The organism is Allobosea sp. 01N443 (genome assembly GCF_056399325.1).
This window is the reverse complement of the sequence record NZ_JBFTRC010000024.1, coordinates 1-42922: the sequence shown is the minus strand read 5'-3', so window position 1 is coordinate 42922 and position 42922 is coordinate 1. Positions and strand designations below refer to the sequence as shown.

Here is a 42922-nt window from a genome sequence, read left to right as displayed (position 1 = left end):
GTTCAGGATCCTCGGCCTGGACGCCGCGGCGGTGGTGCCAACGATCGATCTCTATCAGTCCCTGGTGCATCCGGACGACCAGCTGGACTTCAGCAATGCCATCGGGCTCGCGGCAGACAAGCGGCTCCAGGACCGGACGTTTCCGATCATTCGCCCTGATGGCAGCCTGAGATGGTTGCGCAGCAAGGGGCAGGCTCATTTCGATCGAAACGGCCGCCCTGTCGCGATGTTCGGCGTCATTACGGACGTCAGCGATGTTCAGGAGCTCATGACGACGCTCGATCTCGAGACGATGTGGCGGCAGGCGCTCTCTCGCCTGCTGGGTGATCACGTCTGGCGCGCCTATCCGAATGGAAAGCTGGTCGAGACGACGGAGTGGTCGAAGCTCACGGGGCAGTCACCGGCGGAAGCCAGGAACTGGGATGAACTGGCGGCCATTCACCCGGATGATCGAAGGACCTTCCTCGAAGCCTGGAAGACTGCGGTCGCGACGGAGAAGGAATATCAGGCCACGATCAGGGTCCGGACCGTGAAAGGGGATTATGTCACCCTCACCGGACGAGCGCTCCCGGTGCGCGGACCCAGCGGGGAGATTCGGGAGTGGATTGGCTGCACGACCTATGAACACGACGCCCGTCCGCAACCGCGGCAGACGGCACCGCTGCACGCCGCGCAGGTGCGGGCGGCGCGCGCGCTCCTGAACTGGTCGGCGCCTACGCTTGCCAGGGAAGCGCAGGTTTCCTTCTCCRCCATTCGCCGCATGGAAATTTCAACGGCGGGCGTCCGGTCGGAAAATCTGCGGAAGGTCCGGGACGTGTTCGAGCGCAATGGCATTCGCCTCTTCCATGACGGCGAAGGGCCGGCATGCCTCGGCCTGGCCGAATGGGCGCTTCGTAGCGGGCCGATGGGCTGTCCCGGGGAGCGGGCCGGCGAACAGCTGATCGCCAGGGCAACGCAGGCCGGGGGAGCAGAGCGCAGGCGTGCTTTCCATTGATTTGCCCTTCCGTTAGGGCATTCAATTTGCCGCGATGCTCCTGTGGCGGCTCGTTGCCGGAGCAGAAGCGATCTGCTGGAAACTCTGCCTGGACCGTACAGGCAGCAACGCACCCCAATGACCGGGAGAACCTGCCGTGAATATCTGGGCCTCGATGATCCTCATGGACGGCAGCGACCCTGCCATCGATCGTATCGTGCGGGAAACGGCCTCGGAGCGCCTGACGATCGTCTTCGTGCCGACGCCCGAAGCGGCCCCTGACGTTGCTCTGTCCCTGATCGCCGAGGGCGTCGAACTGATCGAGCTCTGCGGAGGCTTCGGCGTCGAGCCGGGTGCCGCGGTCGTCAGGGCTGTCGCAGGCCGCGCCGCGGTCGGCCTGGTCAGCTTCGGCATCGATTCCCTGACCCAGGCGGCTGCCTACAAGGCCAAGTTCGAGGCCGGCGGCTGAACGCCGCGGGGCGCCCAGGGGCGCGGCCCGGCCCGTCGCGCCCGGTTTCAACATATCAGGATATCAGGCGGACAATTTCCTCGGACCTCGGCCGGGAGGGCGCTCCGTGACGGTCTCGTTGAGACGAGTTCCTGCCGCTGATCCGGCACGCTGGTTGCTTGTTCCCAATCATGGACATGCGGTGGCGGGGCCTTCGGCCTGTGTCATCCACAAATTCCTTCGTGCCCGCCATGCTTGTGCCCCACCTGCATGGAACGGACTGGCGAAGGGGAGGAGAGGCCTGTAAATTCTCTTGCGGCGCATTATCTGCGGTGAAGCGTCAGGACGATAGCTTTGAAGACAGCGGCGACCATGGGAAGCGGAACGGAAGCGGGGCCTCGGGGCGACGGCGAAGACCTGCGCGCGCCGCTCTCAATGGCCGATCGGCCGAAACGCCCAAGTTCTCCCGTCGATGGCGGTGGCCGCGAAGGGGCCGGCACCGCCGTGCTGACGCGGACCAGGACACGCAAGCCCAATCTCTATCGCGTGCTCCTGCTCAACGACGACTACACCCCGATGGAATTCGTGGTGCATGTGCTCGAGCGGTTCTTCAACAAGGACCGCGCCGAAGCGACCCAGATCATGATGCATGTGCATCAGAACGGCGTCGGCGAATGCGGGATCTTCACCTACGAGGTCGCCGAGACAAAGGTCACCTTGGTGATGGACCTGGCGCGCAAGCACATGCATCCTCTGCAATGCGTGATGGAGAAGAAGTAGTCTTGGATTCGATCATCCTCCTGAAAGCGGAATAGGAGCGCATCAGTGCCGAGTTTCTCGCGCAGTCTCGAACAGGCGCTTCACCGGGCTCTGGCGCTCGCCAATGAGCGTCATCACGAATACGCCACGCTGGAGCATCTGCTGCTCGCCCTGGTCGATGATCAGGACGCTGCCGCCGTCATGCGCGCCTGCAGCGTCGATCTCGACATGCTGAGGCGCAATCTCGTCGATTATATCGATGCCGAGCTGAGCAATCTCGTCACCGATGGCCGCGACGATTCCAAGCCGACAGCCGGGTTCCAGCGCGTGATCCAGCGCGCGGTCATCCATGTCCAGTCCTCCGGTCGCGAAGAGGTGACCGGCGCCAATGTGCTGGTCGCGATGTTCGCCGAGCGCGAGAGCCATGCCGCCTATTTCCTGCAGGAGCAGGACATGACCCGTTACGACGCGGTCAATTACATCAGCCATGGCATCGCCAAGCGCCCCGGCGCGAGCGAGAGCCGGCCGGTGCGCGGCAGCGAGGAAGAGCCCGAGCAGCAGCAGCGCGAGTCGCGGGCCGACCAGGGCAACGATGCCGACAAGGACAAGAAGAAGAAGGAAAGCGCGCTCGAGGCCTATTGCGTCAACCTCAACCGCAAGGCGCGTGACGGGCGCATCGACCCGCTGATCGGCCGCGAGGCCGAGGTGCAGCGCACCATCCAGATCCTTTGCCGCCGGCAGAAGAACAATCCGCTGCTGGTCGGTGACCCCGGCGTCGGCAAGACCGCGATCGCCGAAGGGCTCGCGTTGAAGATCATCCGCGGAGAGGTGCCGGAGGTTCTCGAGGACGCGACGGTGTTCTCGCTCGACATGGGCACGCTGCTGGCCGGCACGCGCTATCGCGGCGATTTCGAAGAGCGCCTCAAGCAGGTGATCAAGGAGATCGAGGCCCATCCCAAGGCGATCATGTTCATCGACGAGATCCATACGGTGATCGGCGCTGGCGCGACCTCGGGTGGGGCGATGGATGCCTCCAACCTGCTGAAGCCGGCGCTGGCTTCGGGTACGCTGCGCTGCATCGGCTCGACGACCTACAAGGAATACCGTCAGTATTTCGAGAAGGATCGGGCGCTGGTGCGTCGCTTCCAGAAGATCGACGTCAACGAGCCGTCGGTGCCGGACACGATCGAGATCCTGAAGGGGCTGAAGCCCTATTTCGAGGAGTTCCACAAGCTCCGCTACACCAATGACGCCATCAAGGCGGCGGTGGAGCTGTCGGCGCGCTACATCCATGACCGCAAGCTTCCGGACAAGGCGATCGACGTGATCGACGAGACCGGCGCCTCGCAGATGCTGCTGACCGAGAGCAAGCGCAAGAAGACCATTGGCGTGAAGGAGATCGAGGCTGCGGTCGCGGTCATGGCGCGTATCCCGGCCAAGACCGTCTCCAAGGACGACGCCGAGGTTCTGCGCAATCTCGAGAACACGTTGAAGCGCACGGTCTACGGCCAGGAGAAGGCGATCGAGGCGCTGTCGTCCTCGATCAAGCTGGCCCGTGCCGGCCTGCGTGATGGCGAAAAGCCTATCGGCTGCTACCTGTTTGCCGGCCCGACGGGCGTCGGCAAGACCGAAGTGGCGCGCCAGCTCGCCGCGTCGCTCGGCGTCGAGCTGATCCGCTTCGACATGTCGGAATATATGGAGCGCCACACGGTTTCGCGGTTGATCGGCGCACCTCCCGGCTATGTCGGCTTCGATCAGGGCGGGCTTCTGACCGATCAGGTCGACCAGCATCCGCATTCGGTGCTGCTGCTCGACGAGATCGAGAAGGCCCATCCCGACCTGTTCAACATCCTGTTGCAGGTGATGGATCACGGCAAGCTGACCGACAATAACGGCAAGCAGGTCGATTTCAGGAACGTCATCCTGATCATGACGACCAATGCCGGTGCCGCCGACATGGCACGCGCAGCCTATGGTTTCACGCGGGCCAAGCGCGAGGGGGACGATACCGAGGCGGTGAACCGCCTGTTCGCGCCGGAGTTCCGCAACCGGCTGGATTCGGTAATTTCCTTCAGCCATCTGCCGAAGACGGTGGTGGCGCGTGTCGTCGACAAGTTCGTGCTCCAGCTCGAAGCTCAGCTCGCCGATCGCAATGTCACGATCGAGCTCACCGACGAAGCGCGCGAGTGGCTGGTCGAGAACGGTTACGACGAGGCGATGGGGGCGAGGCCGATGGCTCGCCTGATCCAGCAGACGATCAAGACACCGCTCGCCGACGAGGTCCTGTTCGGGCGCCTGAAGGGTGGTGGGGCGGTCAAGGTCGTCGTCGTTCAGTCCGAGACCGGCATCAAGGTGCTGGGGCTCGAATTCCCCGACGGGCCGGTCAAGCCCAAGCCGGAGAAGGACGTGGCGGCGGCGGCCGAGAAGCGCACGCCGCGGGCAAAGGCGAAGGGCTCAGCGAAGCCGGGCACGCCCGGCACACGCCGGGCGCCGAAGGGCGGAGACGGCAAGGGCGGTGGCCCGGCCGAGCCGCCCAAGGCGGCGCAACGCGCCATTCGTACCGTGCCGAAGGTCCCGCTGACGAAGGCCTGAGACCGTGTTCTTTCGACGCAAGACCCAAGCTGCCGCGCTCCAGACCAGCGGCGAAGCCCCGGTACAGCCTGCCAAGGAAAAACTTGGCTGGTTCGAGAAGCGTGCGCGCCGCCGCCGGCGGCGCGTGCTGTTCGAGGAAATCCTTGGCTGGATCCTCGTGCCGGCCTTCGGCTATCTGATCTATCTCGGTATCAAGTCGGTTGGCGGCGTGCCGAAGGAAATCATCGATTTCGGCAACGAGCTGATCGGCATCGTGATGAAGGGTGGCACCTGAGAGCCACCCCTTGCCTTTGCAGGCTGTGCAAGGGTGACCGCGCGATGCCGGATGTCGGCTTCCCGCGCGCGAGCGTTTAGAACGGGGCCCGCCCGGCCATCTCAGGCCGGTGCGGCTTTTCGAGTGACCGACCCGTCAGGCGTGCAGAATCTCTCATGAGCGTATCGGCCGACTGGAGCTGGCAGCGCACCGCCCTRGCCGGGATACGCGATGCGCTGTCGCTGCCGGCCTGGGTTGTCGGCTTTGGACTCGTCGGTGTCGGCTCGCTGGCGCGCGATGTCGGCTATCCCGTCGATGTCGCTGTGCTCTCGACCATGCTGGTCTGGGCCGGGCCGTCGCAGGTGATCTTCTTCGCATCGATCGCGGCGGGGGCTGCGTGGAGCGCGATCGCGCTTGCGATCGGCTTTGCCTCGCTGCGCTTCCTGCCGATGACGGTGGCGATCCTGCCGCTGCTGCGCCGGCCGGGGCAAGGCATCGCGATGCAGCTGCTGCTCGCGCATTACGTTGCCGTTACCGCCTGGACCGAGGGCCTGCGCCGCCTGCCGGGGATCGCGCCGCACCAGCGCGTGGCCTATTTCCTCGGCTTCGCCAATGCCTGCATGATGGTGAGCGCAGCGGGCACCTATGCAGGCTATTACCTCGTTGGAGCGCTTCCGCTTCCGCTTGCTGCCGGGCTGCTCTGCCTGACCCCGATCTTCTTCCTCGCATCGATCGCTGCCGGTATCCGCCACCGCGGGGACTTCATCGCGATGGGGCTTGGCCTTGCGCTGGCGCCGATCTTCGACCGTCTGATGGGTAGCGGCTTCGATCTGATCGTCTCCGGCCTGATCGGCGGCAGCATCGCCTTTGCCGTGCAGCGCATCGGGGCGCGGCGCGCATGACACAGCCGATCCCGCTGCTCGACGGCCCATTCTGGCCCTATCTCGCGCTGCTGCTCTTCGCTTCCCTGCCGACCGAGATCTGGCGCTGGCTCGCAGTCGCCTTCGCACGGCGCATCAACGCCGATTCGCCGGCATTGGAATGGGTGAGGGCGGTGGCGACGGCGTTGCTCGCCGGGGTCGTCGCCAAGTTGATCATCGCGCCGCCAGGCGCGCTCGCGGCCTTGCCGCTCTCCTTGCGCGTCGGAGCGTTGGCGGCGACGCTGGCCATCGTCCTGTTCGACCGACGGCGCGTTTTTCTCGCCGTCATTGTCGGCGAGGCGGTGCTGATCGGCGGCGGCTGGATGCTGAGCCAGGCGGCCTGACAGGTCCCTCAGGGACCAGGCTGCTGAAGATGGCGCAGCTTGTCGGGATTGCGGACCACGTAGATGGCGTGGATCAGCCCGTCGCGGATGTCGAGCGCCGTTGCCTGCAGGGTCTGGCCGTTCTCCAGGCTGACATAGCCGGGCAGGCCATTGATCAGTACAGGTTCATAGCTGGTCGTCGAGACGTTGCGCTGGGTCAGTGCGTGGGAGAGGCGCGCAAAGAAACGAGCGACCTTGTCCGCGCCGAAGATCAGCTTGAACACGGCCTGGACCTTGCCGCCGCCATCGCTGTGCAGGACGACATCCTGGGCGAGCAGACGCTGCAACATCGTCGGGTCGGATTGATGTGACGCCTTGAAAAAGGCCTCGGCGAAGCGCGCGGCCTCCTCCCGGGAAACCTTGTTGCGCGGCGGCGTGTCGAGCCGGACATGGTCGCGTGCGCGCTTGGCGAGCTGACGGCAGGCGGCCTCGCTGCGCTCCAGCATTGCGGCAATCTCGGTGAAGTCCATGTCGAAGATGTCGTGCAGAAGGAAAGCCGCCCGCTCCAATGGAGACAGGCGTTCGAGAGCCAGCATCAGGGCGATGGGGGCATCGAGCTCGTCATCGGCGACCTCGGCGCTGCCGAGTCTTTCGACGAGCGGTTCCGGTAGCCAGGTCCCGACATAGAATTCGCGGCGGCTGCGGGCCGATTTCATCTGATCGAGGCAGAGCCGCGTCACTACCTGGGCGAGATAGGCGCGAGGGTTCGAGATTTCGTCGCGACTGGCCTCGTGCCAGCGCAGCCAGGCATCCTGGACGATATCCTCGGCGTCGCTGACGGAGCCCAGCATTCGATACGCAAGTCGGGTCAGGAAGCGCCGATGCTGTTCGAACGCGGTCTGCAGGGTCATGAATGCCATCTCGCAGGTGAGCGAGAGCCCGCGACAGCGGACTCTCGGATTTCTTGCGCAGGATCCCTGCGCGAGGCGGCCTCAGGCAGCCGCGGACCGTTGGCGATCCTGCGGGTGCCGGGCTCGGAAGCCGGCATTGATGCGGTTCCAGGTGTTGATCGCTCCGATCGCGACCGAAAGATTGACCGCTTCGGCTTCGCTGAAATGCTCGCGCAATTCGGAGAAGGCCTCGTCGCTCGCACTGGCTTCGGATAAGCGGGTCAACGCCTCGGTCCAGCGCAGGGCAGCGCGCTCGCGCGGGGTGTAGAGTTCCGACTCGTGCCAGGCGCTCAGCAGATAGAGCCGCGCTTCGGTCTCGCCGGCCTTGCGCGCATCGGCCGAGTGCATGTGCAGGCAATAGGCACAGCCGTTGATCTGCGATGCGCGCATCTTCACCAGTTCGAGCAGGCTGTGCTCCAGCCCACACTCTTCGACATAGTTCTGCATTCCCAGGACGGCGTTGACCGCGGCCGGAGCAACCTGGAAGACATTGAGGCGTTGGGGCATGATCTTCTCCATCTGTGTCTGATGGAAGCAAGACGAGGCAGGCCCAACGCCTGTGACATGCCTTCAGATATTTTTTAGCGCGGCCCGGATTTTTTCGGCGTTCGCAGCAAGCACTTCATTCGCCTCCATCGCACCCGTATGGGGGCGAAGCGCAACGCCGTCCCAGCGCGGCATGACATGGACATGCAGGTGGAACACGACTTGGCCGCCAGCCGGCTCGTTGAACTGCTGGATGGTGATGCCGTCGGCTGCGCAGGCGCTCTTCACGGCATGGGCGAGCTTCTGGGTCGTCAGCGCCACTGCCTTGAGCGCGTCCGGCGGCGCATCGAACACATTGCGGCAGGCGGCCTTGGGGAGGACAAGGACGTGCCCGTCGGCACGGGGCATGATGTCCATGATGGCGACGGTCTCGTCGTCCTCATAGACCTTGTGGCTGGGCAGCTCGCCGCGCAGGATCTTGGCGAAGACATTGGCAGAATCATAGGCGGTCATCGTTGGCCGGTCCGTTCTACAGGAAAGATGCTGTCAGGGTGAGGTGCGCTGCCGCCCAGCGTCAAGAGACAGCGTCTCGATGATTGCGGCATCCAGCACGAGATCGTCGCGCGCGCCAAGCAGCCAGAGGTCGCGCGCCTCGAAACGCAGGAGCGGCCGATGCCACCAGCGCTCCACGATGCCGGCAAGCGCAGCGGCCTCGGCGGGGGAAAGGTCGTCGGTCAGATTGTAGAGGCCGACGACGTAGAGATCGGTCTGCTGCCGACCGAGCGCAGATTGAATGGCATGAAAGACGTTCTGACCGCGGCGCTGCTCCGGATAGGCGCGCAGATAGAGCCGGCCACGATTGACGTTTCCGGAGAACAGGCCGCGCAGTTCGACGGTGAGGCGACCGAGATCGCCGAGCGCTGCYCGAGCAGCGGGATCGATGGACGGCGGAACGTCCGTGCCAAGCGAGCCGCAGAGGGTGGCGTGCAGGCGCTCGGCGCGCCTCGGCAGGATATCCCAGGCGATCTTTGCGGCGAATGGCGCGGTCTTCAGCTCGGATTCCATGGCGATGAACGCGGGCGAGGCACGCAGCGCGGCATCGTCGACCGGCAGCACGAGCGAGAAGACCGACGGGTGCCGTCCCATGTCGTAGAAGCGCCCCGGCAGATTTGCGATCACGCCCGGGTGATGCGGGGCAACCAGCGGCAAGTGGGTGAGGCGATACGCGTCGTCGAGCAGCAGCGGCTCCCCGGACGCGAAGGCGGTGCGGCTGCGATCGTAGCCGAGCACTGCGTCGTCGCAGAATGTGACCTCTCGCGCAGGATGGACGCMGCCGCTGTCACACTTCATCTGTGCGTCCATCCCTGCGGAACGGGCTCTCCGCCGTGAGCGCCTCGCAGGCGGCTGCAATATGCTCGCGCTCGGTCCCGAGATAGGCCGAAACTGCGCGGCGCAGACCGGGATCGGCGAGGTGATGGGCCGAGCGCGTGATGACGGGGCGATAGCCGCGCGCGATCTTGTGTTCGCCCTGGGCACCGGCTTCGACGCGGGCGAGCCCATGTGCGATCGCGTAGTCGATCGCCTGGTGGTAGCAGAGCTCGAAATGAAGGAAGGGGTGGTCCTCGATGCAGCCCCAGTTGCGGCCGTAGAGCGTGTTCGCTCCGCGGAAATTGATGGCGCCTGCGATATAGCGCCCAGCGCGGCGGGCCATGACCAGCACGATGCGCTCGCCCAGTGCTTGCCCGACCAGTGAAAAGAAGCGCCGGTTCAGATAGGGCCGGCCCCATTTGCGCGAGCCGGTATCCTGATAGAAGGCGAAGAAATCATCCCAGACCGCCTCGGTCAGGCCGGAGCCGCTGAGAACCTCCACCGTGATGCCGGCCGAAAGCGCCTCACGCCGCTCGCGTTTCAGCGCCTTGCGCTTGCGCGAGGCAAGGGTGGCGAGGAAATCGTCATAGGTCGCGAAACCGTCATTGCCCCAGTGGAACTGGAGATCGTGGCGCTCGAGATAGCCCGCCTCGATCAGTGCACCGAGATCGGGCTCCTGCGTGAAGGTGACGTGGATCGAAGAGGAGCGTGTCTGGTCGCGCAGGGCCTCCAGCCCGGCGATCAGGCCGGCGCGTGCTTCGCCGGTGCGCGGCCCGTCCGCCGCGAGCAGGCGGGGACCCGTTGCGGGGGTGAAAGGCGCGGCGACCTGGAGCTTGGGATAATAATGCCCGCCGGCCCGTTCATAGGCGTCGGCCCAGGCATGATCGAAGACATATTCGCCCTGGCTGTGACCCTTCACGAAACTCGGTGCCGCCGCGAGCAGCCGGTCGTCGCCGTCCTCGACGAGGAGATAGGCGGGAGACCTGCCGGAGCGGCCGCCGATGCAGCCGCTTTCTTCCAGGGCTCTCAAGAAGGCGTGAGAGACGAAGGGGTTATCTGTGTCTCGTTGAGAAAGTGAATCGGTTGCTTCGCAGCTTGATTCAAGTCGTGCAGGCGGAGGCACGCTGGCCGCATGCGGGTTGGCGCAGGCGTCCCAGGCTTCCGCCGGCACGGATTTCAACGAGGTCGCGACCCGGACCCGCAGGTCGTTGCGGTCGCGACCTGCACTCAAGGGCGGAACCCTTCGAAGACCATCTGGTCGGCGTGAACGCGGGCTGTTTCCCGATCCTCGGGGGTGCGCACCGTCCAGCTCATCAGCGGAAGGCCAAGTGCCTTGTTGCAGAGGAACGGGGCGGCACTTGGCAGATCCGCGACCTTCCAGGACAGGAAATCGGGGCGGCTTTCCTCGAAATGCAGCAGGTTCGCGAGCGCGTGCTTCTGGCGCGCGTCGAGCCGGTCATAGTCGGAGTAGGCATATTCGTTCATGGCCACGATGCCGCGCGGGATCGCCGGAGCGAGCTCGCGCAGGGCAGTGACGATCGCCGGATCGAAGGACTTGAAGACGATCGGCTGACCGGAGCGCCTGGCGACGATTTCGGCAGCGCGTCGCGTCAGCGCGAGATCGCCGTCGAAGCGGCTCTTGACCTCGATCACCAGGGGCACGCGGCCGGCGATCCGATCAAGAAACGCGTCGAGGGTCGGAATCCTGTCGCTGCTGCCCTTCAGTGAAATCGCGGCAAGCGCATCCGCCGTCCTGGCATTGACATTGCCGGTCTCAGCCGTCAGCCGATCGAGCACGAAATCGTGAAACACCATGGCTTCGCCATCGGCGCTGAGCTGGATGTCGCATTCGATGCCGAAGGTGCCGGCAATGGCGGCGTCTGCCGCCGAGATGCTGTTCTCGATCAGGCCGGCGGCGAGGTCATGCAGGCCGCGATGCGCGATCGGCCGCGCGACCAGCCAGTCGAGGGAAGGACGCGCGCTCATCAGGCGATCTCGAACATCGCCTCGACCTCGACAGCGGCATCTGCCGGCAGTTCGGCGACGCCGACGGTCGAGCGGGCATGGCGGCCGCGATCGCCGAGAACCTGGACCATCAGATCGGACGCGCCGTTCATGATCGCGGGAAGCGCCGAGAAATGCGGGGTCGCGTTGATGAATCCGCCAAGCCGGACGCAGCGTCTGATGCGCTCGAGATCGCCGCCAAGCGCGGCTTTGGCCTGCGCCAGCACGTTGATCGCGCAGAGGCGCGCGGCCTCGAGCCCGGCTTCGTTGAAGATCTCGGCGCCGAGCTTGCCCTTGTGCTTGTCGGAGAGCTTGCCGTCGAGGCCAAAGCAGATCTGTCCGGAGATCACCAGCAGGTTGCCGGTGATGACATAGGGCACATAGTTCGCCACAGGCGCGGCGGGAGCGGGCAGGGTGATGCCCAGTGCAGCGAGGTTGGCTTCGATTTCGCTCATCGGGTCAGGCTCCTGGCGCTCGGTCGAGTCGGATCATCTGCGCGGTAGCCCGCCCGGGCTTCGGCCCAGAGCTGCGGCGACGCAGGATTCCTACATGGCCGATGGCCGGGTAAGCCGCAAGCGCGGGACCTGCCAAGCGGGGTTGTGCCATGGGCGTGGCTCGCCGCGAGGCGCGCCTTGTTTGCGCCATTGCCGCATTGCACTAGACTCATCGATCAGGTGCAGCAAGGCGGCGGGCAAATGAACAGAATCGGTTTCGGTCTCCTGGGCTCAGCGGGCGCTGCGACGCTGCTGCTGATGGCATTGCCAACGGCCGCTCCGGCGCAGGCCAAACCAGGGGATCGCGTCGTCCTGGTGCCGCACCGCGCAGTCTATGATCTCGTGCTCGACGATGGGAAACCGGCCAAGAACATCGAGGCGGCCCGCGGGCGCATCGCCTTCGACTTCACCGGCGATGCCTGCGAGGGTTATGCACTCTCCTTCCGGCAGGTGACCCAGCTCACCAGTGAGGGCGGGCCGCGCACGATCGATGCCCGGACGACGAGCTTCGAAGCAGGGGACGGCCAGAGCTACCGCTTCAAGACCGAGAGTTCCGCAAGTGGCGCGCCGACCGAAGTCGTCGACGGCACTGCGAAGAAGTCGGGAGCCGACGGCTATGAGGTCAAGCTGACCGCTCCCAAGGCGGAGACGCATCGTGAGGCCGGCGACGCGTTGTTCCCCAATGCGCAGATGAAAGCGCTGATCCTGGCGGCGCGAGCGGGCCGGAACACCTTTAGCGTGCGGCTCTATGACGRCGCCAATAGCGGCAAAGAGGTCTATGACACGCTCTCCGTCATCGGCAAGCACATCGAAAYGCCGCCGAGCGAGGCGCCCTTGAGGCGCCCGGAATTCGAGAAACTGACACGCTGGCCGGTCACCGTATCCTATTACAAGGTCGGTTCAGGCGAGGTCACGCCGGCCTATTCGATCTCGTTCGAACTGTATGAGAATGGTGTCACCGGCGCGGTCCGGATGGACTATGGCAGTTTCGCGTTGCGCGGCACGCTCACGCGTCTGGATCTTCTGCCTCATCAGGATTGCGCGAAGTAGACTTGGTCCCCGATGGCGGTCGGTCCGGGCTGCGCAGGCTCAGGCCTTTTCCGATCGCATCATCGCCGAAGCGGGCGCGGAGCTTGTCGAGCGCGCCCTCCATGGCCTTGAGACGCGGCGTGGCAACGTCGGCGAGGTCGCCATGGTCGGCCTCCTCGGGGCCGGTGAGATCGCTCGCGCCGATGCCGATCAGCCGGTAGCGCTGCCCGGTGCATTCGCGTTTCAGCAGTTCGCGTCCAGCCGCAAAGAGGCGCCCGGCGAGCTGCGTTGGTTCGGGCAGGCGGCTCGCGCGCGTGATCGAATGAAACTCTGCCGTCTTCAGCTTCAAGGTGACGGTTCGCCCGGCAAGCTCCTGGGCCTTGAGGCGCTTCGAGGTCTTTTCGCACAGGCGCCAGAGAATCGGTTCCAGCTCGTCGAACCGGGAGAGGTCGACATCAAGCGTAGTTTCGCTGGAGACGCTCTTGGTCTCGTGATCCGGCGTCACCTTGCGGGCGTCGATGCCATTGGCGAGGTTCTTCAGCCGCGGTCCGTCCTTGCCGGCGAGCCGGAACAGCGCCTCGGTCGGCGCGTCCCGCAAATCGCCGATCAGACGAAAGCCGGATTCGGCCAGCTTGGCTGCGCTTGCCTTGCCGATGCCCGGGATCAGGCTGACGGGTTTGTCCGCGAGAAAGGCGACGGCTTCACCGCGGCCGATGATGGAAAAGCCGCGCGGCTTGTCGAGGTCGGAGGCGACTTTGGCCAGGAACTTGGCGTAGGACAGGCCGACGGAAATGGTGATGCCGATCTCGTTTTCGATCCGCCTGGCGAAGCGCGCCAGCGTGATGGCCGGGCTGGCGTGATGCAGCCGCTCGGTGCCCGAGAGATCAAGGAAGGCCTCGTCGATCGATAGCGGTTCGACCAGAGGGGTCAGTTCCCGCATCAGCTGCCTGACCTCGCGCCCGACAGCGACATATTTCGCCATGTTGGGCTTCACCACGACTGCTTCCGGGCAGGCCTTCAAGGCCTGGAACATCGGCATGGCGGAACGCACACCGTATGTGCGGGCAATATAGCAGGCCGTCGAGACGACGCCGCGCTTGCGGCCGCCGATGATCACCGGCTTGTCGAGCAGGGACGGATCGTCCCGCTTCTCGACCGCGGCGTAGAAGGCGTCACAGTCGATATGAGCGAGGCTCAGGCTGTCCCGTTCGGGGTGGCAGATCAGGCGCGGCGAGCCGCAGGCGCGACAGCGGCGTGAGGCTCCCGCCGCGCCGTCATTGTCAGTGAGGCAATCGCGGCAGAACGCAGGCGCCTGGCGCGGCCGGTCATGCTCTTCTGTCAAGCATCGTCACCATGGTGCGGGCCAGCGAGGGTTTCCCGCGCCTGCCCAATGATTTCCGGATTCAGGCTTAAATTTCCGACAAATTCGAGCAGGAGCGATTCGTTGCCGAGAAGGTGATCGAGCACCGCGACCAGGAAGCCGGGCTCGCCGGCTGCTGCACGCAATGTCTCCGGCCCAAGCCCCGTTGCGGCCAGAAATGGCTCGATTCGCGCGGAATCGGCAGCGAGGAAGCCCAATGCGCGCAAGGCAAGGGTTTCAGCATCGGGTGAAGCGATCGAGCGTGGCATGGTCGGTTGTCGGGTCCAGGATCAGGTTTGCGTTTCGTCAACGGCTGGCGTGCTAGGATGATCATCGAACGGAGCTGTCGGCTTGGAAAGCCTGGAATAGACCGACGCCTTCCGAGGCGAAACAGGGGAACGGCATGACGAAGACGGTCCTGATCGTCGAGGACAACGAGCTCAACATGAAGCTCTTCAACGATCTTCTCGAGGCGCATGGCTATGCGACGCTGAAGACGGCCGATGGCATAGAGGCTATCGAGCTGGCGCGCGCCCATCATCCCGATCTGATCCTGATGGATATCCAGCTTCCCGAAGTCTCGGGTCTGGAGGTCACGAAGTGGATCAAGGAAGACGACACGCTCAAATCCATTCCCGTGATCGCGGTGACCGCCTTCGCAATGAAGGGAGATGAGGAGCGGATCCGGGAGGGCGGCTGCGAGGCCTATCTCTCGAAGCCGATCTCGGTTGCCAAGTTCCTGGAAACGGTACGCGCCTATGCCGGCGCGGCCTGAGCGGCGGGAGCGGCTCCATGTCTGCGCGTGTCCTGGTCGTCGATGACATCCTCACAAATGTGAAGCTGCTCGAGGCCAAGCTGTCGGCGGAATATTTTGACGTGACGACGGCCCTCAACGGGGTCGACGCCCTGGCGATCTGCGAGCGCGGCGAGGCTGATATCGTGCTGCTCGACGTCATGATGCCGGGCTTGAACGGGTTCGAGGCCTGCCGGCGGCTGAAGAACAGCCCGACCACGGCCCATATCCCCGTCGTGATGGTGACCGCACTCGATCAGCCGAGCGATCGGCTGAAAGGGCTCGATGCCGGAGCCGATGATTTTCTGACCAAGCCGATCGACGATGCCGCCCTCTTCGCCCGGGTGCGCAGCCTCGTGCGGCTGAAGTCGGTCACCGACGAATTGCGCCACCGGGCAATCGCATCGCGGCGTCTCGGTATCGCCGACCCGCTGGCTGCAGCGGCGTCCGAGACCGGGCTGAACGGCCGCGTCCTGCTGATCGAAGATCGTCCCACGGCTTCCGAGCGGCTCTCCAGCGCGCTGTCGACGTTTCACAGCGTCGAGGTCGAGGCAGACCCGAACCTGGCTCTCGCCAAGGCGGCCGAGGGCGATTTCGAAGCCATCCTCGTCAGTCTCGACCTGCAGAACCATGACGGCCTCAGGCTGTGCAGCCAGCTGCGCTCATTGGAGCGGACCCGCAACGTCTCGGTGCTGCTGCTCGGCGAGGCCGAGGACCGCGCTCGCATCCTGCGCGGGCTGGAGATCGGTGCACATGATTTCCTGATGCGTCCGGTCGACCGTAACGAGCTGTTGGCGCGGGTGCGCACGCAGATTCGTCGCAAGCGCTTCACCGAGCGCCTGCGCGACAGTGTCCAGTCCTCCATGGAAATGGCGGTGATGGATCAGCTCACCGGGCTGCATAATCGGCGCTATCTCGAYAGCCGCCTCAGCACCCTTTTCGACGAATCGGCACTCAGAGCCCGGTCGCTTGCCATGCTCGTCCTCGATGTCGACCGCTTCAAGGTCGTCAACGACAGTTGGGGGCATGACGCCGGCGACGAGGTGCTGCGCGAGTTCGCGGACCGGGTGCGCGCCTGCACGCGCGGCATCGATCTCGTCGCCCGCCTGGGGGGCGAGGAGGTCGTCGTCGTACTGCCGGATACGACATTGGATGCGGCCTTCGCCGTGGCCGAGCGAATCCGGGAGAAGGTCGAGGTCGAGCCCTTCACCATCCAGCGCAACTCACGGACGATCGGCGTCACCGTTTCAATCGGCGTCGCCAGCCGGCGCGCCGGCGATCTCTCGCCGGCCGAGATGATGAAGCGGGCGGATGATGCGCTTTACCGCGCCAAGGAAAGCGGCCGGAACCGCGTGATCGTCGCCAGTGCGGCGTAAACCAACCCTGTAAACCTTTCCAGGTAGGGTTAACCATCGATGAAGATTCGAGAATCGATCTGATTCAATTGCAATCGAAAGGCGGGTGCGTAGGGTCATTTCCAACGCAGCCCGCCTTGGGCTGCCCGATATGCCCCTCGGGAGCTCAGGTCCGCCGCATCTCCTGGGAATCCGATGGGCTCGGTCGGTCGGCCGCGGGACATCTGGCCTCATCAGAACCGCAGCCGGCCGGCCACCACTCCCCCCAGTCGCGCGATCAGAGATAGTGCGACAGCCCGGCCGCGACGGCGTAGCCGAACAGGCCGAAAGCCGCGAGCAGGCCAAGCAGCATCAGCCCAGCCTTGATTCTGCTCGACGCGAAGCGCGAGGAATCGAGTTCGACGATCAGCTTCAGGAATTCACGCACCGCTCCGTGCGGCCTGGCGGGACGTGCCGCCTTCTTGTCACCGCTGCTCACACGAAACTCCGCATCGCGACTGGAGATTGTCCGCGTCGAAAATGGGGGGAGCGGAGCCATTCGGCAAGCCCCGAAGGTCGGCGGAAGACTTGGGCGCGGGGCGGCCCGAGCCGCAATTCCTGCCAGTGAAGCTCGCTGGAATGTGTTTATGCTGCGATGCAGCATGCGCATCCCCGTCCGCGCCAGTTCGTGATAGTCTCTTGGAGATTCGACTCCGGTGGGACCCGGGGCAGAAGAGGCTGGCCTGAGATCCTCAAACGGGGAGCGACCCATGCGTATTCTCGCATTGGCGCTCTGCCTCGCGGCGTTTCTGCCGGGCGGAGGGCTTGTCCATGCACATAGCTGGTATCCATACGATTGTTGCAGCGACCAAGACTGCTGGCCCATGGGCCAGGATGTCGACGCGCGCGAGCCGGATCCCCGGATCGTGCCCGGCGGCTACCTGACCTATGACGGCTATTTCATCCCTGAGGGGGCGACGCGTGCGTCCCAGGATGGCCGCTTTCATATTTGCCGGCGGGGTGGAACCCTGACCGGTAGCGTGATTGCTCCGTCGCAGAAGCCGTTCTGCCTGTTCGTGCCCAGACAGGTGTTCTGAACAGGACCGAATCGTAGGCAAAAAAGAACCGCCCGGATCACGGGCGGTTCCTTGAACTTTGGTTATGCCGAAAAGGCGACCAGGATCACTTGATCTTGGTTTCCTTGAACTCGACGTGCTTGCGCGCGACCGGGTCGTACTTCTTCTTCGACATCTTTTCGGTCATCGTGCGGGAGTTCTTCTTCGTCACGTAGAAGAAGCCGGTATCCGCCGTCGACAGCAGCTTGATCTTGATGGTCACGGCCTTGGCCATGGGTTCCGTCCTCGAGCCTGGCGGGCCGCGGTCTGGCCCTCATAAAACAAAATGGCCGGGGGAACCCGGCAAACCGTTCCCGGGGAGATGCCGCAAGCCAGTGGCGAAGTCAAGAAAGAATGCCCGGACGGAGCGAACAGTTTGCCTCAGGGGCAACCTGTCAGAGTTCCTCGCGCACGAAATTCAGGTTTTTCTCCCAGAAATAGGGCACCGGGAGATACGGGCTGAAGCCGGCTGCTATCCTGGCCTCGACTTCCTTGATGATGACCTGGGTAATCGTCGGCAGGTCGAGCTGCCTCGCTTCATCAAAATTGACCCAGACCAGTTCGATCAGCTCGGAATCAGGGCCGGTGACGCCCTCGACGCTGCCGCCGAGCGCATCGTAGTCGACGACGAAGAAACGCGTGTCGAAGCGCTTCGGGCGCCGCGGCGGTGTGACGGCACGCGCGACGAAGGTTACGGCGCTGAGATCGGGATAGACGCCATGGCTGGCGAATTCGGTCCAGGTGCCTTCCGGGGGATTCTCGGGCACTCCGAACTCATCCGAGCCGAAGAGCAGGCCGGTCTCCTCAAAGGTCTCGCGGATGGCGGCCATGGCCAGCGCTCGGGCCTTGTTCGGGCTGGGGCGCACCGTGCGCTTGGCCAACCGGTCCTCGCAGATCTGCGGAATCGCGCCGGTTGCTGCCATGCGCCGATCGCCGGCGTCGACGCGTCCGCCCGGGAAGACGAATTTGCCAGGCATGAACTTGTGTCCGAGGTGGCGTTTGCCCATCAGCACCCGGGGGGCTGCGCCGCTCCGATCGAGGATCAACATCGTCGCAGCGTCATGCGGCCGGGTGTTGGTCGCGGTCCGGCTGCGCTCTGCCTGAGTCAGGATGACGGCGTTGTCGTTCATTGCCGGGATGCCATGGATGTGCCGGGCTGGCGCTCGGGCAGGGGAGGTGCGTTGTCGAAGCCATGCATGCGCATGGCCCATTGCAGGCCGATGACCCCGCCCTTGACCGGTTGCATCAGCACGAGCGACAGGAACAGTGTCAGCGGCAGCCAGACCGCCATATGCAACCACATCGGCCATTCCGCATATTTCTCGACCAGCACCAGGCCGCCGACGATGACGTGGCCGACAATGGTGATGACGATATAGGGCGGCAGATCATCGGCACGCTGGTGGTGCAGCGCCTCGCCACATGCCTCGCAGCGGTCGACGGACTTCAGGAAGCCCCGGAACAGCCGGCCTTCGCCGCAATGGGGGCAGCGGCACATCAGGCCGAGGCGGATCGCCAAACGCCAGTCGCGCTCGACCGGCTGGTCGATGGAACTGTGAACCTGAACCGACATCATCGCCTCTTGCCCGGCTTCGCCTTGCCGAAGGGGGGCTTGCCCTTGGCTCGGCCGGACAATGGTCGCCTCGGGCCGCTTTTGCCAGAGTGGCCCGATGTCACACGCCGACCCTCGGAGAGCAATTCGAAGCGCAGCGCGCCGGCGACGGGGGCGGCTTCGACGAGKCGGACATGGACACGATCGCCGAGGCGCCAGCTCTCGCCTGTGCGCTCACCTGTCAGAGCATGCGCCGCTTCGTCGTAGCGATAATAGTCGCCGCCCAGCGTCGAGGCCGGGATGAAACCGTCTGCTCCGGTGCCGTCGAGCTTCACGAACAGGCCGGCCCGGTTCACGCCGCCGATGCGTCCGTCGAAGCTCGAGCCGATCTGGTCCGCAAGGAAATGGGCGATCAACCTGTCGGTGGTCTCGCGTTCGGCCGCCATGGCGCGGCGCTCGGCGGCCGAGATCCGGGTCGCGGTCTCGCGGAGTTCGGCGAGCGTGGTCGCTTTGGGCATTCCGTCATCGCCGAGTTTCAAGGCGGAGATCAGGCCACGATGCACGATGAGGTCGGCATAGCGCCGGATCGGCGAGGTGAAATGGGCATATCGGCGCAGGTTGAGCCCGAAATGTCCGTAATTCTCGGCGACATATTCGGCCTGTGCCTGGGTGCGCAGGATCACCTCGTTCAGGAAGAGCTCGTTCTCCGAGCCCTTGATCATGGCGAGGATGCGGTTGAACAGCACGGGGCGCAGTGCGCCATCCTTCGGCAGCTTGATGCCGACCGAGGCCAGCACTTCGCCGAGTGCCCGCATCTTCTCGAGCGACGGCTCGTCATGGCAGCGATAGATCAGCAGGCTGCCAGCCTTCTCCAATGTCTCGGCGGCGGCGACATTGGCGAGGATCATGAACTCCTCGATCAGCCGGTGCGCGGCCAGCCGCTCGGGCGCGATGACACGGTCGACGGAGCCGTCGGGCTTGAGGATCAGCTTGCGCTCGGGCAGATCGAGGTCGAGCGGCTGGCGTTGATCGCGGGCGCGGGAGGCGACGCCATAGGCCGCCCAGAGCGGCATCAGGACGCTTTCGCGGATCGGGCCGGTCAGGTCGTCCGGCTTGCCGTCGATGGCGGCCTGAACCTGCTGATACGAGAGCTTCGCCGCCGAGCGCATCATGATGCGGTGGAAGCTATGGCTCTTCTTCGAGCCGTCGGCCTTCAGGATGAGGCGGACGGCGAGTGCCGGCCTGTCCTCGCCGCCGCGCAGCGAGCAGAGATCGTTGGAGATGCGCTCGGGCAGCATCGGCACGACGCGGTCGGGGAAATAAACCGAGTTGCCCCGCTCCAGCGCCTCGCGGTCGAGCGCGGAGCCCGGGCGGACGTAAGATGCGACATCGGCAATCGCGACCGTGACGACATACCCGCCTTCATTGGCCGGGTCGGTGTCGGGCGCAGCATGGACTGCGTCGTCATGGTCCTTGGCGTCGGCGGGATCGATGGTGATCAGCGGCAGGGCGCGCCAATCCTCGCGGCCCGCTGTGCTGGCGTGCGGGGCGGCTTCTGCCTCCGCCAATGTCGCAGGGGAGAACTCGTTGGGAATGCCGTGGGTATGGATTGCGATCAGGCTGACGGCGCGCTCGGATTTCAGCGAGCCCAGCCGTTCGCGCACCCGCGCTTCCGGCGGGCCGAAGCGGCCTTCGCGCCGCAGCGAAACCGAGACAAGGTCCCCGTCCTGAGCATCGCCGGTCTGCCCTTTGGGGATCAGCGCCTCGCGGCCCTGGGCCTTCTTGTCGACCGGGATCAGCCGGCCCGAGCCGTCGGGCAGGGCGCGGAAGATGCCGAGCACCTGCGCCTTGCCCTTGCCCATGATCTTGAGCACGCGGCCGGAATAGGCGAAGCCGTCCATGCCCCGGAGGCGGGTGAGCTTGAGCAGAACCTGATCGCCGACCCCGGCAGCGGCGGAGGCGAGCTTGCGCGAGCGGATTTCGCGCGGGCGTTCCACCAGGATCCTGGGCGGAGCGCCTTCATCGGCCTCGTTCCATTCGAGCGGGGCGGCAACAAGGTCGCCGTCACGATCCCGGGCCTTGATCTCGCATAGCAGTACGGGGGGCAGGGCGCCGCGCGGATGAACCGGCCTGTCCTTGCCGTCGCCGCCGAGTTCGCCTTCCTCGGCGAGATCCTTGAGCATGCGCTTCAGCCAGATCTTGCCTCCGCCCGAAAGGCCAAAAGCCTTGGCGATCTCGCGGCGGCCGACTTCGCGGCCGGCAAGGCGCTCGCTCTCGATGAAGTCGAGAATCGCCTCGCGGCTCGGTTCAGGCGCGAGCGATGACACGGGCTAAACTCGTCTGATGGGAATGAGAATGAAGAAACACGTGGCCTCTGTGCCACGTCCGGAGCTGCTGCGCCAGAACCGGGACTGCAGGGCTGCTCCCGGAAACGAGAAGGGCCGCCCTTTCGGGCAGCCCTTCCATTGTCGAACCGCGGCCCGGCGAACCGGACCTGAAGGTGCGAAAACTCACGCGGAACAAGACTCCCACAGGGAATGAGTCCAGGTCCGCCCGCTTTGCACCAGCGGTTGATGACAATGAGACACTGGATCACCTCCTTTCAGTTGTTACCGACAAGAGAGAGGCTAAGGCGATTCTCCTTACTTCGTAAATGCTAAAATTTACGCTGTCCCCTTCGTCGAAACCACTGCGTTTCCGGGCTCGACTGTGCGGGCGTGCGGGCTGCAAAAAGGGCAGGCACGGTTTCTGTCTAAAAAATGAGCAGTCCCTTCGCGATTGCAGCATCGTTGCGTGCAGCGCGAGATGATTGGCAGAAATTGTCTTCGATTTCGTCCTGATGACACGGATTTGCGTGCTTGCCCCGGTTGGCACGTCGCTTGCGAACCTTCCTGAACAGGCCGGCAAGGCCAGTCAGCGCTCGAGGGGAGCGCGCCAACAAAAGTGTTCGGGAGATCAGGCCGTGAATACTACTCGTCGCGTCGTATTGGGCGCCGCACTGGCGGGCGCAACATTCCTGGGGTCGTTCCTGCCGGTCGCCGCGCAGGAGACCATCAAGGTCGGCATCCTCCACTCTCTCTCGGGCACGATGGCGATCTCCGAGACGACGTTGAAGGACGTCATGCTCATGCTCATCGAGGAGCAGAACAAGAAGGGCGGCGTGCTCGGCAAGAAGCTCGAGGCCGTCGTGGTCGACCCGGCCTCGAACTGGCCGCTCTTCGCCGAGAAGGCGCGCGAGCTGATCAACAAGGACAAGGTCGCCGCCGTTTTCGGCTGCTGGACCTCGGTRTCGCGCAAATCGGTTCTGCCCGTCTTCAAGGAGCTGAACTCGATCCTGTTCTATCCCGTGCAGTACGAGGGCGAGGAGAGTGAGCGCAACGTGTTCTACACTGGCGCCGCGCCGAACCAGCAGGCGATCCCGGCCGTCGATTACCTTGCCAAGGAAGAGAAGGTCGAGCGCTGGGTGCTCGCCGGCACCGACTACGTCTATCCGCGCACGACCAACAAGATCCTCGAGGCCTATCTGAAGTCCAAGGGCGTCAAGGCCGAGGACATCATGATCAACTACACACCGTTCGGCCACGCCGACTGGCAGACGATCGTGTCGGACATCAAGAAATTCGGCTCGGCCGGCAAGAAGACCGCGGTGRTCTCSACCATCAACGGCGACKCCRACGTGCCCTTCTACAAGGAACTSGGCAACCAGGGCATCAAGGCGACCGACATTCCCGTCGTAGCCTTCTCGGTCGGCGAAGAAGAGCTTGCAGGCATCGACACCAAGCCGCTGGTCGGCCATCTCGCCGCCTGGAATTACTTCCAGTCGGTGAAGACCCCGGAGAATGACGCCTTCATCAAGCAGTGGAAGGCCTTCAAGAAGAACGACAAGGCGGTCACCAACGATCCGATGGAAGCCCATGTCATCGGCTTCGCCATGTGGGTGAAGGCGGTCGAGAAGGCCAAGTCGACCGATCCGGACAAGGTCATCGATGCACTGCCCGGCATCGAGGCGCCGAACCTGACCGGCGGCGTCTCGACGATGCTTCCCAACCATCACATCACCAAGCCGGTCCTGATCGGCGAGATCAAGGCCGATGGCCAATTCGACGTCGTCTCGAAGACAGGCCTCGTGCCCGGCGACGCCTGGTCGAAGGAACTCGATGGCTCCAAGGATCTGGTCGGCGACTGGGTTGAGAAGAAATGCGGCAATTTCAACGTCAAGACCAGCAAGTGCGGCGGCGCGTGAGGTCATGAGGGGGAGGGGCGGCACGGGCGAATAACGCCCGGCCGCCCCTCATTTTCTGCCGCGACCTGCGGCGGCTCTCGCAAGCAAGGCAGCGCGCATCCCCGAGGTTCCGTCTGCGCGGTTCCCGGGATGAGAGCTGAGGTCCCGATCTGAGCGCGTCATGAAGAGCGAGCCGATGCTTCTCCTGTCCAGATTGCTGCGCATGATCGTGGTCGCGACGGCTCTCCTGCTCGCGCCGGGCGCAGCCTTCGCCCAGGGCGCCGACGAGGCCTTTACCCGGCTGGGGGCGGACAGCTTCTCCGACACGGCGCGGGCGGTCGAGATCCTGGTTCAGACCGCTCATCCGAACGCGGCCGTGATCATCGAGGCGCTCGCCGAGGGGCGGCTGCTCGCGGGCGGCGGGGCGGTCGCGATCAGGACCGGGACAGGCGGTTTCAGCGATGCGCGGACCGGCCAGCCGCTCCCTGCCGAGCCGGCAGGTGTCAGCGCTGTCAGGCTCAACAACAATGTCAGGCGCGTGATTCAGGCGGCGCTGGGTGGGCTCGGCCTGCTCAATCCCGATCCGGCCCGGCGCGCCGCCGCCGCCGAGGCGGTCTTCAAATCGCGCGACGCCTCGGTGCTGCCGGTCCTGGAGGGCGCCATCGCCAAGGAGACCGACAATCGGGCGAGGATCGCGCTGCGCCAGGCGCAGGYGGCGATCCTGATCAGCAAGGCCGACGCACAGCCCTTCGACCGGCTCGGCGCGATCGATGTGTTGCGCGAGCGTGGCGACCAGGATGCATTGGCGACCTTGCGCTCCCTGCCGGGCGACGTTCCGCAGTCGCTGAAGGAGGCGCAGGTGCGGGCGATCTCCGAGATCGAGGGCAAGCTCGCCCTATGGCGCGCGGCGCAGAATCTCTGGTACGGGCTTTCGCTCGGCTCTGTCCTGCTGCTCGCCGCGATCGGGCTTGCCATCACCTTCGGCGTGATGGGCGTGATCAACATGGCCCATGGCGAGATGGTGATGCTCGGCGCCTATACCACCTTCGTGGTCCAGGAGGTGATCCGCGCCCGCGTTCCAGGCCTGTTCGACTATTCGCTCGCCATTGCGCTACCGGCGGCCTTTCTCGTCGCGGGGCTGGTCGGTGTCGCGATCGAGCGCGGCGTCATCCGCTTCCTCTACGGACGGCCGCTGGAGACGCTGCTCGCGACCTGGGGCATCAGCCTGATCCTGCAGCAGGCGGTCCGCACCGCCTTCGGTCCGACCAATCGCGAGGTCGGGGCACCGGCCTTCATGGCGGGGGTCTTCGAGATAGGCGGGCTTGCGATCACCTGGAACCGGCTTTGGATCATCGTCTTCGCCGGGCTCGTCTTCGCCGCCCTGCTGGCCATCCTGAAGCTCACGCCGATGGGGTTGCAGATGCGCGCAGTGACGCAGAACAGGCGGATGGCGGCGGCCATGGGGATTCGCACCGGCCGGATCGATGCGCTGACCTTTGGGCTCGGCTCCGGCGTGGCGGGGCTGGCCGGCGTTGCGCTGTCGCAGATCGACAATGTCAGCCCCAATCTCGGCCAAGGCTATATCATCGACTCCTTCATGGTCGTCGTCTTCGGCGGCGTCGGCAATCTCTGGGGCACGCTCGTCGCCGCGATGACGCTCGGCGTCGCAAACAAACTGCTCGAACCCTATGCCGGCGCGGTGCTCGGCAAGATCGCACTGCTCGTCTTCATCATCCTGTTCATCCAGAAGCGCCCGCGCGGCCTGTTTGCGCTGAAGGGCCGGGCGGTGGAGGCATGATCACCCGCTTTCTCATCCAGGGGCTCGACAAGCGCGGCCTCATCTTCCTCGGACTTCTGGTCGCACTGGCGGTGCTGGTCCCGCTCGCCAATCTGCTGCTGCCGGAGAACTCGGTCCTTCATGTCCCGACCTCGACCATGTCGCTCTGGGGCAAATACCTCTGCTATGCGCTGCTCGCGATCTCGCTCGACCTCGTCTGGGGGTATTGCGGCATTCTCTCGCTTGGCCACGGCGCCTTCTTCGCGCTCGGCGGCTATGCGATGGGCATGTATCTGATGCGCCAGATCGGCTCGCGCGGCGTCTATGGCAATCCGATCCTGCCCGACTTCATGGTTTTCCTGAACTGGCACGAACTGCCCTGGTACTGGTACGGCTTCTCCTCCTTCCCCTTCGCCATGCTGATGGTGCTGGTGGTGCCGGGGCTGCTCGCCTTCGTCTTCGGCTGGTTCGCCTTCCGGTCCCGCGTCACCGGCGTCTATCTCTCGATCATCACCCAGGCGCTGACCTATGCGCTGCTGCTGGCCTTCTTTCGCAACGACATGGGCTTTGGCGGCAATAACGGGCTGACCGACTTCAAGGACATCCTGGGCTTCAACGTGCAGGCGCAGGCGACGCGCGCGGCGCTGTTTGCGATGACCTGCGTGATGCTGATCGCCGGCTTCCTGATCGCCCGCGGCATTGTCGATTCCAAGCTCGGAAAGGTCGTCATCGCGATCCGCGACGCCGAATCGCGCACGCGCTTCCTCGGCTACCGGGTCGACCGTTTCAAGCTCTTCGTCTTCACCGTCTCGGCCTGCATGGCTGGCGTCGCAGGCGCGCTCTACGTGCCGCAGGTCGGCATCATCAACCCCAGCGAATTTGCTCCGGCCAACTCGATCGAGACCGTGATCTGGGTCGCGGTTGGCGGGCGCGGCACATTGGTCGGCGCGGCGCTGGGCGCGGTCGTGGTGAACTACGCCAAGACGGTCTTCACCTCCGGCTTCATGGCGCCCTACTGGCTCTTCGCGCTCGGAGCCCTCTTCGTCTTCGTCACCCTGTTCATGCCCAAGGGCATTCTCGGCACGGCGCAGGACTGGTGGGGGAGGCGGCGCAAGCGCGAGCCAGCCGCCCCGCTGGCCGAACCGGTCCCGGCGGAGTGACGCGCATGATCCCGGCCCATGCAGCGCTCACCTCCTCACTGCTCTATCTCGATGGCGTCAGTGTCTCCTTCGACGGCTTCAAGGCGATCCGCGGGCTTTCGCTGGTGATCGCGCCGGGCGAGATGCGGGCCATCATCGGGCCCAACGGCGCCGGCAAGACGACGATGATGGATATCATCACCGGCAAGACCAGGCCGGACGAGGGGACGGTGATGTTTGGCGGCTCGGTCGACCTGACCAGGCTCGACGAGGCCGCAATCGCCAATCTCGGCATCGGCCGCAAGTTCCAGAAGCCGACCGTGTTCGACTTCCACAGCATCGAGGACAACATCCTGCTGGCGCTGAAGTCGCAACGCACGGTGGCCAGAACCCTGTTCTGGAAGACGGCGGCAACCGACCAGAAGCGCATCGACAATATTCTCGGCATCATCAAATTGGGGGATGCGCGCAGCCGTCTCGCCGGTTCACTCTCGCATGGGCAAAAGCAGTGGCTCGAGATCGGCATGCTCCTGGCTCAGGACCCGAAGCTGTTGCTCGTCGACGAGCCGGCCGCCGGTATGACCGATGGCGAGACGGCCGAAACGGCGGTGCTGCTCAAGGAGATCGCCAGGGACCATTCGGTGATCGTGGTCGAGCATGACATGGGGTTCATCCGCGAACTCGGCGTCAAGGTCACTGTGCTGCACGAAGGTGCGGTGCTGGCCGAAGGGCCGCTCGATCAGGTCAGCGCCAATGAGCGCGTCGTCGAAGTTTATCTGGGGCGGTGAGCATGATCGGGAAATATAGGAACCGGTTGATCGATCGGGCGAAGCGGCTGGACATCGGACGATGCTGAACGTCGAAGCCATCGACTTGCATTACGGGGCGGCGCAGGCCCTGCGCCGGGTTTCGATTGCCGCCGAACCCGGCAAGGTCACCTGCGTCATGGGCCGCAACGGCGTCGGCAAGACCTCGTTGATGCGCGCCATCGTCGGCCAGCAGCCGATCAGCGGCGGGCGCATCAGCTTTGCGGGCGAGGACATCTCGAGCTTGCGCAGCGAGGATCGGGCGCGGGCCGGCATCGGCTTCGTGCCCCAGGGGCGCGAGATCTTTCCGCTGCTGAGCGTCAAGGAAAACCTAGAAACCGGGTTCGCGCCGCTGCCACGCCGCAGCCGCTTCATCCCGGATGACCTGTTCGACCTATTCCCCGTGCTCAAGTCCATGCTGGGCCGACGCGGCGGAGACCTCTCGGGAGGCCAGCAACAGCAACTCGCCATCGCGCGGGCGCTGGTCACCCGACCCAAATTGCTGGTGCTCGACGAACCAACCGAGGGCATCCAGCCCTCGATCATCAAGGATATCGGCCGCGCCATCGACTACCTGCGCCAGCGCGGCGATATGGCGATCGTGCTGGTCGAGCAATATTTCGACTTCGCGCGCGAACTCGCCGACACGATGTTCGTGATGGATCGTGGCGAGATCGTGCTGTCGGGTGCGATGGGCGAGCTCGACGGAGCACAGGTTCAGAGATTGATTCAGGTGTGAAGGGTCAAGCCCTTGACGATCTTGTCGATTTCCTTGCGTTCGGCGTGGAGCGCCAGCCCGACGAGATCAAGCGCTTCGGTCGGCAGGGCGGCGACGGCGGCCCGGTTTTCGCTGTCGTTGCCGGTCGTGAACAGCTCGCTAGTATAGAGATGCGGGCGCACGCCACGGGCGCGGGCGCGCTCCAGAAGCTGCTTCAACTGCTCGCCTGCCGCCGCAAAGATCAGGACGGGCTGGCGGATCAGAGGGCCGTAGAAACGGCCGGAGCCGTCGCGATAGGCTTCGCCCGCGAGTTCGGGCGAAGCGCCGACCAGCCCTCCGGCCAGGAAGCTCGCAACATTGAGTTTTTGCCAGGGGGCGAGATTCTCGCGTACCACGATGGCGATCTTGGTATCGTAACGCATGACCCAATCGCTAACCGAAGCCGGGAAGGCTCGTCTTGAACGATCGTGCGGGCCGGAGGGCACCGACTGGGTGCGCACGGGCTCGGGCATAGACGGCATCGAGCGGATGGAAGCGTTCTTCCGCGGCTTTGCCTATGATCCGCATCGCCATGACACCTATGCGTTCGGGCTGACTCTGTCCGGGGTGCAGAGCTTCGAGTATCGCGGCAGCCGGTGCGACAGCTTGAGCGGGCATGCGATCGTGCTGCATCCCGACGAGATCCATAACGGGCGCGCCGGGATTCCGGAGGGGTTCAGCTACCGCATGCTCTATGTCGAGCCGCGACTGATCCGGGAGGCATTGGGAGCGCAGGGCTGCGCCTTGCCCTTCGTCTCGACCGCAGTCTCGCAGGATGCGCGGCTTGTTCGCGYGGTAGCCCATGCCTTGCGCGATCTTGATGCGCCGCTCGACGAGATCGCCGCCGAGGATATCCTGCTGCCGCTCGCCGAAGCGTTGCTCGCGCTCGATCCATCGGCCGCGCGGCCGACGGGACACGTGCTCGACCGGCCTGCCGCTGAGCGAGCCCGCCAATATCTCGACGCCCATCGCGACGAGGTGGTGGCCTCCCGCGAACTCGAAGCCATTGCCGGCCTCGATCGCTTCACTCTGGCCCGGCATTTTCGCGCCTGTTTCGGCACCAGCCCCTATAACTATCTCGTGATGCGCCGGCTTCAGGAGGCGCGCAGGCTCCTGCTCGGCGGCACCTCGCTCGTCGAGGTGGCGATGGCCTGCGGCTTTGCCGACCAGAGCCACMTGACCCGCCAGTTTCGCCGCGCCTATGGCGTGCCCCCCGGACGCTGGCGGGCGCTGCAGCGCGGCTGACCCCTGCCGGGTTCCGCTTGCTCCAACCCGCTGCACGAGGCATGAAGCGCTCCCAAAGCCGGTTCAGGATCCCCGGCAGGAGCCTTTGCTATGCAGCTTGGAATGATCGGCCTCGGCCGCATGGGAGCCAATATCGTCCGCCGGCTGATGAAGGCCGGGCACGAATGCGTGGTCTACGACCGTGATCCCAAGCCCGGTGCGGCGCTGGCAAGCGACGGCGCGGTGGTTGCCGCCGATCTCGCCGATCTCGTCTCGAAGCTGAAGGCACCGCGGGCGATCTGGGTGATGCTCCCGGCCGGCGAGATCACCGAGGCGACGCTCAGCGAACTCGCGGCCCTCGTCCACCCCGGCGACACACTGATCGATGGCGGCAACGCCTTCTGGAAGGACGATGTCCGGCGCGGGCAGGAGCTCGCAGAGAAGGGGCTGCACTATCTCGATATCGGCACCAGCGGCGGCGTTCACGGGCTGGAGCGCGGCTATTGCCTGATGGTCGGTGGCGACAAGGCGGGCTTCGACCGTCTGGAGCCGATCTTCAAGGCGCTGGCCCCTGGCAAGGGCGACATTCCAGAGAGCCGGCACCGCGAGGGCCGCAACCCGGCATCCGAGCAGGGCTATCTGCATTGCGGCCCGGTCGGTGCCGGCCATTTCGTCAAGATGGTCCATAACGGCATCGAATACGGCATGATGCAGGCCTTCGCCGAAGGGTTCGACCTGTTGCGCAATGCCTCGGCCAAGGACGGTCTGCCACCCGAATACGGCTTCGATTTCGATGTCGCGGAGATTGCCGAAGTCTGGCGGCGCGGTTCGGTCGTGACCTCCTGGCTGCTCGATCTCACGGCCGAGGCATTGGCCGCCGACGAGGAGCTGTCTGCCTATACCGGGCATGTCTCGGATTCGGGCGAGGGGCGCTGGACGGTGCAGGCCGCGGTGGAGACCGCGACGCCGGCCGAGGTGCTGACCTCCTCGCTCTACACCCGCTTCCGGTCGCGCAAGGACCACACCTTCGCCGAGAAGGTGCTCTCGGCGATGCGCGCCGGGTTCGGCGGGCATGTCGAGCCGAAGAAGCCGTGAGCCTCATGAGCGCTTTCCCGCATGGGCAGATRCCGGCCGTCATCGTCGTCATGGGCGTCGCCAGCTCCGGCAAGACCTCGCTCGGCGAGCGTCTGGCCGAGCGGTTGGGCTGGCCGTTTCGTGATGCGGATTCCTTCCACCCGCCCGAGAACGTCGCCAAGATGTCGAGCGGTACGCCGTTGAACGATGAGGACCGCAAGCCCTGGCTGGCGGCGATCGCGGCCTGGATCGACGAGCTGCGCGCGACCGGCAAGAACGGAATCGTCACCTGTTCCGCACTGAAACGTGCCTATCGCCGCGTCATCATCGGTGACCGGCCGGATGTCGCGCTGGTCTATCTCAAGGGCTCGCGGGAGCTGATCGGCCAGCGCATGGCGGCGCGCCAGCACCATTTCATGCCGCCGGCGCTGCTCGACAGCCAGTTCGCGGCGCTGGAAGAGCCAGGGGCGGATGAGCACCCGCTGGTCGTGTCGGTGGCACTGGCCAAGGATGCAATCGTCGACGAGACGCTTGCCGGCCTGGCGGCGACGGGAACTCCGGGCGCTGGCACCCGCTAAAGAATCGGCCCGAAAAGTGGATTGCGATTTTCGGGAAAGCCGATGCAAGACAAAGGGTTAGATCATTAGATTGGATACGATATCCGGTCCAATGATCTAGTCAGTCCTGCGCCCACATCCGGGTGAGGTTCGCTACCGATTTGGAGATCAGGTCGAACTCGGGCGTCTTGCCCTCGCGGCCGAACAGTGCGCGACGGGCCCGGTCGAGATCGAACAGGATCTCGCGCTGGCTTGCGTCGCGGATGAAGCTGCGAGCCCAGCCGACGGCAGCGATCCGTTCGCCCTTGGTCACGGGCGCGACATGGTGCAGCGTGGTCGAGGGATAGGCGATGAGCGAACCGGCCGGGAGCTTGATCGCCTCGTCGCCCGACGGGGTCTCGATCACCAGTTCGCCGCCTTCATAAGTCGCGGGGTCGGCCAGGAAGAGGGTGAACGAGACATCGGTGCGCATGCCGCCCATCAGGGCGTCGTCGACATGGCTGCCATAGGCATGGCCGGGCTCGTAGCGGCTGAAGAGCAGCGGCGTCAGGGCCTTGGGGCGGACGGCGGCCGCGAAGACCTCATTGGCGAGGATGCGCTCCCCGAGGAGCGCCTTGAGCGCATCAGCGCGCGCACCCGGAGCCGCCTGCCGGTTGTTCTTGACCAGTTTCGCATTCCAGCCCGCGGTCCTGCCACCATCCTCGAAGCGCAGCGAGGCCAACGCGGCACGGGCATCTTCGATCTCGGCTTGTGTCAGGATGTTGCCGATCGGCAGGATCATGGAGATTCTCGCTGGCTGAAGGCCGCATCTACAGTTTGCGCCGGGGCAGAAAATAGCTTGGCATCAAGGGATTACTAGGGTGATTACCTTGATGTCTAGTTTAGAATCAATGTAATCGTTCTTCTAGGGATGCGGTTGCTTGACGATGTCAGCTTTCGGGTTCATTCGAGAGGTCGTGTTCTTACGTGGGATGCCTGCCAGGCCCTGCGTGGCAGCGCCGCCTGTCGGCCAACCCGGGATGACATGATGAAGACTTCGAGCAAGCTGTGGATCGGTCTCGGTACGGTGATCGCTGCGGGAGCAGGCGTGGCGGCGGCCGGTTTCGCAGAGACCTCCGCCGCTCCGGCCCTGCATGCGAGCGGCTCCTTCGACATTGCCCAGCATGCTCATGGCGCTGCAGTGAAGGCAACGCCGGCCAAGGGGCAGGGCGGCGAAGGTGGAGAGGGGGGCGAAGGCGGCAAAGCCGACGCGCTGGCGCCCAACCTCAAATTTGCGCGTTCGATCGCCCTGATCCGGGGCCATCTCCTGGTTGGCGACGAACTGGTCAAGGATGGGCGCTTCGGTGAGGCGCTGCCGCACTTCCTGCACCCGGCTGAAGAAATCTATGGTGGCATCAAGAACGATCTCGCAACCTACAAGGTCCGTCCCTTTGAGGCCGCGCTGAAGGCGCTGGCGCAAACCGTCAAGGCCAGGAAGAAGGATGCCTATGACGGCGCGCTGAAGCTGGTGCATGAGCGCCTCGCCGAGGCCGATGCCGGGCTCCGTGAGGCCGAGAAGAACTGGCCGCGCTTCTCGGTCGAGACAGCGCTCGAGACCTTGAAGGTCGCCGCCGACGAATATGGCAACGCCATCGAGAAGGGCCGTATCGCCAAGGCGGTCGAGTATCAGGACTCGCGCGGCTTCGTCTGGCATTCGGCTGCGATGATCGATGCGGTTGCCGGCGAGCTTGCCGCCAAGGACGCGACTGCCTTCAAGGAATTGCAGGCTGCGCTTGCCGAACTCAAGAAGGCGTGGCCGACGGCGGTCGCRCCGAAGAAGCCGGTCAAGGATACCAGCGCCGTGCTCGGCGATATCGCTCGGGTCGAGCTCCAGGCTGGGAATTTCCTGCGCTGAGGCGGCGATGGCCCGGTCGGCCTCCCTTTTGAATGCCTTTCTCGCCGGCGCGACCACCGCCGCGCTCGCGCTGATCGGTGGCTCGCAGGCGGTGGAGCCCGCCCAATCCGCTACGGGTGCAGGGCTGACCGTTGCGCGCGCGAGCTATCGACGTCCCAGCGCCGTGCCGTTCCCTGCCTCGAACCCGCTCAACCCCGCCAAGCTTGAGCTCGGGCGGCGCCTGTTCGGCGATCCGGCCTTGTCCTCGAACGGTACGGTCTCATGCGCGACATGCCATGACCCGGCGCTCGGCTTCACCGACGGCGTTGCGATCGGGAAGGGCGTGGCACTGGTGCCGCTGGCACGTCATACACCGCATCTATGGAACCTCGCCTGGGGCGCAGCCTTCTTCTGGGATGGGCGGGCGCGCACGATCGAGGAGCAGGTGCACGGCCCGATCGAGAACCCGCTCGAGATGGCCGAGACGTTGCCGCATATCGCCGTCAAGCTCTCGCGCAGGCCGGACTATCGCAAGGCCTTCGCGAGCGCGTTTCCCGGTAGCCGGAGCATCGGGCCTGACCAGATCAGCGCCTCGCTCGCGACCTATGTCCGAAGCCTGGTCTCGCCGCCGACCCGCTTCGATGCCTGGGTCGAAGGCGACGAGACCGCCCTCACCAGCGAAGAACAGGGGGGCTTTGCGCTCTTCACCGGCAGGGCCGGCTGCAGCAATTGCCACTCCGGCTGGGCTTTCACCGATCGTGCCTTTCACGATGTCGGTCTGCCGGGGAGCGATCTCGGGCGCGGCAAGATCATCGATCTGAGAGCAGCCGATCATGCGTTCCAGACGCCGTCGCTGCGGGAGCTGGCCTGGACCGCGCCCTATATGCATGACGGCTCGCTGCCGACGCTGGACGCCGTGCTCGATCACTATGAGCACGGTGTCGTGCAGCGGCCGAGCCTCTCGCCGGACATCAAGCCGATCGGGTTGACGTCGGAGGAGCGCGCCGCGCTGTTGGCCTTCCTGGCGACGCTGTCGAGCGAAAATCCGCCCGCACCGGTTTCTGCCCTCAGCGCTGCCCGGCCTGCTGCGCTGGCGGTTGCGGACCTGGGCACGACGATCTCGCAGAAGAACAGGATGTTCCAGCCCTCGTCCGTTAGGCTGCATGCCGGCCAGAGCCTGACGATCAACAATGACGATGTCCGTACCCATAATGTGCGGCTGGACACCGGTCCCAAGCCGTTCAACTCCGGAGCGCAGGAGCCCGGCCAGTCGGTGAGGATCCCGTTCACGCGGGCCGGCATCTATGAGCTCTATTGCGGCATCCACCCGACCATGCAGCTCAGTGTTTCGGTCGAGCGATAGGCCGGCCTGACGATCCGGCGTCGCATGCAAGGCCGGGCTTACTTTCAACCGATTGAAAAAAGCGCAGGACAGGCGCATGTCTTGGATGAGCGCGGCCCAGGGTCGCCACCCCCAAGCAGACGGTTCCTCTCATGCTCGACAAGGTCTTGCCGCCGCGTACGCTGAAGCTCAATGCCGCCGACAATGTCGCGGTCGCGGTCGATCCGATCGATGCAGGCGTCACCGCAGCGGGTGTCGTCGCCCTGAAACGCATTCCGCGCGGCCACAAGGTCGCACTGGCCCCAATTGCCAAGGACGAGCCGATCCGCAAATTCGGCCAGATCATCGGCTTTGCCACGGTCGACATCCCGCCTGGCGAATGGGTGCACGAGCATAATACCGGCTTCCACGCCTTCGAGCGCGACTATGATTTCTGTGCCGAGGCGAAGCCTGAATTCGTGCTGCCGGTCGAGCAGCAGGCGACGTTCGAGGGGTTTCGCCGCAAGGGCGGTGGGGCCGGCACGCGCAACTATGTCGGCATCCTCACTTCGGTGAACTGCTCGGCCTCGGTCGCGCGCTTCATGGCCGAGGAGGTCAAGCGCTCGGGCATTCTGGCCGATTACCCCAATGTCGACGGAGTCATCGCGCTGACCCACGGCACCGGCTGTGGCATCGACTACAATGGCGAGAGCTTCGAGGTACTGAAGCGCACGACCTGGGGCTATGCCTGCAACCCCAACATGGCGGCGGTGCTGGTCGTCGGCCTCGGCTGTGAAGGGTTTCAGATCAAGCGCATGAAGGAAGCCTATGGCGTCGAGGAGAGCGACATCTTCCGCACCATGACGATTCAGGAGACGGGCGGCACCAGGAAGAGCGTCGCCGCCGGCATCGAGGCGCTGAAGGTGATGCTGCCGATCGCCAACCGCGCCGTGCGCGAGACGGTACCCGCCTCTGAGCTGACGCTTGCCCTGCAATGCGGCGGTTCCGATGGCTATTCCGGCATCACGGCCAATCCGGCGCTGGGCGCTGCCGTCGACATCCTGGTCGAGCATGGCGGCACGGCGATCCTGTCCGAGACGCCCGAAATCTACGGAGCCGAGCACCTGCTCACCCGCCGCGCTGCAACGCGCGAGGTCGGCGAGAAGCTCGTCGGCGTGATCAAGTGGTGGGAGGAATATACCGAGCGCGCCCGCATGAGCATGAACAACAACCCCTCGCCGGGTAACAAGGCGGGCGGACTCACCACGATCCTGGAGAAGTCGCTGGGTGCGGCGGCGAAGGGCGGCACCAAGACGCTGGCGGCCGTCTATCACTATGCCGAGCCGGTGAAATCGAAGGGCTTTGTCTACATGGACACGCCTGGCTACGACCCGGTCGCGGCGACGGGGCAGGTCGCGGGAGGCGCCAATATCCTCGCCTTCACCACCGGGCGTGGCTCGGCCTATGGCTGCAAGCCGACACCTTCGGTCAAGCTCGCCACCAATACGCCGATCTACGAGAAGATGATCGACGACATGGATATCAATTGCGGGGACATCCTCGATGGCGTGACGCTGGAGGAGAAGGGCCGCGAGATTTTCGAGACGCTGCTGCGCGTTGCGTCCGGCGAGCGCTCCAAATCCGAGCAGCTCGGCTATGGCGATGCCGAGTTCGTGCCCTGGCAGATCGGCGCAACGATGTGATCGCAGTCGTTTGACGGTAGGGGAGCGCGGTTCCATCGGCCGCGCTGTCCAAAACGGAAGCGCTGGGGGGCGCTCTCATGAAGCACATTCTGYTTGTCACCGTGCCGCGGCTTTTGCTCGGCCTGATCTTCTTGGTCAGCGCAGTCGACGGTTTCTGGTTCCTGGCGACGGGGAGCCATCTGATCCATCCGCCGACTTCGCCGAAGGGCATGGAATTCGAGCTCGCTCTGCAGAATTCAGGCTTCTTCTGGCCCTTTCTGAAAAGCGTCAATCTTGTCGGGGCGCTCAGCCTGCTTCTCAATATCGTGCCGGCCCTGGGGCTCGCATTGATTGCGCCGGTGATGGCCGTGATCGTGCTGTTCCACCTCACCATCAATCCGCAGGGCCTGCCGGTCGCACTCATCCTGATCGTCAGTGGCGGTCTGCTGGTCTACGCCTATCGCGAGCGCTACGCCGCCCTGCTTCGGTAAGGTTCTGGCCAATGGTCGTCCCGGTCGCCCATCGGCCACCCGGGATGACCCGAGTTTCATTCAGAGCGTAAAGCCCGAGAGCCGTTCGCCGATGTCGCTGATCCGTTCCTTGCCGACATTGGCGATGGCGATGCGCAGATGCTGTTCCTGCCCGGGGCCGAAATAGGGGCCGGGCAGGGCGAGCACGCCACGCTCCCCGACCAGGGCCCGCACCACCTCTGCCGCGGGCACGTCTGCGAATGGATGCGCGACATAGGCGAAATAGGCCCCGGCTGCGAGCACCTGCCAGCCGTTCAGTGGCGCCATCGCGGCACGGAAGGCGCCGGCCCGTGCATTGATCTCGGCACGGTTGGTCTCGCGCCAGTCGCGAATGCCGTCGATGCCCCAGGCAACCGCCTGCTGGCCGGCCCGCACGGGGCTGATCTGGACGCAGTCCAGCACCTTGCCGATCTGCTCTACGACCGCCTCTCCGGCGGTGATGGCGCCAAGGCGCCAGCCTGGCACGGCATAGGCCTTTGAGAAGCTGTAGAGGCCGATCACGGAATCCCGCCAGCCGCTTGTGGCGAAGATCTCATGCGGCGCCTTCACTCCGTCCGGCAGGAAGTCGCGATAAGTCTCGTCAATGACGAGCCAGATTCCGCGCCTCGCGCAGAGCGCGGCAAAGGCCGCAATGGTCTCGGGCGGATAGACCGAGCCGGTCGGATTGTTGGGCGTCACCAGCACGATCGCGCGGGTCTTTGCATCGATCAGGCTTTCCGCCTGCTCGGCATCCGGAACGAAGCCGCAAGCCGGATCGCAGGGGAGCGGGCGCGCTTCGACGCCGAGCATTGTCAGCGTCATCTCGTGATTGAAGTACCAGGGCGTCGGCAGCAGCACATTGTCACCTGCCCGGGCGAGCGCCATCATGGTCACGACATAGGCCTGATTGCAGCCGGAGGTGATGGCGATCTCGGTCGACGCAAATGGAGTGCCATAGATCCTGCCGATCTCGGCGGCATAGGCTTCACGCAGCGAAAGATCGCCGGTGATCGCGCCGTAGCGTGTCAGATCGGGCAGGGCGGCGGCCTCGCCAAGGCGCTGCAGCAGGGACGCGGGTGGTGGCGAGCCTGGCACAGCCTGCGAAAGATCGATCAGCGGGCCGGAGTGGCCGTCATAGGAACGAGCCCAACCCTGCGCCTGCGGGATCGGCGGCGTGCCGGTGTCGTGAAGGTCGGGGTTCAGCGTGGGGCGGACAGTCTGGAGCATGACGGCAGCTTTGAGGCGCGTCCGGCTCCGCGTCAATCGGCTTGGCCGCAGCACGGGGCAGCGCTCATATAGGCAGCGGCGAAGGCGGACGAGTGGGCCCATGCAGAACGAGACCAACGACGCGATCGACGAACTCCACGCGCTGCTCGACCGCGCTGCCGTGATCGTCAGTTTCACCGGTGCCGGGATCTCGACCGAATCCGGCGTGCCGGATTTCCGGTCGCCCGGCTCGCCCTGGATGATCCACAGACCGATCCCGTTCGACGCTTTCGTCGCCAGCCGCGAGGCGCGCGTCGAAGCCTGGCGGCGCAAGTTCGCGATGGATGACCATTTTGCCGGTGCGATGCCCAATCGCGGCCATAAGGCACTTGCTAATCTGGTGGCCCAGGGTCGCTCTCCCGGAGTGATCACGCAGAATATCGACGGGCTGCATCAGGATTCCGGCATCCCCGAGGACAGGATCATCGAACTGCACGGCAACGGCACCTATGCCACCTGCCTGACCTGCGGCTGGCGGCATGAACTGGCCGCGATCCGCCCGGCCTTCGAGGCAAGCGGAGAGCCGCCGCGCTGCATCATCTGCAGCGGCATCGTGAAGTCCGCGACGATCTCGTTCGGCCAGGCCATGCCGGAAGCGGCGATGCGACGGGCGCATGCGCTGACCATGCGGGCGGATCTCTTCCTCGTTGCGGGCTCGTCGCTGGTGGTGTTTCCGGCTGCGACGTTTCCGGCGATCGCCAAGCGCAATGGAGCGAAGCTCGTGATCATCAATCGCGAACCGACGGAGCCCGACGCGATCGCCGATCTCGTGGTGCGGGCCGAGATCGGCCCCGCGCTTGGCCGGCTGGCAGGCTGAGCGCGCCAAAAGCGTTGCCAATCTGCCGCGGTGTCCATCGCGATGATGTGGATGACGCCAAGCCGGCTGTATCGCGCCTTCGAACCGATGGTATCGTATCGGCACGAATCAAACAGTTCGCGCGGAGATGAGCGGGACATGTCCGACGAGTTCGGTGAGAGCGGGCGGCCACCGGTCGGTCCGATTCAATCACTCAACCGCATMATGCGGCTGGACGGAGGCGAAGGCTTCGATCACGACGCAAGCGTCGAGGTCGTGGGCTACGTCAAGTGGTTCGATGTCAGCAAGGGCTACGGTTTCGTGGTTCCTGAGGATGGCGGTGCCGACGTGCTCGTCCATGTCACCATCCTGAAGCGCGATGGCTTCAACGCCATCGCCGAAGGGGCCCGCATCGTTCTGGAAGCGATCGCGAAGGCGCGCGGACGTCAGGCGGTGCGCGTGATGTCGATCGATACCTCGGCCGGGCGCCATCCGGCGGAGATGCCGCTGGCACGCACCAATGTCTCGGTTGCTCCGACGAGCGGGCTCGAGCGCATGGTGGTGAAGTGGTTCAATCGCCTGCGCGGCTTCGGTTTCGTCTCGAAGGGCGAGGGCGCTCCGGACATCTTCGTCCATATGGAAACCTTGCGCCGCTACGGCATCGTGGAGCTCATCCCCGGCCAGACGGTGCTGGTGCGCTACGGACCTGGACCGAAGGGCCTGATGGCGGCCGAGATCAGGCTGGAGCAGGGCGGCGCGATCAGCTCGCACTGAGCGCCGACAATCAGATCGCAGACCAAGGAAGAGGCGCCGTCAGGGCGCCTTTTCCTTTTTGTGGGCGCCGAGCGCCCGGCGTCGGACAGCGGCGGCCATGAACTCGCCTCTCGCGCGCGAGGTGATCTGCGCGTTTCGCCGAGAATCGTCAGCTGCTTCGGGAGAATGGCGTCAGGCACGGCCCGTCATCAGGCCCTGCTGCCCATTGCCGACCCGCTAGAGCGCAAACGACGTCCCACAGCCGCAGGAGCTGGTCGCGTTCGGATTGGTGATCTTGAAGGACTGGCCGACAAGATCATCGACGAAATCGATCGTGCAGCCTTCGAGCAGGTCCAGCGAGGACTCGTCGATCAGGACGGTTGCGCCGTCGCGCTCGATCACGAGGTCGCCCGGCGCCTTTTCGTGGTCGACATCGAAGATGTACTGGAAGCCCGAGCAGCCGCCACCGGCGACGCTGACGCGCAGCATCGAGCCGGGCGGCTCCTTCGCCATCACCGCGACAATGCGATTCGCGGCCTTGCCGGTGACGGCGATGCCACGCGGATTGACCTGAAGATCGGTCGTCATAGGCAGATGCTCCTTGCACCTTTGTTGTCTGCGAAGGTAATTGCGCCGCAGCGCCTGTACAAGCAGGGGGCGTCGATAGGTCCGCCATGCCGCAGCCACAGAGCCCTTCATCCGACCGCGAGCCCGGCGACCGCTGGCGCGCGGCCTATGCCTGTCGTTCGAGCCAGAGCCGCGGCCGCCTGATCGCGGAGCCGGCGTCACCGACGCGCAGCCATTTCCAGCGCGATCGCGACCGGATCATTCATTCCACAGCCTTCCGCCGTTTGAAGCACAAGACGCAAGTCTTTGTTTCGCATGAGGGAGATCATTACCGTACCCGCCTGACGCATACGATCGAGGTGGCGCAGATCGCGCGTGCACTCGCCCGGGCGCTCGGCCTCGACGAGGATCTGGCCGAGGCTCTGGCGCTGGCGCATGACCTTGGCCACACACCGTTCGGGCATACCGGTGAGGATGCCCTCGATGCCTGCATGCACAAGTTCGGTGGTTTCGATCACAACGCCCAGACGCTGCGAATCGTGACCCGGCTCGAACATCGCTATGCCGGTTTCGACGGGCTCAACCTCAGCTGGGAGACGCTGGAAGGGCTGGTCAAGCATAACGGCCCGCTGATCGACCCCGACGGCATGCCGACTGCCCGCTATGCGAAGACTGGTATCCCAGCGGCGATCGTCGAGTATCAGGAGCGGCAGGATCTCTGGCTCGACAGCCATGCCTCTGCGGAGGCGCAGGTCGCCGCGCTCGCCGACGACATCGCCTACAACGCTCATGACATCGATGATGGCTTGCGGGCTGGGCTGTTCGGGCATGCGGAGCTTCGCGTCGTGCCGTTCCTGGCGGATCTGCTCGACGAGATCGAGCGGTTGCATCCTGGCCTCGAGACCTCCCGCGCCACGAACGAGCTGGTGCGCCGGGTGATCACGCGCTTCGTCGAGGATGTGATCGGGCGCTCCCAGGAGCTCATTGCCGCGCTGGCGCCAACTGATGCCGATGCGATCCGCCGGGCGGGAGAGCCCGTTGTCGCCTTCTCGGAGATGATCACGACGGCCGATCGCCAGATCAAGGCCTTCCTTTATCCCAACATGTACCGGCACCCATGGGTCGGGGTCATTCGCCAGCAGGCAGCCGACGTGGTGCGCGACCTTTTCACGCGCTTTGCTGCGGCGCCGCAGGCGATGCCGCCCGACTGGGCGGCTGGGATGACGGAGCTCGACGAGCCCCGCAAGGCCCGCCGGATTGCCGACTATATTGCCGGTATGACCGACTGGTACGCGCTCGACGAGCATCGCCGCCTGTTTGACGCGACCCCGTCGCTGCGATAGGCCCGGGCACTTGTTCCTTCCAGTTTTCGTATTCTTGCGGTCGCAATGAACCTGTTCGAGACCTTTTCCGCGCGCATCAACAGCGCCCTGACCCTGCTTGCAGATCGCGGCGCCATCCCGACCGGGCTGTCCTTCGCCCGTGTCGTCGTCGAGCCGACGCGGGACCCGGCCCATGGCGATCTTGCGATCAATGCCGCGATGGTGCTCGCCAAGGAGGCCGGCACCAACCCACGCGCTCTGGCAGCCTTGCTGGTTGATGAGCTCGCGCGTGATCCGAACGTGGCGAAGGCCGAGATCGCGGGGCCGGGCTTCATCAACCTGACGCTGCAGCCGGCCGTCTTCACGGGGATTCTGAAATCCGCGATCGAGGCCGGACTGGATCACGGCCGCGGTGCGCTCCGGCCCGATCCGAAGATCAATGTGGAATATGTCTCGGCCAATCCGACCGGGCCTATGCATGTCGGCCACGGGCGCGGCGCTGTCTTCGGCGATGCCTTGTCGAGCCTGCTCGCCTTTGCCGGCCACGCGGTCAGCCGCGAGTACTATATCAACGATGCCGGCGCGCAGGTCGATGTACTCGCCCGCTCCGCTTTCCTGCGCTACCGCGAGGCGCTGGGCGAGGAGATCGGGGCGATCCCGGAGGGACTCTACCCCGGCGACTATCTCAAGTCGGTCGGCGAGAGCCTGGCCAAGACCTATGGCGAGAGCCTGCGGGGCAAGCACGAGTCCGAATGGCTGGTGGCGGTGCGCGCTGCCGCGATCGACGGCATGATGGCGATGATCCGGGACGATCTCGCTGCACTCGGGGTCGTTCACGACGTCTTCTTCTCGGAGCGCTCGCTTCAGGCGGTCGACGGCAATATCGATGCCGTGCGCGAGACGATCGAGGACCTGCGCTCGCGCGACCTGATCTATGAAGGCAGGCTTCCGCCACCCAAGGGGCAAAAGGACGAGGACTGGGAAGACCGCGAGCAGACCCTGTTCCGGGCCACGCTGTTCGGCGACGATGTCGACCGGCCGCTGCTCAAGTCGGACGGCAGCTACACCTATTTCGCCAATGACATCGCCTATCACCGCTCGAAATTCGTTCGCGGCTTCGCCGAGATGATCGATGTCTGGGGCGCTGATCATGGCGGCTATGTCAAGCGCATGTCGGCCGCGGTGAAGGCGGTGACGCATGGAGAGGGCTCGCTCGACGTCAAGCTCTGCCAGCTCGTGCGGCTGCTGCGCAATGGCGAGCAGGTGCGCATGTCGAAGCGCTCCGGGGATTTCGTGACGCTGCGCGAAGTCATCGACGAAGTCGGCCGCGATGCGGTGCGCTTCATGATGATCTTCCGCAAGAACGACGCGACGCTTGATTTCGATCTCGCCAAGGTCGTCGAGCAGTCGAAGGACAATCCCGTCTTCTACGTCCAATATGCCCATGCACGCTGCGCTTCGATCTTCCGGCAGGCGCGCGAGGCGTTCCCGGGCATCGATCTGTCGCCCGCGGTGCTGGCGCAGGCGGACCTGTCGCGCCTGACCGACGAGGCGGAGATCGGCATCATCAAGATGATCGCTGCCTATCCAAGAATGATCGATGCAGCGGCCAGCGCACATGAGCCRCATCGCGTCGCATTCTTCGTCCATGAGCTGGCGAGCGCGTTCCACTCGCTCTGGAACAAGGGCAAAGACTCGCCGCAATTACGGTTCGTTAATCAAACTGATCGAGAATCCACGGTAGCAAGACTGGCGTTCGTGCACGCGGTGCGCAGCGTCCTTGCCTCCGGTCTGGCTGTCGTCGGGGTTGCGGCGCCGGAAGAAATGCGTTGACGGCCAGGATCGCCGGCGGCGCGCAAAGTCGGTCAGATTGACCTTGYGTAGAGTTCGGCGTTCCATTCGGGCGCCGACAGCGCTGGAATGGATCATACCATGAGTGAGCCAGCTAGGAACCGTTTCGCCCTCGACCTCGATGACCTCGAGCGTCAGCTGCGCGGCGCGGCTCAGCCTCCAAAGGCAGGGGCGTCTGTCGACCCGCTTGTCGAGCTGACCCGAATCGTCGGTCAGGATGACCCCCTGAAGGAACTCTTCTCGCCGCGGGCCGCTGCCGCTCCCGTGCAGCAGCAAGCGGCCGCCGCTGGAGCCTGGCCGGGCGCCCGGCAGCGCCAGGAGCCTTCTTTTGCCCAGGCACCGGCTCAGCAGCCTGTTGCCGCCAACAATGCACAGCCGCCGGCCGATATGCTGGGGGCACTCGACGAGTTCGAGGCGCTGCTTCGCCGCGGGGATATCGCCCGCCCGGCACCTGCCGCCGAACCGGTCCGGCAGGCTGCGGTCTATGTTCCGACGCCGGTCGAACAGCCGGAGCCCTATCGCACTGCACGGTCGGAGCCCGCCCGGCCTGCCGCGCATGATGCGCGTGACCTCGACGAGGAGCGTGGCAACGCGCAATATCAGGATTACGGCCACGACACGCAGGCGGACTATCCCGAGCCGCCGCTGATGGCCGAAGATGATTATCAGGATC

45 protein-coding genes and 1 pseudogene are annotated in these 42922 nt (G+C 65.0%); 28 read left to right on the top strand and 18 right to left on the bottom strand.

Features of this window, described 5'->3' with window-relative positions:
• The 7 genes from AC1DRP_RS09490 to AC1DRP_RS09460 all read left to right on the top strand — a co-directional run.
• A partial coding sequence (locus tag AC1DRP_RS09490) for a PAS domain-containing protein (protein ID WP_476768381.1) occupies window positions 1–994 on the top strand: 994 nt, incomplete at its 5' end.
• 136 nt (window positions 995–1130) lie between these two features.
• Window positions 1131–1442 carry a DUF6506 family protein gene (locus AC1DRP_RS09485; protein WP_441489661.1) on the top strand — a complete coding sequence of 104 codons (312 nt, stop codon included), beginning with the start codon at window positions 1131–1133 and terminating at the stop codon, window positions 1440–1442.
• Between the two features lie 414 nt (window positions 1443–1856).
• Window positions 1857–2201 carry an ATP-dependent Clp protease adapter ClpS gene (gene clpS / locus AC1DRP_RS09480; protein ID WP_043233033.1) on the top strand — a complete coding sequence of 115 codons (345 nt, stop codon included), beginning with the start codon at window positions 1857–1859 and terminating at the stop codon, window positions 2199–2201.
• Between the two features lie 45 nt (window positions 2202–2246).
• Window positions 2247–4772: an ATP-dependent Clp protease ATP-binding subunit ClpA gene (gene clpA, locus AC1DRP_RS09475; RefSeq protein WP_476768380.1), complete on the top strand. Its 2526-nt coding sequence runs from the start codon at window positions 2247–2249 to the stop codon at window positions 4770–4772.
• 4 nt (window positions 4773–4776) lie between these two features.
• On the top strand, window positions 4777–5046 hold the full coding sequence (locus AC1DRP_RS09470; RefSeq protein WP_441489663.1) for a hypothetical protein: 270 nt from the start codon (window positions 4777–4779) through the stop codon (window positions 5044–5046).
• A gap of 155 nt (window positions 5047–5201) precedes the next feature.
• Complete coding sequence (locus tag AC1DRP_RS09465; protein WP_476768379.1) at window positions 5202–5927, top strand: AzlC family ABC transporter permease; 726 nt, start codon at window positions 5202–5204, stop codon at window positions 5925–5927.
• Window positions 5924–6289, top strand: coding sequence for an AzlD domain-containing protein (locus AC1DRP_RS09460; RefSeq protein WP_476768378.1), 366 nt, complete (start codon window positions 5924–5926; stop codon window positions 6287–6289). Before AC1DRP_RS09465 ends, AC1DRP_RS09460 begins: the two co-directional genes overlap by 4 nt.
• 8 nt (window positions 6290–6297) lie before the next feature.
• Here AC1DRP_RS09460 and AC1DRP_RS09455 read toward each other — a convergent pair whose 3' ends face one another.
• The 7 genes from AC1DRP_RS09455 to AC1DRP_RS09425 form a co-directional block, all read right to left on the bottom strand.
• Entirely contained in the window at window positions 6298–7179 is an 882-nt protein-coding gene (locus AC1DRP_RS09455; protein ID WP_476768377.1) for a sigma-70 family RNA polymerase sigma factor, read from the bottom strand.
• 81 nt (window positions 7180–7260) lie between these two features.
• On the bottom strand, window positions 7261–7725 hold the full coding sequence (locus tag AC1DRP_RS09450) for a carboxymuconolactone decarboxylase family protein (RefSeq protein ID WP_476768376.1): 465 nt from the start codon (window positions 7723–7725) through the stop codon (window positions 7261–7263).
• 63 nt (window positions 7726–7788) lie between these two features.
• Window positions 7789–8217, bottom strand: coding sequence for an HIT family protein (locus AC1DRP_RS09445; protein ID WP_476768375.1), 429 nt, complete (start codon window positions 8215–8217; stop codon window positions 7789–7791).
• A gap of 33 nt (window positions 8218–8250) precedes the next feature.
• The gene (locus AC1DRP_RS09440) at window positions 8251–9054 is read right to left on the bottom strand and encodes a hypothetical protein (RefSeq protein ID WP_476768374.1); all 804 of its coding nucleotides are present in this window, start codon (window positions 9052–9054) and stop codon (window positions 8251–8253) included.
• On the bottom strand, window positions 9044–10303 hold the full coding sequence (locus AC1DRP_RS09435) for a GNAT family N-acetyltransferase (RefSeq protein WP_476768373.1): 1260 nt from the start codon (window positions 10301–10303) through the stop codon (window positions 9044–9046). Before AC1DRP_RS09435 ends, AC1DRP_RS09440 begins: the two co-directional genes overlap by 11 nt.
• Window positions 10300–11058 carry a glycerophosphodiester phosphodiesterase family protein gene (locus AC1DRP_RS09430; RefSeq protein WP_476768372.1) on the bottom strand — a complete coding sequence of 253 codons (759 nt, stop codon included), beginning with the start codon at window positions 11056–11058 and terminating at the stop codon, window positions 10300–10302. The genes AC1DRP_RS09435 and AC1DRP_RS09430 overlap by 4 nt, the downstream gene beginning before the upstream one ends.
• Entirely contained in the window at window positions 11058–11531 is a 474-nt protein-coding gene (locus tag AC1DRP_RS09425; RefSeq protein WP_069880227.1) for a RidA family protein, read from the bottom strand. The genes AC1DRP_RS09430 and AC1DRP_RS09425 overlap by 1 nt, the downstream gene beginning before the upstream one ends.
• 240 nt (window positions 11532–11771) lie before the next feature.
• Between AC1DRP_RS09425 and AC1DRP_RS09420 the strand changes: the two genes are divergently transcribed.
• On the top strand, window positions 11772–12620 hold the full coding sequence (locus AC1DRP_RS09420) for a cell envelope integrity EipB family protein (RefSeq protein ID WP_476768371.1): 849 nt from the start codon (window positions 11772–11774) through the stop codon (window positions 12618–12620).
• On the opposite strand, the gene AC1DRP_RS09415 is transcribed toward AC1DRP_RS09420, so the two are convergent.
• Window positions 12577–13941: a DNA polymerase IV gene (locus AC1DRP_RS09415; protein ID WP_476768370.1), complete on the bottom strand. Its 1365-nt coding sequence runs from the start codon at window positions 13939–13941 to the stop codon at window positions 12577–12579. The genes AC1DRP_RS09420 and AC1DRP_RS09415 overlap by 44 nt on opposite strands.
• Entirely contained in the window at window positions 13938–14228 is a 291-nt protein-coding gene (locus AC1DRP_RS09410; protein WP_476768369.1) for a DUF3572 domain-containing protein, read from the bottom strand. Before AC1DRP_RS09410 ends, AC1DRP_RS09415 begins: the two co-directional genes overlap by 4 nt.
• Window positions 14229–14362: 134 nt before the next feature.
• Here AC1DRP_RS09410 and AC1DRP_RS09405 point away from each other — a divergent pair, with 134 nt between their 5' ends.
• Window positions 14363–14734 (top strand): response regulator, encoded by a 372-nt coding sequence (locus AC1DRP_RS09405; RefSeq protein WP_043232944.1) that lies wholly within the window; start codon window positions 14363–14365, stop codon window positions 14732–14734.
• A 17-nt stretch (window positions 14735–14751) separates the two neighbouring features.
• A complete protein-coding gene (locus AC1DRP_RS09400) occupies window positions 14752–16128 on the top strand; it encodes a PleD family two-component system response regulator (protein ID WP_476768368.1) in 1377 nt (458 codons plus the stop codon).
• Between the two features lie 256 nt (window positions 16129–16384).
• On the opposite strand, the gene AC1DRP_RS09395 is transcribed toward AC1DRP_RS09400, so the two are convergent.
• A complete protein-coding gene (locus AC1DRP_RS09395; RefSeq protein ID WP_441489677.1) occupies window positions 16385–16585 on the bottom strand; it encodes a hypothetical protein in 201 nt (66 codons plus the stop codon).
• Window positions 16586–16856: 271 nt separating this feature from the next.
• Here AC1DRP_RS09395 and AC1DRP_RS09390 point away from each other — a divergent pair, with 271 nt between their 5' ends.
• Window positions 16857–17183, top strand: a complete 327-nt coding sequence (locus AC1DRP_RS09390) for a hypothetical protein (RefSeq protein ID WP_441506000.1) — start codon at window positions 16857–16859, stop codon at window positions 17181–17183.
• Window positions 17184–17268: 85 nt separating this feature from the next.
• Here the strand turns inward: AC1DRP_RS09390 and rpmG are convergent, their stop codons facing one another.
• The 4 genes from rpmG to rnr form a co-directional block, all read right to left on the bottom strand.
• Window positions 17269–17436: a 50S ribosomal protein L33 gene (gene rpmG / locus AC1DRP_RS09385; RefSeq protein WP_038367996.1), complete on the bottom strand. Its 168-nt coding sequence runs from the start codon at window positions 17434–17436 to the stop codon at window positions 17269–17271.
• A 160-nt stretch (window positions 17437–17596) separates the two neighbouring features.
• Complete coding sequence (locus tag AC1DRP_RS09380; RefSeq protein ID WP_441489678.1) at window positions 17597–18331, bottom strand: NUDIX hydrolase; 735 nt, start codon at window positions 18329–18331, stop codon at window positions 17597–17599.
• Window positions 18328–18777, bottom strand: coding sequence for a DUF983 domain-containing protein (locus tag AC1DRP_RS09375; RefSeq protein WP_476768367.1), 450 nt, complete (start codon window positions 18775–18777; stop codon window positions 18328–18330). The genes AC1DRP_RS09380 and AC1DRP_RS09375 overlap by 4 nt, the downstream gene beginning before the upstream one ends.
• Window positions 18774–21080, bottom strand: coding sequence for a ribonuclease R (gene rnr, locus AC1DRP_RS09370; RefSeq protein WP_476768366.1), 2307 nt, complete (start codon window positions 21078–21080; stop codon window positions 18774–18776). The genes AC1DRP_RS09375 and rnr overlap by 4 nt, the downstream gene beginning before the upstream one ends.
• A gap of 635 nt (window positions 21081–21715) precedes the next feature.
• On the opposite strand from rnr, the gene urtA reads away from it, so the two are divergent.
• The 5 genes from urtA to urtE all read left to right on the top strand — a co-directional run bounded on the left by urtA (window position 21716) and on the right by urtE (window position 27436).
• Window positions 21716–22996 carry an urea ABC transporter substrate-binding protein gene (urtA, locus tag AC1DRP_RS09365; protein ID WP_476768365.1) on the top strand — a complete coding sequence of 427 codons (1281 nt, stop codon included), beginning with the start codon at window positions 21716–21718 and terminating at the stop codon, window positions 22994–22996.
• A 160-nt stretch (window positions 22997–23156) separates the two neighbouring features.
• A complete protein-coding gene (gene urtB, locus AC1DRP_RS09360) occupies window positions 23157–24773 on the top strand; it encodes an urea ABC transporter permease subunit UrtB (protein WP_476768364.1) in 1617 nt (538 codons plus the stop codon).
• A complete protein-coding gene (gene urtC, locus AC1DRP_RS09355; RefSeq protein ID WP_476768363.1) occupies window positions 24770–25912 on the top strand; it encodes an urea ABC transporter permease subunit UrtC in 1143 nt (380 codons plus the stop codon). Before urtB ends, urtC begins: the two co-directional genes overlap by 4 nt.
• A gap of 5 nt (window positions 25913–25917) precedes the next feature.
• Entirely contained in the window at window positions 25918–26679 is a 762-nt protein-coding gene (urtD, locus tag AC1DRP_RS09350; RefSeq protein WP_441505994.1) for an urea ABC transporter ATP-binding protein UrtD, read from the top strand.
• Between the two features lie 61 nt (window positions 26680–26740).
• A complete protein-coding gene (urtE, locus tag AC1DRP_RS09345) occupies window positions 26741–27436 on the top strand; it encodes an urea ABC transporter ATP-binding subunit UrtE (RefSeq protein ID WP_441489685.1) in 696 nt (231 codons plus the stop codon).
• Here the strand turns inward: urtE and AC1DRP_RS09340 are convergent.
• A complete protein-coding gene (locus AC1DRP_RS09340) occupies window positions 27427–27837 on the bottom strand; it encodes a DUF2000 family protein (RefSeq protein ID WP_476768362.1) in 411 nt (136 codons plus the stop codon). The genes urtE and AC1DRP_RS09340 overlap by 10 nt on opposite strands.
• On the opposite strand from AC1DRP_RS09340, the gene AC1DRP_RS09335 reads away from it, so the two are divergent.
• From AC1DRP_RS09335 to AC1DRP_RS09325, 3 genes are all read left to right on the top strand, one after another.
• A complete protein-coding gene (locus AC1DRP_RS09335) occupies window positions 27836–28699 on the top strand; it encodes an AraC family transcriptional regulator (RefSeq protein ID WP_476768361.1) in 864 nt (287 codons plus the stop codon). The two genes, AC1DRP_RS09340 and AC1DRP_RS09335, sit on opposite strands and share 2 nt — an antisense overlap.
• A gap of 90 nt (window positions 28700–28789) precedes the next feature.
• Window positions 28790–29773: a phosphogluconate dehydrogenase (NAD(+)-dependent, decarboxylating) gene (gene gnd / locus AC1DRP_RS09330; protein ID WP_476768360.1), complete on the top strand. Its 984-nt coding sequence runs from the start codon at window positions 28790–28792 to the stop codon at window positions 29771–29773.
• Between the two features lie 5 nt (window positions 29774–29778).
• Window positions 29779–30330: a gluconokinase gene (locus AC1DRP_RS09325; protein ID WP_476768359.1), complete on the top strand. Its 552-nt coding sequence runs from the start codon at window positions 29779–29781 to the stop codon at window positions 30328–30330.
• 100 nt (window positions 30331–30430) lie between these two features.
• On the opposite strand, the gene AC1DRP_RS09320 is transcribed toward AC1DRP_RS09325, so the two are convergent.
• Complete coding sequence (locus tag AC1DRP_RS09320) at window positions 30431–31090, bottom strand: Fe2+-dependent dioxygenase (RefSeq protein WP_441505990.1); 660 nt, start codon at window positions 31088–31090, stop codon at window positions 30431–30433.
• A 246-nt stretch (window positions 31091–31336) separates the two neighbouring features.
• Between AC1DRP_RS09320 and AC1DRP_RS09315 the strand changes: the two genes are divergently transcribed.
• The 4 genes from AC1DRP_RS09315 to AC1DRP_RS09300 all read left to right on the top strand — a co-directional run bounded on the left by AC1DRP_RS09315 (window position 31337) and on the right by AC1DRP_RS09300 (window position 35676).
• Window positions 31337–32203 (top strand): hypothetical protein, encoded by an 867-nt coding sequence (locus tag AC1DRP_RS09315; protein WP_441505989.1) that lies wholly within the window; start codon window positions 31337–31339, stop codon window positions 32201–32203.
• Between the two features lie 7 nt (window positions 32204–32210).
• A complete protein-coding gene (locus AC1DRP_RS09310; protein WP_476768358.1) occupies window positions 32211–33545 on the top strand; it encodes a cytochrome c peroxidase in 1335 nt (444 codons plus the stop codon).
• Between the two features lie 131 nt (window positions 33546–33676).
• The gene (locus AC1DRP_RS09305; RefSeq protein WP_069880244.1) at window positions 33677–35206 is read left to right on the top strand and encodes a UxaA family hydrolase; all 1530 of its coding nucleotides are present in this window, start codon (window positions 33677–33679) and stop codon (window positions 35204–35206) included.
• Window positions 35207–35283: 77 nt separating this feature from the next.
• Complete coding sequence (locus AC1DRP_RS09300; protein ID WP_476768357.1) at window positions 35284–35676, top strand: hypothetical protein; 393 nt, start codon at window positions 35284–35286, stop codon at window positions 35674–35676.
• A gap of 60 nt (window positions 35677–35736) precedes the next feature.
• Here the strand turns inward: AC1DRP_RS09300 and AC1DRP_RS09295 are convergent, their stop codons facing one another.
• Window positions 35737–36921 (bottom strand): aminotransferase, encoded by a 1185-nt coding sequence (locus AC1DRP_RS09295; RefSeq protein WP_476768356.1) that lies wholly within the window; start codon window positions 36919–36921, stop codon window positions 35737–35739.
• 100 nt (window positions 36922–37021) lie between these two features.
• Here AC1DRP_RS09295 and AC1DRP_RS09290 point away from each other — a divergent pair, with 100 nt between their 5' ends.
• Together AC1DRP_RS09290 and AC1DRP_RS09285 are read left to right on the top strand one after the other, a co-directional pair.
• On the top strand, window positions 37022–37777 hold the full coding sequence (locus AC1DRP_RS09290; protein WP_441505985.1) for an SIR2 family NAD-dependent protein deacylase: 756 nt from the start codon (window positions 37022–37024) through the stop codon (window positions 37775–37777).
• Window positions 37778–37915: 138 nt separating this feature from the next.
• Window positions 37916–38530, top strand: a complete 615-nt coding sequence (locus tag AC1DRP_RS09285) for a cold-shock protein (RefSeq protein ID WP_441489695.1) — start codon at window positions 37916–37918, stop codon at window positions 38528–38530.
• A 216-nt stretch (window positions 38531–38746) separates the two neighbouring features.
• Here the strand turns inward: AC1DRP_RS09285 and AC1DRP_RS09280 are convergent, their stop codons facing one another.
• Window positions 38747–39097 (bottom strand): HesB/IscA family protein, encoded by a 351-nt coding sequence (locus AC1DRP_RS09280; protein ID WP_441505984.1) that lies wholly within the window; start codon window positions 39095–39097, stop codon window positions 38747–38749.
• An 86-nt stretch (window positions 39098–39183) separates the two neighbouring features.
• Between AC1DRP_RS09280 and AC1DRP_RS09275 the strand changes: the two genes are divergently transcribed.
• The 3 genes and pseudogenes from AC1DRP_RS09275 to AC1DRP_RS09265 form a co-directional block, all read left to right on the top strand.
• Complete coding sequence (locus AC1DRP_RS09275; protein WP_476768355.1) at window positions 39184–40419, top strand: deoxyguanosinetriphosphate triphosphohydrolase; 1236 nt, start codon at window positions 39184–39186, stop codon at window positions 40417–40419.
• A gap of 45 nt (window positions 40420–40464) precedes the next feature.
• Window positions 40465–42231, top strand: a complete 1767-nt coding sequence (argS, locus tag AC1DRP_RS09270) for an arginine--tRNA ligase (protein WP_476768354.1) — start codon at window positions 40465–40467, stop codon at window positions 42229–42231.
• Between the two features lie 99 nt (window positions 42232–42330).
• Window positions 42331–42922, top strand: a pseudogene (locus AC1DRP_RS09265) (hypothetical protein); the annotation flags it as partial.

What these genes read in the sequence shown, in the direction of transcription:
- AC1DRP_RS09305 (WP_069880244.1), top strand. Translation starts at nt 33,677, where the DNA reads ATGCTCGACAAGGTCTTGCCGCCGCGTACGCTGAAGCTCAATGCCGCC.
- gnd (WP_476768360.1), top strand. Translation starts at nt 28,790, where the DNA reads ATGCAGCTTGGAATGATCGGCCTCGGCCGCATGGGAGCCAATATCGTC.
- AC1DRP_RS09375 (WP_476768367.1), bottom strand. Translation starts at nt 18,777, where the DNA reads ATGATGTCGGTTCAGGTTCACAGTTCCATCGACCAGCCGGTCGAGCGC.
- AC1DRP_RS09310 (WP_476768358.1), top strand. Translation starts at nt 32,211, where the DNA reads ATGGCCCGGTCGGCCTCCCTTTTGAATGCCTTTCTCGCCGGCGCGACC.
- AC1DRP_RS09380 (WP_441489678.1), bottom strand. Translation starts at nt 18,331, where the DNA reads ATGAACGACAACGCCGTCATCCTGACTCAGGCAGAGCGCAGCCGGACC.
- urtE (WP_441489685.1), top strand. Translation starts at nt 26,741, where the DNA reads ATGCTGAACGTCGAAGCCATCGACTTGCATTACGGGGCGGCGCAGGCC.
- AC1DRP_RS09410 (WP_476768369.1), bottom strand. Translation starts at nt 14,228, where the DNA reads ATGCCACGCTCGATCGCTTCACCCGATGCTGAAACCCTTGCCTTGCGC.
- AC1DRP_RS09280 (WP_441505984.1), bottom strand. Translation starts at nt 39,097, where the DNA reads ATGACGACCGATCTTCAGGTCAATCCGCGTGGCATCGCCGTCACCGGC.
- AC1DRP_RS09320 (WP_441505990.1), bottom strand. Translation starts at nt 31,090, where the DNA reads ATGATCCTGCCGATCGGCAACATCCTGACACAAGCCGAGATCGAAGAT.
- AC1DRP_RS09460 (WP_476768378.1), top strand. Translation starts at nt 5,924, where the DNA reads ATGACACAGCCGATCCCGCTGCTCGACGGCCCATTCTGGCCCTATCTC.
- AC1DRP_RS09275 (WP_476768355.1), top strand. Translation starts at nt 39,184, where the DNA reads ATGCCGCAGCCACAGAGCCCTTCATCCGACCGCGAGCCCGGCGACCGC.
- urtD (WP_441505994.1), top strand. Translation starts at nt 25,918, where the DNA reads ATGATCCCGGCCCATGCAGCGCTCACCTCCTCACTGCTCTATCTCGAT.
- AC1DRP_RS09445 (WP_476768375.1), bottom strand. Translation starts at nt 8,217, where the DNA reads ATGACCGCCTATGATTCTGCCAATGTCTTCGCCAAGATCCTGCGCGGC.
- AC1DRP_RS09455 (WP_476768377.1), bottom strand. Translation starts at nt 7,179, where the DNA reads ATGACCCTGCAGACCGCGTTCGAACAGCATCGGCGCTTCCTGACCCGA.
- urtC (WP_476768363.1), top strand. Translation starts at nt 24,770, where the DNA reads ATGATCACCCGCTTTCTCATCCAGGGGCTCGACAAGCGCGGCCTCATC.
- AC1DRP_RS09340 (WP_476768362.1), bottom strand. Translation starts at nt 27,837, where the DNA reads ATGCGTTACGATACCAAGATCGCCATCGTGGTACGCGAGAATCTCGCC.
- AC1DRP_RS09290 (WP_441505985.1), top strand. Translation starts at nt 37,022, where the DNA reads ATGCAGAACGAGACCAACGACGCGATCGACGAACTCCACGCGCTGCTC.
- clpS (WP_043233033.1), top strand. Translation starts at nt 1,857, where the DNA reads ATGGCCGATCGGCCGAAACGCCCAAGTTCTCCCGTCGATGGCGGTGGC.
- AC1DRP_RS09430 (WP_476768372.1), bottom strand. Translation starts at nt 11,058, where the DNA reads ATGAGCGCGCGTCCTTCCCTCGACTGGCTGGTCGCGCGGCCGATCGCG.
- AC1DRP_RS09295 (WP_476768356.1), bottom strand. Translation starts at nt 36,921, where the DNA reads ATGCTCCAGACTGTCCGCCCCACGCTGAACCCCGACCTTCACGACACC.
- AC1DRP_RS09405 (WP_043232944.1), top strand. Translation starts at nt 14,363, where the DNA reads ATGACGAAGACGGTCCTGATCGTCGAGGACAACGAGCTCAACATGAAG.
- AC1DRP_RS09450 (WP_476768376.1), bottom strand. Translation starts at nt 7,725, where the DNA reads ATGCCCCAACGCCTCAATGTCTTCCAGGTTGCTCCGGCCGCGGTCAAC.
- rpmG (WP_038367996.1), bottom strand. Translation starts at nt 17,436, where the DNA reads ATGGCCAAGGCCGTGACCATCAAGATCAAGCTGCTGTCGACGGCGGAT.
- AC1DRP_RS09390 (WP_441506000.1), top strand. Translation starts at nt 16,857, where the DNA reads ATGCGTATTCTCGCATTGGCGCTCTGCCTCGCGGCGTTTCTGCCGGGC.
- AC1DRP_RS09425 (WP_069880227.1), bottom strand. Translation starts at nt 11,531, where the DNA reads ATGAGCGAAATCGAAGCCAACCTCGCTGCACTGGGCATCACCCTGCCC.